The following is a 55,762-nucleotide window of genomic DNA, read 5'->3' as shown; positions in this document are numbered from 1 at the left end:
GCTGTACGACGCCTGAAGCGTCACGAAATCGTCCTTGGAGCCCAGGAATTCGGCTCGGGCGATGCCGGGCGTGGATTCCACAGCGGAGGTCAGTGCCGCAATCGGTGCGCCCTGAGGCTTGACGCCGTCCAGGCCGCGCAGAACCACGGTTGCGCCCTCGCCGGTGGATTCGAAGTCGGAACCGAGAGTCTCGAATGCCATGCGCGCAGGGTTGTCCTTCGGCAGCGCCGTGTAGTCGACCTCTCCGAGTGAGACCTTCAGGATCGGGGTGGCAATGATCAGCAACCCGGCGACGATGACGGTAGCGACGATGCCTGGATGCTTCATGACGCGGGTGACGATGCCGCCCCAGAACCTGTGTGCGCGTGCATCACTGCGATCGGACGCGGTGCGCGACCACGTCCAGGAGTTGATGCGGGTGCCGAGAATTGCGAGTAGGGCCGGGACCGCGGTCAGGGACAGGACGGCTGCACTCGCCACCGCGGCCATTGCCCCGAACCCGAGAGATCGGATCACCGCCTGCGGGAAGACGAGCATCCCGGCGAATGCGCAGATCAGCAGCAGTCCGGAGAAGACGACGGTCTTGCCTGCGGTGGCGACGGTGCGGATTGTCGCGTCGATCGGCGTCAGTCCACCGCGTAGCTCCTCGCGGAACCTGCTGACGATGAACAGTCCGTAGTCGATGGCCAGGCCCAGTCCCAGCAACGACGCGACGTTGATGGAGAACGAGCTGACTTCGGTGAATTCGGTGAGTATCCGCAGGATCGCCAGGGAGCTGAGCACGCTCAGAATGCCGACGAACACCGGAACGGCTGCAGCGATCACGCCGCCGAAGATGAAGATCAGCAGCAGCAGGGTGATGGGGACAGCGATGATCTCGGAGCGGATCAGGTCGCTTTCGAGGGTCTCGCTGAGCGAGACTCCCACCACCGACGCGCCGGCGAACTGCGATTCGACGCCGGGCACTTCGAGCTGGGGCGGAAGTTCGCCGAAGGTGTTGAACGTGACGCCCGAGTTCGCGCCGAGGGACACCGTGGCCAGCGCCTTGGTTCGGTCCTTGGAGACCAGAAATTCCTTGCTGATCGGGTCTGCGCTCCAGTACGAGCTGACGTTGCCGAGGGTGTATCGACTGCTGAACTCGTCGAGCGTCGCCTGCACCTGCGGCCCGATGTCGTCGATGGTCCTGCCCTCGGGAGCGGTGTAGATCGCGACGATGTCGGGGGTCGGTTGGCCGATTCCCTGCACCAGTCGCGCGACCTCGGACGATTCACTGCCTGCGTCGGCGTAACCGCCCTCGCTCAGTTTCGAGAAGACGCCGAGTCCGAAGATCCCGCCGACGGCGACGACGGCGACGACAACTGCGAGTGCCCATCGTTTGTGCGATACGACGAACGAGGCCCAACGCGTCACGTCTGTGCTCCGGCTCTGTGAAAGGGGATTCGGTGAAAAGGGTCAGTGGCGATTCGACTCTAGTTGATCCGTGTCGGACCCTCGTGTTCTCATTAGAACAAGTGTTCGATGGCACGGCGGCGTGAAGGAGGTGGGCTCGATGGGATGGAACGACGGACCACCCACGTGGTCGGAGATGGAACGAGTCCTGTCCGGACGTCCGAAGCCGGTGGCCGAGGGGGACGGCGGCGACAGCCCGGCCTGGTCGCGAAAGAGGGACGTCTACGAACGCACCATCGACAAGCCCGTGCTGTCGGTGACGCCGTACGCGGAATTGCATGCGCACTCGGCGTTCAGCTTTCTCGACGGTGCCTCGCAGCCCGAGGAGATGGTCGAGGAGGCGGTACGCCTGGGCCTCGAGTCCATCGCCATCACCGACCACGACGGTTTCTACGGGGTCGTGCGGTTCGCCGAGGCAGCCAGAGCTCTCGGTATCGGAACCGTGTTCGGTGCCGAACTCTCGCTGGACACGCATCGATCCCGAGCCGGGGAGACCGATCCCGACGGCACTCACCTACTGGTGCTCGCTCGCGGCCAGGAGGGGTATCGCCGGCTCTCGCGTCGGATCGCTGCTGCACACCTGGCAGGCGGGGTCAAAGGTAAGCCGCAGTACGACATCGACGAACTCACCGAATCAGCAGGCGGTCACTGGCAAATTCTCACCGGTTGCCGAAAGGGCCATGTTCGGCAGGCGCTCTCGCGTGGTGGTCCGGAGGCGGCAGAGGCCGCGCTGCGCACTCTCGTCGACCGGTTCGGATCCGATCGTGTCACCGTCGAACTCACCCGGCACGGCGTCGCAGACGACGACGAGCGCAACGACGCTCTCGCGACGCTGGCTCGGCGGTACGGACTTCCGACGATCGCCACCACGGCCGCGCACTACGCCGGCCCGCGCAGCAGGAGATTGGCCATGGCGATGGCCGCTGTGCGCGCACGGAGCAGCTTGGACGACGCCGCCGGGTGGTTGGCACCGACCGGCGGCGGACATCTACGGTCCGGGGCGGAGATGGCGGAGATGTTCCAGCACTATCCGGGCGCGGTGCGCGGTGCCGTCGAGCTCGGTCGGGAGTGCTCGTTCGATCTGAAGTTGATCGCGCCGCGCCTGCCGCCATTCGATGTGCCCGACGGTTACACCGAGATCAGCTATCTTCGTCGACTCACGTTCGAGGGGGCCGCTCGTCGGTACGGCCCGCAGTCGGCGAACCCGGCGGCCTATTCGCAGCTCGAGTACGAGCTCGACATCATCGAGAGGCTCGAATTCCCCGGTTACTTCCTGGTGGTCCACGACATCGTCCACTTCTGCAAGACACACGACATCCTCTGTCAGGGAAGAGGTTCCGCGGCCAACTCGGCTGTCTGCTTTGCGATCGGCATCACCAACGTCGATCCGGTGGCGAACAAGCTGCTGTTCGAGCGCTTCCTCGCACCCGAACGCGACGGACCACCCGACATCGACATCGACATCGAATCCGACCGTCGAGAAGAGGCGATCCAGCACGTCTACGCCAAGTACGGCCGCACTCATGCCGCTCAGGTGGCCAACGTCATCACCTATCGCGGTAAGTCCTCGGTGCGAGACATGGCCCGTGCGCTCGGTTTCTCGCAGGGGCAGCAGGACGCATGGAGCAAGCAGATCACCCGCTGGTCCGGAGTCGGTGATCAGGAAGGTGACGGTATTCCCGAGTCGGTTCTCGAACTCGCGCGGCAGATCGAGGGCTTCCCGAGGCACCTCGGCATTCACTCCGGCGGCATGGTGATCTGCGATCGGCCGATCGCCGACGTCTGCCCGGTGGAATGGGCGACGATGGAGAACCGCAGTGTGCTCCAGTGGGACAAAGATGATTGTGCCGCAGTGGGTTTGGTGAAGTTCGACATGCTCGGGCTCGGCATGCTCTCGGCGCTGCACTACATGATGGACCTGATCGCCGAGCACAAGGGCATCGATATCGAACTCGCCTCGATCGACCTGTCCGAGCCCGAGGTGTACGAGATGCTCCAGCGAGCCGATTCGGTGGGGGTGTTCCAAGTCGAGTCCCGCGCGCAGATGGCCACTCTGCCGCGGCTCAAGCCGCGGAACTTCTACGATCTGGTGGTCGAGGTCGCCCTGATCCGTCCCGGTCCGATCCAGGGTGGCTCGGTGCATCCGTACATCAAGCGCCGCAACGGACTCGAGCCGGTGATCTTCGAGCATCCGTCGCTCAAGAAGGCGCTCGATCGAACTCTCGGGGTGCCGCTGTTCCAGGAACAGCTGATGCAGATGGCCATCGATGTCGCGGGGTTCAGTGCTGCCGACGCCGATCAACTGCGCCGTGCCATGGGGTCGAAGCGATCACCGGAGAAGATGGAACTGCTGCGTGGTCGGTTCTACGACGGGATGCGCGATCTGCACGGCATCACCGGCGCCGCAGCGGACCGAATCTACGAAAAGCTGTCGGCTTTCGCCAATTTCGGCTTCCCCGAGAGCCATTCGCAGAGCTTCGCCTCACTGGTCTTCTACTCGTCGTGGTTCAAGTTGCACCATCCGGCGGCATTCTGTGCCGGTTTGCTGCGCGCCCAACCGATGGGTTTCTACTCACCGCAATCCCTGGTCGCCGACGCCAGGCGGCACGGGGTGCTCGTCCACGGTGCAGACGTGAACGCCAGTCTCGGCCACGCGAATCTCGAGGCGGACGGCCTCGAAATTCGCATGGGGTTGGCGGATGTGAAGTTCATCGGTACCGCACTGGCTCAGAAGATCGTCGACGCGCGAGACGCACACGGGCCGTACACCTCGTTCCTGGACCTGACGGGACGAGTCGAACTGTCGGTGGCACAGGCGGAAGCGCTGGCAACGGCAGGCGCACTCGGGTGTTTCGGCATCACTCGCCGAGAGGCACTGTGGGCTGCGGGTGCAGCGGCAGGGGAGCGTCCGGGCCTGCTCCCTGGCATCGGAGCGTCGACGAAAGCGCCTGCACTACCGGGAATGTCGGATCTCGACCTGGCCTCGGCGGACGTCTGGGCGACCGGTGTGTCACCGGATTCCTATCCCACGCAGTTCTTTCGAGATCGGCTCGATTCCCTCGGCGTGATTCCCGCGAACCGGCTGCTGCAGATTCCGGACGGAGACCGAGTGCTCGTCGGCGGAGCGGTGACGCATCGCCAGCGGCCGGCAACGGCAGGAGGCGTCACGTTCATCAACCTCGAGGACGAGACCGGCATGGTCAACGTGGTGTGCTCGGTCGGGTTGTGGGCCAAGTACCGCAAGCTGGCGATCACGGCTCCGGCGTTGCTGATTCGAGGCAAAGTGCAGAACGCCGAGGGTGCGGTGACCGTGGTGGCCGATCATCTGCAGCTGATGGATCTGCGCGTTGCGTCCAGATCGAGGGATTTTCGCTGACCAAGGAACCTGAATTTGCATAGCCTTGCCTAAGTGATACTTTACTGCTCAACCAAAGCCCCGGTAAACATCGAGCAACGGAGTACACCGAAGTGAGAACGTTCCGCGCCCCCCGTCTACTCGTCGCAGCCGCCGCGACTTCGATGCTCGTACTCGGTGCGTGCAGCACCGATTCGACCACGGGCGAATCTGCCGACGCCGCAACCGTCACCGTCGAGACCAACAACGGCAGCATGGAGGTTCCGGCAAATCCGGTGCGCGTGGCAGCGCTGGACAACACCTCGTTCGAGACGCTTCGGGCGTTCGGTGTCGAGCCGGTTGCTCTTCCCAAACCCATCATGCCGTCGACGGGCTTCGAGGAGTGGATCGACAACGACGCCATCCTGGACGTCGGCACCCATCGCGAACCGAACCTCGAAGTGATCAGCGAAGCAGAACCGGATCTCATCATCGGCGGCTATCGATTCCAGGAGTACACCGAGGAGCTCGGCCAGATCGCGCCGACCATCGACATCTCGCCCGACGACGAGAACTTCGTCGAGACGCTGAAGACTCAGACCGAGACGCTCGGCGTCATCTTCGGCCTGCAGGACAGAGCGGCCGAGATCATCGCGGCCCTCGACGCGGCCGAGGCTTCTGCTGCAGCGCAGACCACCGGACAGACGGTATTTCTCGCCAACGTCAACGGCGGCAAGATCGACAATGGTGCTGCGCGCATCGGTCGTCTGCTCGAACCCCTCACCCTGACCGACGTCTTCGCAGGTGAGGCAGGCGATGTCCACGGTGACTCGGGTCTGGCACCGGAAACCATCGCTCAGGCCAACCCCGATTGGGTCATCGTTCTGGACCGCGACGCCGCAGCCGGTGAGCCCGGTTCCTCCCCGGCCAAGGCCGTATTCGACGCACAGGAAGCGTTCGCCGAGACCACCTTCACCACCGAGGACCAGATCATCTACCTCGATCCGTTCTTCTACACCCGCGAGGGAATCCAGGCGTACACCGAAGCGTTCCAGTCGATCTCGGACGCGTTCGAGAACGCCGCGTAGGCCGGACGAACACCGTACGACGGATCACCGACATGACGAACAAGAGACTGCTGCTTGCCGCGATCATGGGAGTAGTGACGCTGCTGACCGCCGCGTCACTACTCGTCGGCGGATACGACATCACCGTCGCCACGATGATCGACGATCCCGCGGCCAGAAACATGTTCCTGATCTCGCGGGTTCCGCGCACTCTGGCGTTGATCTTCGCAGCCATGGCCATGAGCATCTCCGGGGTGATCATGCAGATGATCACCCAGAACAAGTTCGTCGAACCCACCACCGCCGGCACGGCGCAGTGGGCCGGACTCGGTGTCCTGGCCACATTGATCGTGCTGCCCGACGCGCCGCCGATGACCAAGATGCTCGTCGCCACGGTGTTCGCTCTGATCGGCACGCTGCTGTTCGTCGGTGTGCTCCGGCGGCTGTCGGTCCGGACCACATTGGTGGTCCCGCTCGTCGGCATCATGCTGGGTGCCGTCGTCGGGGCCGTCACCACGTTCCTCGCCGGGACTTTCGATCTCCTGCAGGCGATGTCGGCCTGGCGGTCCGGCGGATTCAGCGGCATCGTGCGAGGGTTCTACGAACCGATGTGGGCGGTGATCGTCATCGCGGTGCTGGCATACCTGCTGGCGCATCGCTTTACCGTTGCCGGACTCGGTAAGGAGCTCGCCACGAACGTCGGGATGAGGTACGAGCAGATCGTTCTTGTCGGCGTCGCGATGGTCGCCGTGGCCACCGGCGTCACCACGGTGGTCGTCGGGTTCATTCCGTTTCTCGGACTCATCGTGCCCAACCTGGTGTCGATGATGCTCGGCGACGACGTTCGCAAGAACCTTCCCTGGGTGGCGCTCGTCGGTGCAGGTCTCCTGTTGGCATGCGATCTCGTCGGCCGAACGGTCGTGGCACCCATGGAAATTCCCGCATCGGTTGTTCTCGGAGTTCTGGGGGCAATCGTGTTCGTCGTTCTGATCGTGAGGCAGCGTCGGCATGTCAGTGCTTAGTTCCCGTGTGGGCCCGCGCATCACCGGACCGATGCCGCACGGACCGAAGGCGTCGCGCTTCACGCCGAGGATGCGGTTGGCGGTGCTGTCGGTGATCGTGGCGATCGCCGTCGTGTGTTTCCTGTTCCTGTTCGTGCGCGGATCGTTCGCCTTCGCGTTTCCCCGGCGGCTGAACATGGTGGGAGCCATGGCCGTTGCGGCGTTCACGCACGGCCTCGGCACGGTGGTCTTTCACACCGTCACCAACAACCGCATTCTGACGCCGTCGATCATCGGATTCGATTCGCTCTACACGCTGATGCAGACGATCATGGTGTTCGTCTTCGGTGGCACCGTCATCGCCAACACCGAGGGCATCCCGAAGCTGTTGGCCCAGACGGCATTGATGGTCGCACTCGCCACGGTTCTGTACGGCTGGTTGTTCTCCGGCAAGCTCGGCAGCCTGTTCCTGATGCTGCTCGTCGGAGTTGTGCTCGGTCTGGCATTCGACAGCATCTCGACGTTTCTGCAACGCCTGCTCTCACCCACCGAATACGACATGCTGTCGGTTGAACTGTTCGGCCGACTCAGCGCTGTGAAGGGCGATTACCTGCCGTTGGCGTTCGGGGTGTGCCTGTTCGCCGCAGTAGTGCTGTGGAAGCGCCGACACCACCTGGACGCTCTGCTGCTCGGACGGGAGGCAGCCATGGGGATCGGGGTGTCCTACAAGCGCGAACTGATGGCGATGCTGATGCTCATCGCGCTGCTGGTGGCGTTCTCGACGGCTCTCGTGGGACCGATGACATTCTTCGGTTTCATCGTCGCGACGCTGGCCTACCAGGTTACCGGCAGTTACAAGCACATCTACGTCCTCCCGATGGCGTTCCTGCTGGGCTTCCTGACATTGCTACTTGGGCAGTTCGTCATGCAGCACGTCTTCTATGCCGGCGGGTTTCTCACCGTCATCATCGAATTCGCCGGTGGCATCTTGTTCCTCATCATGATTCTTCGTAAGGGGACGCTGTGATCGACTTTCGTGATGTGACCAAGTCCTATCAGGACACCACCGTTCTCGGTCCCGTCACCGGTGCCATTGCAAAGGGCGGGATCACCTCTCTCGTCGGGCCGAACGGAGCAGGGAAATCCACCCTGCTGACGGTCATCGGGCGATTACTCGACCCGACCACGGGCACGATCACCGTGGGCGGGATGGACGTTCGCGTGGCGAAGTCTCGGGAACTTGCCAAGCACCTGTCGATCCTGCGCCAGGAGAACCACATCACCGCGCGGTTGACGGTCCGTGAGCTGGTCGGGTTCGGCCGGTTCCCGCATTCGAAGGGAAAGCTCGGTCCCGAGGACGAAGCGCACGTCGACGAGGCCCTCGAATTCTTGAATCTGGCTGCCCTCGAAGGGCGATTTCTGGATCAACTCTCCGGCGGGCAACGGCAACGAGCGTTCGTGGCGATGGTGCTGGCCCAGGACACCGAGTATCTTCTGCTCGACGAGCCCTTGAACAATCTCGATCTCAAGCACTCGGTGCTGATGATGAAGCAATTGCGTCGTGCTGCAGACGAACTGGGCAAGACCATCGTGCTCATCGTGCACGACATCAACTTCGCCGCCGCCTACTCCGACAGTATCGTCGCCATGCGCGACGGCATCATCGTCAACACGGGCACTGCTGAGGAGATGATGCAGGACGACGTGCTGAGCGAGGTGTTCGACACCCCGGTTCGCGTCCACGTCGTCGAGGGACACCGCACTGCCGTCTATGTGCGGTAGTCGATCGGCGACGTGCACAATCGAGTGGTGAAGCTGCTGCTGATTGCCGATACTCATCTCCCGAAACGGGCTCGCGCCTTGCCCGACGAGGTATGGACCGCCATCGACGACGCCGATGTGGTGATCCACGCAGGTGATTGGGTGAATCTGGCCGCGTTCGAGGAGCTTTCGCAGCGGTCGCGTCGACTGGTCGCGTGCTGGGGCAACAACGATGGCGAGGACCTGCGGGCACTGATGCCCGAGCGCGCCGACGTCGTACTCGGCGGGGTGCGGTTCACCGTGACCCACGAGACCGGTGCCGCGACGGGACGGGAACGACGGATGGCGGCCGCGTACCCGGAAACGGATGTGCTCGTGTTCGGCCACAGTCACATACCGTGGGATACGTTCACAGACAACGGTCTTCGGCTGCTCAACCCGGGATCGCCGACGGATCGGCGTCGGCAACCGTTCTGTACCTACATGACGGCCACAGCCGAAGACGGCGCGCTGACGAACGTGGAGCTGCATCGCATCCCCCCTCGATAGCGGCGATGCGAAGTACTCACATTCCGCCGGCCACCCTGATGACGGTTCCGGTCGCGTATCGCGCATCCTCGGACAACAACCACGACACCGCCCCGGCGATCTCGTCCGGCACACCGGGGCGGCCGAGCGGGATGCTCGACGCCATCTTCTGTGGCCGCGCCCGATCTCGATGGAAGTCGGTCTCGATGACGCCGGGTGCCACTGCATTGACGCGGATAGTCTGCGCAGCAACTTCTTTCGACAGTCCGACCGTCAGCGCATCGACGGCGGCCTTGGCTGCCGCGTAGTGAACGTACATCCCCGGACTGCCCAGGGTCGCCGCAGCGGAGGAGATGTTGACGATGGAGCCACCCGATTCGGCCATTGCCGTGATCGCGTACTTGCAGCAGGTGAGTACCCCGACGAGGTTGACGTCGACGTCCGCTCTGATGGTCTCGATGTCGTTGTCCACCAGTGCCCCTACGGCACGCGCCGAACCGGCGTTGTTCACCAGGCCGGTGACGGTGCCGATCCGTGCGGCCGCGGTGAAGAGGTCGATCACCGATTGCTCGTCGGTGGTATCGGCCCGTACGGCAATCACCGTTCGGCCGTCGGTCGACAATTCGCTCGCCACTGCTCGAGCCGTAGCGGAATCGGAGCGGTAGCCGACCACCACATCGTGCCCGTCGGCCACCAGCCGCCTGGACACCGCAGCGCCGATTCCGCGACTTCCGCCGGTGACGACGGTCAAGGGAGCACTCATCTGTCGACAATATCCACCGAGCAGCAGGCACAATTCACTGCAGGTGCGATGCGCACGCACGGAAAGAAGGAACCGACGTGATCGATCGACCGGAATTGGCAGCGTTTCTCCGGCAGCGACGGCAGTCACTGCAACCGGAGGACGTCGGGCTGCCACGGGGGCAGCGCCGGCGCACACAAGGCCTCCGCCGGGAGGAGGTCGCAGAACTGTGTCACATGTCGACCGACTACTACGCACGACTCGAACGGGCCACCGGACCCGCCCCGTCGGCGCAGATGATCGCTTCCATCGCACAGGGATTGCATCTGTCGCTCGGCGAGCGTGATCACGTGTTCCGACTCGCCGGGCACAATCCTCCCGCCCGCGGGTCGTCGAGCGAGCATGTCAGCCCAGGAATGCTGAGAATTCTGGACCGCCTGAACGACACGCCCGCCGAGATCGTGTCCGAAATCGGAGAAACTCTGCGCCAGACGCCGCTGGGAGCGGCACTTACCGGGGATGCGTCGTTGCGCACCGGGCCGAATCGGAGTCTGGGATACCGATGGTTCACCGACCCCGAGGTGCGGCAGTCGTACCCGCCCGAAGAACGTGCCGTGTTGTCTCGGGTGTACGCGTCGGGGCTGCGCGAAATCGTCACTCTTCGCGGACCCGACTCGCGAGCAGCGCACCTGTCAACAGAGCTGCTCGAGGTCAGCGAGGAATTCCGAACCCTGTGGGGGAAGCGCGAAGTAGGGGTTCACCCACCCGAGTCCAAGCGGTTTCTGCACCCGACGGTCGGCCTGCTGCAACTGAACTGCCAGACCCTGCTGGACCCCGAGCAAGCGCAGCGACTGCTGGTGTACACGGCAGTCCCCGGCAGCGAGAGCTACGCCAAATTGGAACTGCTCGCGGTGGTGGGAACTCAGGTTCTGTCCTGATTCGATCCACGGTGTCGGTCGTATCAGTGGATCGGGAAGTCCTGGATAAGCCCGGCACGGTCGTCGAACATGGGTTCTGCAGGTCGAATCCGCACGATCAACACCAGCACAGGAGCTTGCCATGGGCCGCACAACACACATATCCCTTCCCGATCTGACGGGGAAAGTTGCCGTCGTCACGGGAGCGAGCGACGGCATCGGAACGGTCATTGCCACGCAGCTCGCCCGCTCCGGTGCCGAGGTCGTCATGCCGGTGCGCTCTGCCACCAAGGGGGAGCGGGCAGCCGAATCGATCCGAGTCGCGGTACCGGGAGCGAAGGTCACCACTCGGGCGCTGGATCTGTCGTCGTTGGAGTCCGTTTCCGCTCTGGTGAACGATTTCTCATCCGATGGCCGGGCGATCGACATACTCGTCAACAACGCAGGTGTCATGCAGCCACCTGCGCGTCAGGTCACCCAGGATGGATTCGAGCTGCAGTTCGGTACCAATCACCTCGGCCACTTCGCGCTCACCCTAGGTCTGCTGCCGCTGCTGCGGAAGGGTAATGCGCGGGTCACCCATCAGACGAGCATTGCGGCACGGTCGGGGACCATCAATTGGGACGACCTCAACTGGGAGCGGTCGTACGACGTCATGAAGGCCTACGGCCAATCGAAGCTCGCGGTGGCTCTGTTCGCACGCGAACTCGAGGCTCGTAGTAGCGCAGGCGGCTGGGGAATCACCAGCAACATCGCTCACCCGGGAGTTTCGCCGACCAATCTGCTTGCGGCACAGCCGGGATTGGGGCGGCCGAAAGACTCGGCCGGCAGACGGTTGATCGGCGTTCTCGCCCGCGTCGGCATTGCGGGCACTGTGGACAGCGCAGCGCAGCCGGGATTGGTTGCGGCTGCGGGTAGTGACGCGCACGGAGATCAGTTCTTCGGCCCGAAGCGACTCATCGGCGGGCCACCGACCGAGGTCGCCATGTGGAAGCCGATGCGCAGGATGGACGATGCGCGTCGCCTGTGGGAGGCCTCGGAACAGCTGACCGGTGTGCGGCTCTCGTCCTGAACGGCACTGATTCTGAAGGCCACTGGTTCTGCCGGGTTCTCGGCCGTCACTGCGGCACCCTGACGCACGCGTCACTGCGGGGTAGGCGCGGGCTCCCGGGCATGGTCGACCAGGTCGTGCACCAGCCCGATGATGACGTCCATCTGAGCGATGACCTCGACGCGCAGTCGGTTCTGCTGGTCTTCCGGCATATCCGGAGTGTCCGGCCGGTCGAGCGACATCAGTAGATCGATGTTGGTGCGCAAGGCTGTCAGCGGCTCCATCAGTTCCGCGCCGGCATCGATGATCAGCTGACCCTGCCGTGCGCGCGAACGAGACAGGGAGGCCAACATCTCGTTGAAGCTGTTGGCCAGCGATGCCAGTTCGTCGTCACCGTTGACGTCGATGGGCTCGAAATCTCCTGTGCGGGCAACACGTTCGGTACCGGCCCGCAGTCGTCTGACCGGGCGGAGTCCGGTGCGTGCGACGGCGGCACCGGCGACACCTGCCAGTGCGACGAGGAACGCACCGACGAGGACCAAGGCGAGCGTGAGCTTGCCGAGTAGCGGTGACGCCGCGCTGAGCGATTCGGCCACCAGGATCGTCTCGCCGGCATCGGTGCGCTTGGCCGAGATGTAATAGCCTCGGACCTCGCGCAGCGACTGGTCGGTGTCGCCGTCGATGACAGATCTTTCTGCATCGTCCAGAACTCCGTTGGAATTGGTGAACGGCTCGGTGCCGTTAGTCGACGTCACCAATGTGCCGTCGCTGGTTGCGAAGGCGACCTTCACCGCGGTTCCCTCGGTATCTTCGATGCCGAAGCCGAAGAGATCGGCCGGGACGCCGGATGCGGCGCTGGCAATGATGGCGTCGCTGTTGCGTTCCACGCGGTCCACGATCTGCGAGCGGAGGGCTTGCTCCGCGACAAGATAGATCGCGAGAGCACTCACTGCGACTGCCAGGGCTGCCACACTCATCGTCAACACTCGGATTCGGCCGTGCAACGTCAGTGCTCTGGGGCGAGCGGCTGCACGTGGATTGCTCATTTCTCGAGTATGCCGGTCGTCGAGCGACGATCATTCTGCAGGCCGTGTGGACCGGCGTCGACATTCGGCAATGGTCGACGGTCCATCGAGTTCGTGCACCTGGGCTCGGCTTCCCTACCTTGGTGCGAGCGCCGGCATGGGTCCCAGGCCTCCGCGAAAGTTCGATCTTCAGAAGGGTGGGGTGTCGGTGTCTTCGGCTGTTGGTTCTGTTTCGGGGTCGTGGTTGTCGGGTGGGTTGGGGTAGGCGATGATGCCGGATCGTTTCGGTTTGGTGGGGATGTGTGGTCTGAGGTCGTTGCCGAGGATGGGTACTGCCGTGCCGTTGGCGGGCAGCGTGATGCGTGCGGTCTTCGAGGTCGAGGTCCACAGGATCGCGCCGCCGGGGAGCATGACAGCTTTCCAGTAGCCGGCGGTTTTGACGGAGTGGTGGTATTCGCAGAGGCATTGGAGGTTGTTGACGGTGGTCCAGCCGCCGCCGAGGGGGTTGGTGTGGTCGAACGGGTTAATGTGGTCGAGTTGGCAGCGTGCGGCGGGGCGGTGGCAGCCGGGGAATCGGCAGTGTTTGTCGCGGTGGCGGACGGCTGCGGTGGTGAGGGTGTCGGGTCGGTAGGTGAGGGCTCGGTCGGTGAGTGGGTCGCGGGCGACGGATTTTCCGAGGGTGGGGTCGGCGGCGATGGCGGCTTCGAGTGCGGCGGCGAGTGAGGCGGTGCCGATGTAGATGCCACTGGCTGTACAGCCGGTGCGGTGGTCCGGCCGGATTGTCGAGCGCAGGTCGAGTGCCCGCATGTTGCGGGCGGGATGCCTGACGCCGTCCAGATCGAGGGCAGAGCTGTGCCGTGTACCCCTGCCGATTGGGGTGTGGGTGCAGAACATCGCTGCGGCGGACGTCAGGGATTGCGTCCGTCGTTGGTTGTCGCTGCCATCTGGGGTGGGTGGGTCACGTAAGTCGTCTGGTGGCGGTCCAGTGGTCGGTGTCGGTGTCGGTGTGACTGTCCTGATTTCCTCGGGTTGACGTGAAGAAGTGTGGGTTTCGGTTCGGTCGGATGCAGTGCTGGGCTCCGGCATCGGCGCAGGTGCCAAAGCTGGATCCGGTGTTCGAGGTGGTCCGCCGGTCGGGTCGGGTGTCGGACTCGATGTGCCGGCCGGACCTCGGGCGGATGCTGCATTCGATGGTGCTGCATCGGAGCCACGGTCGGGATCTGTCTCCTGGCCGGGAGCAGAGTCCGCTGCCGTCGCGGGTGCTGATGCGGTTGCTGTAACTCTGGTCGGCGACTGCGACGATGGCGAGGTGATCGTGGTCGGTGCGCTGGTCGGAGCGGGCGCGGGGGTCGGTGATGGTGCTGGGTTTGATTCGGTGTCGGGGTCACTGTGCGTGGCGGACTCGTTCGCCGGTTCCATTGTCGGTGCAGTAGTTGCCTCGGCGGCGGTGGAAGCGTCTGTGGCACTAGAGGCCTCGGACCCAGACTCGGCCTCGGTCCCCGGTTTCAAGTCGCTGCCGGTGCGGCTACGCGTCTCGGTCCCGTGTGCTGCCGAGTCGGTGTTCGTCGCCCTATCAGCATCTTCGTCTGTATCCGACACTGAGTCCGGTTCCTGCTTCTGGTCTTTCGGTGTTCGTTCCCAGTCGCCTGTCTCTGGGTTCTGGTGTGCGAGGCCGAGGGATTCGGCGAGGGTGATCGCCTCGGTGAGCAGGATCTGCCAGTGGCTGGTGCGGGCCAATTCCCGCGCGAGGTCCGGGTCGATGGAGCCGTGCCCGGCGAGGTAGGCGGGGTTGGCGAGTAGTCCGATGAGGGTGGCGATGTCGACGGTGATCATCGTCAACGGCACCCGCCGATCCGGCAGCACCGCATCCGCTTTCGGGCAGTCGGGGCGTTGGCACAGGCATGTCAATCGGGGTTCGCCGTGCATGCGGGCCATGAACGCATCGCACAGGCGTTCCTTCTTCCCGCGCGGGTCTTTCGGGCAGAGGGTGTCTGCCATCTCCTCGAGCAGCTGCCATGCGGCGGCGGCTTCGGGTGCGGTCAGCTCCGCTCGGATGCGGGTGAGTTCTCCGGCCGGGGTGTAGGTGACGGTGCGGAACTTCTTCGCGAAGTCCCGCAACGCCGCTGCTTCCTCGGGTGCGACCCGCACCAGGATGTCCCAGATCTCCTTCTCGAGCGGACCCGGGGACGACCTGAGCGCCGCCTCCACCACTTCTTTCTCGACCAACGTGACGATGGCATCGGAGAGGTTGTCGAGGATCCGGCATACGGTGCGTACTCGTGGGAGGTCGACCTCGCCGGTCTCGAACGCGACCTTGAGCAGTGGCAGTCGGGTGTGCAGGGCAACGGCGACGGAGACGTACGCTTCGGCGACCGTCGCGGAACAGCCGAGGGCTACCGCCATCTCGGTGCGTCCGTATCGGCTGTAATGCTTGTGCTTGGTGTCGAGGGTGATCCAACTCCGATGGACGTCGTAGCAGGCGGAGATCTTGCGGGCCGCCTGCCGATTCTCCTCACGCGCGGCCGCGGTCAACGCCTCCAGTGACACAGCTGGCAGAGCACCCATCTTTCCACCCCCCGGTGAGCAACATTTCAGAACGTGCGTTCGAACTGAAAAGAGAGTAACCCGGGCCACCGACAAGAATGGAAAAATACTCCGGGAGGCCTACGCGTCTGGTCAGGGGCGGTGGTGGGCCGGGTCGGTGCTCTCGTTCCACCGTTGTGCCCATTGCCAAAGCGGTTCGAGTGCCGGCCCCAACTCATCGCCGAGTTCGGTCAGGCAATAGGAGCCGTCGGAGTCCTTGATCAATACGCGCGCGTCGACGAGGGTGCGCAGTCGCGTGGCGAGCACGCTGGAAGAGATGTCGTCGGTGCGTCGTCTGAGTTCGAGAAAGCCGAGCGGGCCGCTCCGCAGCTCCCAGAGAATGCGCATGTTCCATCGCTGTCCCAGGAGATCGAGTACGGCCATCATCGATTGTCGGCGTGCGTTTGCCATTTCCATCGCGCTCGATCATAGTAGTTCGAAAATCGAAGCAGTTCGAAAATCGAAGCGGAGGGTGTCTATGGAGCATCGCGCGTCAGGAAAATCTGTGCTGATCACGGGTGCGTCCCGGGGCATCGGAGCGGAAACGGCGGTGCAACTGGGTGCCGAAGGCGCTGCAGTGGCGGTGAACTTCCGTGAGAAGAAGCGCAGAGCCGATGCTGTTGTGCACTCGATCGAGGAAAGCGGAGGACGCGCACTAGCGGTCGGTGCCGACGTCACCGACCCCGAAGCAGTCGACGCGATGCTGAACGCCGTCGCAGCCGAATTCGGCGCAATCGACGTTCTGGTTCTCAATGCTTCTGGTGGGCTCGAGCTCGGTGCAGATCCCGGCTACGCCATGAGCATCAATCGCGACGCGCAGGTGGCGATGGCTCGAGCGGCCGCCGACCGCATGAAACCAGGCTCACGAATCGTCTTTCTCACCAGTCATCAGGCGCATTTCTACGGCAGGAAGCCCGTACCCGTCGAGTACGAGCCCATTGCTGCGAGCAAGCGAGCAGGCGAGGATGCCCTGCGCGACATGATTCCCGAATTGAATTCTCGGGGAATCGACTTCGTCGTCGTGTCCGGTGACATGATCGAGGGCACCATCGTGGTCACTCTGCTGGAGCGACGAAACCCCGATGCTGTGGCCGCCCGCGCCGCGCACGGTGCGCTCCCGACCGTTGCCGAGTTCGCTGCGGCCGTGGCGGCTGCAGTCGTCACGCCGATCGAGAGGTCCGGTCATACCGTGTATGTAGGTGGAGCCGATTACCTCGACGAGTTCGTGTCGGGGTAATCGGCTCCGTTCGACTGGATTCGTACTGTGCAACCGGGCAATCAGCTACCGAGGACGCAGAACTGGCCGCTCGTGAGGTTCAGTGCCAGTGACAGGGGGCCGACGCAATCGACGCCCTGACCCTCCGAGGTAGCGCCGGATCCCCACCCGGCGACGGCGACAGTCGTCTGTCCGGCATCGGCCCACGAGTGAGCGATTCCGCCGCCGAGTGCCAGTGCGTAGGCCGTCCCTGCATTCTTGCTTGCTCCGAGGGCGACGCCGTATCCGTTGGCGTAGGTGGTCGTCGCGCCGGGGCCGTCGTTGACGCTGACGGCGGTGCCGCTGTCAGCAGCGCCTGCGGTGGCCCGCCCGGTGCCGTTCGAGGTGGCTCCGCAGCTCGCGGTGTCGTCGACCTGGATGTCGTTGGCGGAAGGCGGAGACACACAGTTGACGGGGGCTGCCGACGCAGTGGCCGTGCCCGACAGGGCCGCGACCGTCAATCCCGAGCCCATGGCGAATATTGCTGCGGTGCGGGCAATTCGACTACTGAACCGACTGGACGGGCGCGCGGAGGAGGAGTTGGGGGACGAGAGACGGGGCAGGGAAACAGAGAACAACAGAAAGCTCCTTCACGAGCGAAACGGGCCGGTGCGGCACACGGTACCCCGCCCCGCGAGTCCATGGCAGCAAGCCGGTGAGGTTTGTGTAACGGTGCCGCTGGCATCCGGGGATGAATCGTCGTAGAAGTCCGGTTTCTCGGACCCCGGCCGCCGCGGTCGTGGCCGCCCGATGCACGTTGGGGTCAATACTGCGTTCTGCGTTCAATACGTCGAGTTCTGTTCCACCACTTGATATGTCGATGCGACGAACAGGTCCCGCGCTCGTGCCCGGGATGGCCGGCGACTCCGAACGGTAGCGATCCACGGCACCGGTCGAACGAAAGAAAATCGTTACCGGGCAGCTCTCGATGATCGCCGGAAGTCGCGCAGTGGAGACGGTGACGGTGACGGCCACAGGCGGACGGATCGAAGCGGAATCGGTCCTGTCGAGCCGCCACGGCGACGTCGACAGTTCGGTGTCACAGAAGAACCACCTCTCCGACCTGGTCGATTTGTCGACGCTCACAACAAGTTCCAACTCCGACACCGACGGCACACCGACGAACCCGGGCAACTTCTGGAACGCAATGCAGGGCTGCGGTGCCGCGCTCCCGTAAGTGTCGACATCGCAGCGGACCTGACCTAGCGATTGTCACGGACCGGTGGCACCGCCGTACGTTGCGATCTTGTATTCGGTTGCCACGAGCGAAAGTTGCAGTTCTCGGATTCGACGTCGGACGGCGTCTCGATGCCCGACGAGCATGTCGAGTCGTTCCGGAACGGTATGTTCTCCGCCGTCGACGAGTTCGACGTAGTGCTGCAGGTCGCGCATCGGCATCCCCGACAACCGCATGCGAGTAAGGAACACGATCCGTCGGACGGCCGCGTCGTCGTACCGTCGATGGTCGAGTGCGTCACGCGCAACCTCGATCAGGCCACACCGCTCGTAGTACCGCAGAGTGTGCGCGGAGATGTCGAGGAGCTCGGCAACCTCGGCGATACCGAGTGGTTCGGCGAGCTCTCCGGGTTCGATCAGCTCGTGCACCAGTTCGACGGTCAACTGTGCGTCCGAATCCGCCACGGCCGCCAGCGCCCTGTTCATCAAATCCGTCGTCGCCATGAGTACAGAAGATAGTCCGGGCGGTGCCGTCAGACCGGGCGGACGGATTCGGGTACACCCGGGAAGTCCGCACTCCGACGCAAACCAGTCAGACGCTGCCTTCGTACCCGTGCTGGCGCCATGCCTCGTACATCGTCACTGCTGCCGCGTTCGCCAGGTTCAACGATCGGCGGCCCGGAATCATCGGGATCCGCAGTCGATCGGTCACATGTGGGTCGTCGAGGACGTCGTCGGGCAGTCCCGTGGGTTCCGGTCCGAACAGGAGGACGTCGCCGGGTTCGTACGCGACGTCGGCGTAGGACCGGGCTGCGTGTGCGGTGTAGGCGAACACGCGAGTCGGTGCCAGCGCAGACCAGGCCGAGGAAAGGTCTGCGTGCACCGTCACCGACGCCAGATCGTGGTAGTCCAAGCCTGCCCGCTTGAGCTTCGGCTCGGACATGTCGAAGCCGAGCGGGCCCACCAGGTGCAGTTCGCAGCCGGTCCCGGCGACCAGGCGAATTGCGTTGCCGGTGTTCTGTGGGATGCGGGGCTCGAAGAACATGAGTCGAAACACCCGGTTCACTCTGCCATCACGAGCCCGGGAAGTATGGGGCAGGTGGACGACGAACAGACGATCGGCGAGGACTTTTCCGACACTCGACTGGACGGGCAGGAGTGGACCGGTAGGCAGTTCGTTCGGTGTACTTTTCGCGACGCGGACATGAGCGGCGTTCGAACCGACTCGGTGGTGTTCACCGAATGCGACTTCACCGGCACCGATCTGACCGAATCGGTTCACACGAACTCTGCATTTCGATCGTGCACCTTCACTCGGACCAACCTGCAGCACAGTACCTTTCGTCACTCGACCGTGATGGGATCGACGTTCGTCGACAGTCGTATGCGTCCAGCGACATACGACGAGGTCGACTTCACCCTCGCATCACTGGGCAACGCGGACCTTCGCGGTCTCGATCTGACGGGGTGCCGGATGAGGGAAGCGAACCTCGTGTCCGCAGACTTCCGGAAGGCAACTGTGCGCTCGGTCGATTTCTCGGGTGCCCGCGCCGTCGACGCGAAGTTCGACGAGGCGGATCTGCGGGGAGCCGTCGCCGACGCATCGCTGTGGGTGAGCGCGAGCGTGCGCAGCGCGAAGATCGAGCTGATGCAGGCGGTGGCCTACGCGGCAGCGCACGGGCTCGTTGTCGAGGGCTGACGGTGGGGATCGGACCGGTGCGCCGCTGCTGACGCCGAACCTGGAACAATGACCGGGTGACTGCAACGATTCTCGATGGCAAAGCGACCCGTGACGAGATATTCGTCGATCTCACCGCCCGCGTGGCGACGCTGCGTGAGAAGGGCATCACCCCAGGTCTGGCGACCGTACTGGTGGGCGACGATCCGGGTTCGGCCGCGTACGTCCGGGGCAAGCACAACGACTGCGCCAAGGTCGGCATCACCTCGATTCGTCGCGACCTGCCCGCGGACATCACCCAGACAGATCTCGAAGCCGTCATCGATGAACTCAATGCCAACCCCGAATGCACCGGCTACATCGTCCAGCTGCCGTTGCCGAAGCATCTCGACGAGAACGCTGCGCTCGAGCGAATCGATCCGGACAAGGACGCCGACGGTCTGCACCCGATCAACCTCGGCCGTCTGGTCCTGGGCAAGGATGCCGCACTGCCGTGTACACCTCGCGGGATCGTGCACCTGCTGCGCCGCTACGACGTTGCTCTCGACGGTGCGCACGCAGTGGTCATCGGCCGCGGAGTGACGGTCGGGCGACCCATCGGGCTGCTGCTGACGAGGCGTTCGGAGAACTCGACAGTCACGTTGTGCCACACCGGAACTCGTGATCTGGCCGCCGAGGTCTCCCGCGCGGACATCGTGATCGCCGCGGCCGGAGTACCTGGATTGATCACTGCGGACATGGTCAAGCCCGGTGCTGCCGTGCTCGACGTCGGGGTGACCCGCACCGAGGACGGACTGCGCGGCGACGTCGCCGACGGTGTCGCGGAGGTGGCCGGATTCCTTTCGCCCAACCCCGGCGGCGTCGGACCGCTGACGCGGGCCTTCCTGCTCACCAATGTCGTCGAGCGCGCCGAACGCGTCGCCGCCGAGAGCTGAGCGAATCGGACGTGAACGATGCAGAGGATGCACGAAGCGAGCCCGACGCGGGATTTCGCGCGGCAGTCGCGCGCAACCTACCGATCGTCGCAGTCTCGGTCGTCGTCCTTGCCGCGCTGATTCTGGTGCTGGCCGATCGCTGGCGGCGCGGCGCATTCATCTTCGGATGCGCAGCGCTGCTGGCGGCCGTCCTGCGGCTGTGCCTGCCCGAAACACGTGTCGGCACACTGCAAGTGCGCAGTCGCGTGTTCGATGTGCTGGCGCTGGGCTGCGTCGGCGGTGCAATTGTCTTTCTGTCGCTGTCTATCGATCCGCTGGGAACCGACTGACCTCAGGGCTGCAGAGCCCGGTGAACGAGAGTGGTGTCAGCGCCGGCCCAGGCGGGCCAGCTCCATCGTCTCGGCGAGCAGCTTCGCCACCGAATCGGCCTCGGTGAGGAAGCCGTCGTGTCCGTCGCGCGACTGGATCACTTCGAGTCCGCGGCACTGGGGGAGTTCGCGAGCGATCTCCTTCTGCAGTCGAAGCGGATACAGGCGATCGGAGTCGACTCCGCCGACGATGGTCGGAACCGCTGTGGACGCAAGGGCTTCGGCCACTCCGCCGCGGCCGCGGCCCACATCGTGGCGGTTCATCGCCTCGCTGAGCAGGACGTACGTCGCCGCGTCGAACCGGTTGACGAGCTTGGCAGCCTGATGCTCGAGGTAGCTCTGTGCGGAGTATCTGCCACCGGCCCACGGGTCTTCGTCGTTCTGCGGTGAGTTCCCGAACCTGATGTCGAGTTCGCTCTCGGTTCGGTACGTCAGGTGCGCGATGCGCCGCGCGATGCCGAGTCCGGCCGTAGGCGAGGTGCCGGTGTCGTGATAGTTGCCGCCCAGCCATCCTGGATCGGCCTTGATCGCGGCGATCTGTGTCGTCTGGGTACCGATCTGATCGGCAGTTGCTCGGGCACCGACCGCAAGGACCAGCGCGGCCGCCACTCGATCGGGGTATCCCACGATCCACTCGAGGGTGCGCATCCCGCCCATCGAGCCGCCGACGACGGCTGCGAACCGCTCGATTCCGAGGACGTCGGCCACGGCCGCCTCGGCAGCGACCTGATCGCGGATGGAGATGTCCGGGAAGCGAGACCCGTAGGGCGTGCCGTCGGGCGAGACGCTGCTCGGGCCCGTGGTCCCGCCGCACCCGCCGAGCACGTTGGTCGCCACGACGCACCACTCGTCGGTGTCGATGGGGCAGCCGGGACCGACCATTCCGTTCCACCAACCGGGCAGAGCGTGATCGGCGTCCGGCGGACCGGACACATGCGAGTCCCCGGTCAAGGCGTGTTCGACGAGTACCACGTTGCTGCGGTCGGTGGCGAGTTCGCCCCACCGTTGCACCGCGACGGTGACCTGGGAGATTCGAGCGCCGTTCTCGAGATCGAGACCACCGATGTCGATGGTGCCCAACCGCCCGTCCGGAGACGGAAGAACCGCCTCCGGACGAACGCCTGTGTCGCAGCTGTGACTCAAGATGCCGCCGCGCTGAATCCGACCTCGAGATCGGCGATGATGTCGTCGATTCCCTCGATGCCCACGGCGAGACGCACCAGGCCGGGAGTGACGCCCGACGCCAGCTGCTCTTCCGGAGTCAGCTGGGAATGCGTGGTGGATGCGGGGTGGATGACGAGTGAACGCACGTCTCCGATGTTAGCGACGTGGCTGTGCAGGGTGAGTGCGTTGACGAACTTCTTGCCCGCGTCCACACCGCCCTTCAGCTCGAACGCGATGATCGCGCCCTGCCCCTTCGGCAACAATTCCTGCCCGCGCTGGTACCACGGCGACGATTCGAGTCCGGCGTAGTTGATCGAGACGACGTCGTCGCGACCGGCCAGGAACGCGGCGACCTTCTGTGCGTTCGCCACGTGCCGCTCGATCCGAAGGCTCAACGTTTCCAGACCCTGGCTGATGAGGAAGGCGTTGAACGGCGAGACCGCAGCACCGATATCGCGCAACAATTGAACGCGTGCCTTCAGCGCGAACGCGGGCGCACCCAGATCGGCGAACACGACGCCGTGGTAGCTCGGATCTGCAGTGGTGAAGTTGGGATGACGGCCCTGCGTCCAATCGAAAGTACCGCCATCGACGATGACGCCCGCGATGGCCGTTCCGTGTCCGCCGAGGTACTTCGTGGCGGAGTGCACCACGATGTCGGCACCGTGCTTCAACGGCTGCAGCAGGTACGGCGTCGCCACGGTGTTGTCCACGATCAGCGGAATGCCGTTCTCGTGGGCCACTGCCGAGATCCCCGGGATGTCGAGAATGTCGTTCTTCGGGTTCGAGATCGACTCGCCGTAGAACGCCTTGGTCGACGGAGTGATCGCGGCACGCCACTGCTCGAGGTCGTCGGGATCGTCGACGAACGAGACGGTGATGCCCAGCTTGGGGAGCGTGTAGTGGAACAGGTTGTACGTGCCGCCGTAGAGCCGCGGGCTCGACACGATGTGGTCGCCCGCCTCCGCGAGGTTCAGGATCGCGAACGTCTCGGCGGCCTGACCCGACGCGAGCAACAATGCCGCGACTCCACCTTCGAGGGCGGCGATGCGCTGCTCGACGACATCCTGAGTCGGGTTGATGATGCGGGTGTAGATGTTGCCGGGCTCGGCCAGACCGAACAACGCCGCTGCGTGATCGGTGTTGTCGAACGTGTACGAGGTGGTCTGGTAGATCGGCAATGCACGAGCCCTGGTGGTGCCGTCCGGGGTCTGACCCGAGTGGATCTGCTTGGTCTCGAAGCTCCAGTCGGCTGCGGGATCGGTGAACGGATCCTCGGTGGGTGCTCCGGTGGCGTCGACGACGTCTGATGTGGAATCGGTCATGGCTGCTGATACTCCGGTTTCTGAGGCAAGACTGTCCGAGACGAGTCTGTCTAAGACAAATCGAATGTCGAATGAAGCTCGAGAAGTCGAGCGCTACGGGGCGTATCGGTACAGCAACACATGAGAGAACCTCCTGACAGGCTTCGGCCCCTGGGGACCGAAGGTTCAGTGGGTCCGCTTCCTGCGGACCCGCGCTTGTCGATTCGGCACTCGCGTGCCGGACCGGCCTGGTCGTTCACCCGGGGCACCCCACCGCGGTTGGAGGGTTGCCGGCCAGCAAGCCGGGGCTCGATGCTGGCACTCATGACCTGGCGAATATCTTAGCGGGTGACGGCACCCCACCGGAACGAGGGCACGCGAGGGGTGCCGGTACAGCTCGAGCAGATGCTCGGGTGAGCACTATCACCGTGCATCGACGCGAGAACGAGCCATCTGCGGGAAGACAATTGACCGGAGCGACGTTCCTGCTTCGGTCGGCTTCCGATCGCAGGCTCGAATCCCGTCCGCTTCTTCTGCCCCCGATTTGCACACGAAGGTTGTACTGCTGTGACTGTCACCGATTCCGCTCTGTCCCGAGTCAGCGCTGTGCGCGGCAAGGTGTCGAGTGGCCTGAGTGTCAGTCACCGACCGCACTCGACCCGACGCAAACTCGCGATGTTGGCACTGTCCATCGGCGGCTTCGGGATCGGCACCACTGAATTCGCATCGATGGGTCTGTTGCCGGACATCGCGACGACGATGGGGATCTCCGAGCCCTCCGCCGGCCACATGATCTCTGCGTACGCGCTCGGTGTGGTCGTCGGCGCGCCGACCATCGCAGCCCTGGCTGCTCGCGTTCCGCGCAGGATGCTGTTGCTGGCGCTGATGGTGGCCTTCACCCTCGGAAACCTCGGCACCGTTTTCGCGCCCAGCTTCAACGAGTTGGTGGCCTCGCGATTCGTTGCAGGGCTGCCGCACGGTGCGTACTTCGGAGTAGCGGCCCTGGTCGCTGCCCACCTGGCCGAACCGGGGAAGCGAGCCAAGGCCGTCGCGATGGTGATGATGGGACTCTCGGTCGCCAACGTCGTCGGCGTACCGGTGGCGACCTGGATCGGGCAGGCGCTGGGATGGCGCAGTGCATTCACGCTCGTGGCGGTCATCGGTGCTCTCACCGTTGCCGCGCTCGTCCTCTGGATGCCACGACTCGACGCGATGCCGACCACCAGCCCCATCACCGAGCTGGGCGCACTGCGCCGCAGCCAGGTGTGGATGACCCTGTTCGTGGGAATCGTCGGATTCGGTGGCATGTTCGCGGTGTACACCTACATCGCGTCGACGCTGACCGACGTCGCCGGTCTCGCCCGCGCCTTCGTTCCGGTGGCCCTGATGATCTACGGACTCGGAATGGTCGTCGGAAACTATGCCGGCGGATGGCTCGCCGACCGGTATCAGCTCAAGGGCACCTTCGTCGGCCTGGCCGCCACGGCCGTGTTCCTTGCGGTGTTCGTCGTGGCCGCACACAATCCGATCACCGCCCTACTGCTGGTGTTCCTCATCGGCGCGTCCGGCTCCTCGGTTGTACCCGGTCTGCAAACGAGGTTGATGGACGTGGCCGAGGACGCCCAGACGCTCGCCGCATCGCTCAACCATGCCGCGTTCAACCTGGCCAACGCCATCGGAGCTGCCGTCGGCGGTGCCGTGATCGCCGCAGGATTCGGCTACACGGCACCCGCCGCCGTCGGCTCGGGCCTGGCGGTGGCCGGTCTCGGTGTACTGGCCACCGCCATGTGGATGGACAAGCGTTCCGCCGCTCGGTAGCGCCCGAGATCAGCCGGTGATCGTTGCCGGCGTTCCGTCGAGGGCTTCGTCCAGTGCCGGGGCCAGCTTGTCGATCACGTACGGCAGGCTGAGCACGCTGGTGAAGTAGATCGCGCCCGCCGTCACGCCGTCGGTGAACACGAGGTTGCCGTCCTTCACCGGCTCGAGGGCGTTGTACACCGCTTCCTTCTCCAATTCCGCGCGGTCGCCCGGGCCTTCGGTTCCCCAGATCAGCACGTCGGCGGCGTTGAGGACCGACAGGTTCTCGAGCGGGATGCTCGCCTGGCCGCCGCCGTCCGCCGGAACGTAGGCGTCGATGTCGTCGGGTACGACGAAGCCCAGCTTGGTCAGGAAGTCCGTGCTCAACCCGTCCTGGTAGGCGATCGCCTTGCCCTCGTAGAACGCGTTCTGGAGAAAGATCGCCTTCTTGTCGGCGAATTCGGGGTGCGCGGCTGCGGCGTCGGCGAACTTCTGGTTCACGCCGTCGATCAGGGCGTCGACCTCGGTCTTCTTGCCGAGCGCACGTCCGATTTTCTCGGCCTGGACGTCCCAGGGCTCGAAGTAGGCGGTGGAGGCGTCCGATTGGGCGAGTGTGGGAGCGATGTCGCTGAGCCTGTCGTAGGTGTCCTCGGTGAGGCCTGCGTTGGTGGCGATGATCAGATCGGGTTCGAGGGCGGCGATCTTCTCTTCCTCGAAGCCGTCGCCGGTGGCCGAGAGAACTTCGGGCTGCGCGTCGCCCAACGCGGCCTGCGCCCAGGGCCAGGTGGCGTAGGGCTGGTCGCCGTACCACTCCGTGACGCCGACAGGTACGACGCCGAGTGCGAGGACCGTGTCCTGCTCGGTGTAGCCGGCCACCACGATACGAGTGGGTTCTTCTGGCACGACGGTCTCGCCGAATGCATGCTCGATCGTGACCGGGAAGACCGCCGAATCGGAGGACGTGCCGGCCATCGGTGACGCCTCGTCGGCGGAGTTCGAGCATGCAGTCAGCAGCCCCGCGGTGGTCAGCGCAATCGCGCACACCGTCCAGGTTCGGTGAAGTGGTCGGATGTGCATCGAGACGCCTTTCGGAAGGGTTGGCCAACAGCGGGAAGGGTAGCCCACCCTAATTTCGATGCGCAGTCGAGTCCGTCTGCCGACGCGACGTGAATTGCCTGGCTTCAACCTTCACCGAACCTCCACATTTCCCGACGGGCTCCTCCATGTGCGCCCTCTAGGGTCAGTTCTCATGAGCCGCACAGTTCTCGTCGTCGACGACGAGCCCACGATCTCCGAGGCCGTTGCCGCTCGGCTGCGCGGCGAGGGGTACGAGGTCGTCACTGCCGCCGACGGCCCGTCTGCCGTCGACGCGTGCGCCCGGATCGATCCCGACGTGGTGGTGCTCGATCTGATGCTGCCCGGGTTCGACGGACTCGAAGTGTGTCGTCGTATCCAGGCGGCCCGCCCGGTGCCGGTGTTGATGTTGACGGCCAAGTCGGACGAGACGGACATGCTCGTCGGCCTGGGCGTCGGTGCGGACGACTACCTGGGTAAGCCGTTCAGTATGCGCGAGTTGGTCGCTCGCGTGCACGCCCTGGTTCGGCGTGCCGAGCGTACGGTGACCGCCGAACCCCAGGCAGTTCGAGTCGGTGACGTGCAGATCGATCACCGCGAACGGCGGGTGACCAATCCCTCCGGTGACATCCATTTGACCAGAACCGAATTCGACATCCTCGCCTACTTGGCTGCTCGGCCGCGCACGGCGGTCTCGCGCGAAACCCTGCTGTCGGAACTGTGGGGCTGGGACGATTCGGCCAGCAGCAGGACGGTCGATTCTCACGTGAAAGCGTTGCGTCGCAAACTCGGTGGCGATCTCATCCGCACCGTGCACGGCGTGGGCTACGCCGTGGAGTCGCCGCGATGACGCGAATGCTGCCGCGCCCGTTGGATCCGTTGCGGTCGTTCAAGCTCAAGGTCTCGCTCGTCGTGGGCATCGTGCTGGTGCTCGCGAGCGTCGTCTTCTGGATCGGAGCGGGCTGGCAATTTCGCTACACCCTCCTCGCAGCGCTCGTCGTGTCCTTGGCCGCAACACAATTCGTCGCCCACGGGATGACGTCACCGCTGCGCGAGATGACCTCGGCCGCCAAAGCGATGGCGCGAGGCGACTATTCGACGCGAGTGCGGGCAACGTCCAGGGACGAGGTGGGCGAGCTCGCCACGGCGTTCAACACCATGGCAAGTGATCTGGAAGCCGCCGAGAAGTACCGCCGCGAACTCATCGGCAACGTCTCGCACGAGTTGAAGACGCCCATCGCCGCCCTGCGTGCCGTGCTCGAGAACATGGTCGACGGGGTGACCGACGCGAATCCCGCGGCGCTGTCGGTGGCGCTGCGCCAAACCGAGAGGCTCGGAGATCTGGTCAGCGAACTGCTCGACCTGTCGCGGGTGGAGGGCGGTGTGCTCACCATCGCCCCGGAGGAGTTCGCAGTGCGGCAATTCCTCGAGGATGCGACCTCCGTTCACCGAGAACGAGTGTCGATAGTCGTCTCGCCCGACGATTCGACCGTAGTGGCCGACCGATCTCGCATGACACAGGTGATCACCAACCTCGTCGACAACGCCGTGCGGCATTCGCCCCATTCGAGCACCGTGACACTGCGGGCCCATCGAATCGGCGGAGCGTATGCGTTCGACGTCGTCGACCAGGGCCCAGGCATCGCCCTCGCCGATCGCCATGCGGTGTTCGACCGATTCACCCGCGGCGGATCCACCGACGGCGGAACAGGTCTGGGCCTCGGCATCGCCCGCTGGGCCACCGAACTGCACGGCGGAACCATCGAAGTTCTCGACAGCGAAGTCGGCTGCCACATCAGAGTGGCCATCCCCGAGCACTGACTTTCTCGATCCACCCGAACCGCGACTGCACGTCCCCGGACCGCAGCCGCCGACCTTCCATGCCCGAAACACAGAAGAAGGAAGCGCCATGACCACGATCGACACTCCGATTCATCCGACAGCGAAGCACGGTCACTCTTTCTGGGGGCCTCGCACCTGGCCGGTGTTGCGGTATGCGCAGGCCCCCCGTGCGGCGCTGATCGGGTCTGCTGTTGCCGGGCTGATCGGTGCAGTGACGTTGGTGGACAACACGTTCGGTGTGCTGATCACCGCCCTGGCCTTCGTGGCCGTTGTGCTCGCAGCTCGCCGCGGCAGGCTGTCGGGGTGGGAATGGGCAGGGGTGGCAGGAGTGCTTGCATTGGCGAGCGTGTCTGCACTGCGATCGGCCGAGTGGATCGTGACGATGTCGACGACGCTCGCCGTCGTGGTCGCAGTGGTGGTGCTCTCCCGCGCCTGGACGTGGACGGGAATCGCACTCGGCGGTCTACTACCGGTGTTTCTGCCGGTGCGCGTGGCTCGGTGGACCGAGCGCGGAGCCGGTTCGATCGACCTGGAAGGGCCACGGCCGGTCCGGATCGGCATGGTCTCCATTGTCACGATCGCGCTCCTGGTCGTGTTCGCAGCGTTGTTCGGTGCGGCCGACAAGCGTTTCTCGGATGCGCTGAGCGCGGTGACACCCGAGTTCGATGCCGCGTCCGTCGCCGGTCGCATTCTCGTCTTCGTGCTCACCGCAGCAGGTGCGCTCGCCGTCGCCTACGTCGCGCTGCATCCGCCTCGGTTCGATCGCCTCGCACCGTCGCCGCGTCGAACAGTGCAGTTGTGGGAGTGGATGGTTCCCCTCGGGGCGGTGGTGGCCCTGTTCGTCGTGTTCGTCGGGTTCCAGGTGCCGACGCTGTTCGGCGGGCAGGGGCACGTCCTCACCACCGAGGGTCTGACCAACGCCGAATACGCCCGGCAGGGCTTCTGGCAATTGCTCGCGGTCACGGTACTGACACTGCTCGTCATCGCGGTCACGGTCGCGAAGGCCCGCCGCGACGATCGGCGTGAACGAATTGCATTGCGGACGTTGCTCGGAGCGCTGTGCCTGCTGTCGCTGGTGATCGTTGCGTCGGCCCTGCATCGAATGTCGTTGTACGAGCAGCAGTACGGCTACACGACGCTCAGGTTGTTCGTCACGGCTGTCGAGTGGTGGCTGGCATCGGTGTTCGTACTGGTTCTGGTCTCGGGCGTGCGGATGTCGGGGCGCTGGCTACCGAGAGCAGTAGGTGTCGGTGCAGTTCTGACCGTGCTCGCGCTGGCGGCACTGAATCCGGATGCGTACATCGCACGGCACAACGTCGATCGGTTCGAGCAGACCGGACGAATCGATACGTCCTACGTGGGTGGGTTGTCGGCCGACGCGGACGCGGAGCTCGAGCGACTGCCCGACTACGTGCGTCCCTGTGTACAAGCTCGCGGTCCGGTGTTCGTCGGCGATACCTGGCACCTGTGCACGGACCCTTCGGTATCTGTACCCTGAGCAACAACTCAGTTTCAGTGGCACACCAGGGAGGTGCGGAATGAGATACCAGAGCATGGTCGTCACTTCGCTGCTCCTCGTGTCGCTGTACCTGACGATGCCTACCGCAACCGCAGACGTGGCTCTGATCCTCGTCGCGGCGCTGGCAACGCTGATGGTGCTCGCGCACCGAGTCGATGTTCCGGCACTGCTGCGCCTACTGCCGAATGTCGGCCCCACCGCAGAGGAACGCCACCTTCGAGGTGCGTTCCGGCGTCAACATCGCCCGGATGCTCCCGGCCGCCCTCAACCCCGTGCACCCGGTGCATTGGTGGGGGCACTGTAACTCGAAAGTTCCCCCACGCCTTCGCGACCCGTTGTCCGCGAGGTTTGCCGGGAGAACAATCATGCTCGTCATCAACGACGCCACCAGGCGTTTCGGTTCGCTGACCGTCTTCAGCGACATCTCGTTCGTCGTACCGGAGGGATCGGTGTGTGCGCTCGTAGGTGCAAACGGTGCCGGAAAGACGACCCTGCTCCGCTGCGTCGTCGGAGCAGACAATCTCGATTCCGGCACCATCACACTTTTCGGGAATGCTGTCGACGAAGCCGCGCCCGATTTCCGCGCGCGCGTGGCATCGGTCCTGGACGATCCGGGGACGTTCCCGCATCTGTCGGTGAGTGAACATCTGCAACTCGTTGCTGCGGCCCACGGAGTCGCCGACCCTGCGAGTGCAGCAGAGCGGGTGATCGAGGGACTGGGGCTCGGCCACGTCGTCGATCAGCTGCCAGTCACGCTGTCCAGCGGTCAGAAGCGAAGGCTGGCATTGGGTTCGGCGTTCGTGCGACCGCGAGACGTACTGGTGCTCGACGAACCCGAGCAGCGGTTGGACGCCGAAGGCAAGCGCTGGTTGGCTCAGGCCATCGTGCGCGAGAAGCAGGCCGGCTGCATTGTCCTGATGGCATCTCACGACCCGGATCTCGTCGAGCAGGTAGCCGACACGAGCGTGGACGGTGACCGATGGCGACAGTGATGACGGCCGTTCCCTCGCCACGCGTAGTCCGTAGCCGGATTCGCGGCTGGACACGCGCGAGGAGGCCGATCGACATCGGCGCTGTCCTCGCGGTGTGGGGACTACCGGTGTTCGTAGCGACGGGACTGCTGTGGCACCTTCTCGGGCGCTTCGAGCCCAACCGACCCGAGTCTGGGAACCCGCTTGCGGGGCTGCTGCTGGAGGTCGACTCACTGTTCGCGTCCGGCCTCGCAATCGCAGCATGCGGCCTGGTCATGGCTGCGGTGCGGGCGGTGGGGCCGGTCGTGGTGGATTCTGCCGAACAGTTCTGGATTCACTCGACCCCGCTCGATCGGTCGGGTGTGCTCGCTCCGCGATACTGGACTTCGACAGCATGTGGCGGTGCCCTGGGTGTGCTGATCGCGCGAGTAGCAACACTGTTCGGTACGACTGCCCACAGTTGGTGGTGGTTCGGCGGCATGGGAGCAGCGATAGGTGCGAGCGTTGTCGGATGGGGAGTGCTGGCGCAGACATCGCGGTTCTGGGAGGGGTGGTACCGGTCAACCTCGCTCGGGTTCGTGTGCATCGGCGTCGTCGGCTGTTCGGTGTCCGCCGTCCACGCGCCGGTACTGCCCGCACTCTCCATCGGGTGGCCGTCGGCCGTGGCCCTCGTCTTCGGTGTTGCGATCGTGTGGGTCGGTCGATCCCGCATGCATCGACTGAATCGGTCTGCGCTGGAACGCGGTTCGGGGTTGGTGACCTCTCTGTCGGTGGCGATCGCGACGATGGATACATCGTTCGTTTCTTCCCAAATGGATTCGCGCACTTGGCGTCGTGTGGGACTGGTTCGGTCTCGGTCGTTTTCGGGTTCGCGTCGGCGAATGTTCGTGGATGCCGATGCTCGACGCGTACTTCGCGACCGGCGCGCGGTGCGCACTCTGGTTTCGGTCGTCATCGCGGTCTACCTGTGCGCGGCGGTATTCGCGCTGCCCCTGCGTCCGGTTGCGTTACTGCTCGCATGTTGCGTCGTAGGCACCGTATGCGGTCGCGGGCTACGAGACGTCAACTCGTCCAGTGCGTTTCGTGCGGCTCTCGGAGGGTCCGATCGCAGTCTGCGGGTAGCGCATCTTGTGGTGCCTGCAGTCGGAATCCTCGCTGTATTCGGTGCCTGCCTACCGGTCGTGTTCGGAGCGTCGCTGTGGGCATTGCTGCCGACCCCGTTCGTAGCGCTCGTTGCTCTGTATCGATCGGCGTCGCGTCCGCCACTCGAATACGGAGGGCTGATACTGGAGACGCCGATGGGGCAGGTGCCGGTTGACATGCTTCGGCAGTTGTTTCGCGGTTCACTTGTCGTTTTCGCGTGTGCGGTGGTGCAGATAGCAGTGGGTATCGGATGAGCCGGTCGAGTACCCATCGCTCCGTGGCCACTGCGCTCGGCGTCGTCGCCGTCCTGCTCGTCGTCTTCGCCGTCGTCGACGCCCAACCCGCCGCACAGATAGCGATGTTCGGTGCGCTGGTCGCGGCGTCCCTGGTCGTCCTCGGTGCGCCGTCCGACCTCGCCGTGATCGCACCGCTGTCGTCGTGCGCTGCAGGCGCGGACGGGCGGCGACTTCGGGGATCGTTCCGCAGGCAACAGCAACCCGATGCGCCGGGTCGCCCCATGCCCAGAGCGCCCGGTCCGGTCCGTGGACCGGACCGGTGGCTCGAGTTCTCCTGAGCCACTGCGAGATCCGGTCGAGACGCCAACCGACCGCTTTCTCTCACAGTGAGGTGCTCCACCATGCTCGATTTCGTCTACTATCCCGTCTCCGCGGTGCTGTGGTTCTGGCACAGAGTCTTCGGGTCCGTGCTCGGCCCCGACAACGGCTTCGCCTGGGCGTTGGCGGTGATATTCCTGGTCTTCACACTGCGTGCGCTGCTGATCAAGCCGTTCGTCAGTCAGATTCGTTCCCAGCTCGCCATGAAAAGGCTCCAACCACAGATCAAGGCCGTACAGAAGAAGTACTCCGGGGACCGTGCTCGGCAGGCAACTCAGATGCGGAAGTTGCAGCAGGAACACGGTTTCAACCCCTTGATGGGGTGCCTGCCCCTGCTGGCGCAGGGCCCGGTTTTCATCGGTCTGCTGCACGTGCTGCGCTCGTTCAACCGAACCGGAACCGGATTCGGTCATCTCGGTATGACGGCGCAGGAGAACGCGAACACCGCGAACTACGTCTTCAGCCCCGCTGATGTGCAGTCCTTCCTCGACGCACGGCTCTTCGGTGCGCCGATCTCGGCTGCCGTCAACAGCTCTCGGGAGGTGCTCGAGGCCTTCGGTCCGTTCGGGGGAGTGCCGTCGGTGTGGAGCATCGCGTTCGTTGCGGTTCCGTTGATGATCGTCGCTGCGGTTGCCACGCACATGAACTCGCGGGCGTCCGTAGCCCGGCAGGACGCAGCGGCGCTCGCCAACCCACAGACCGCGATCATGAACAAGCTCGTGCTCTGGGTGTTCCCGGCAGGCGTGCTCGTCGGTGGGCCGGTACTTCCGGTTGCGGTGTTGCTGAACTGGGTGAGCAACAACATCTGGACCTACGCCCAGCAGCACCTCGTCTACCGACGCATCGACCGAGAACCGAGTACGTCGACAGAGGCGACATCGGCGGTCACCGCGCCGAAACCCGGGGCCAAGCCGAAGCGTCGGTAGCCGGCCTGCAGGAACGACCTCGGATGAACGACCCAGCTGCGGTCTGTCGGTGGGCTCGGTTACCGTCGTCGGCGTGCCGATCACTGTTTCCACTGTCAACGTCAACGGAATTCGCGCAGCTGTTCGCAAGGGCATGCTGCCGTGGCTCGAGGCCACCGATGCCGACGTCATCTGCCTGCAGGAAACCCGCGCCAACGACGGGGAACTGACCAAGGCGCTGGCCCCGGCCCTCGATGCGGGCTGGCACCTGGCCTCGGCCGAGCCGTCCGCGAAAGGACGCAACGGGGTGGCCTTGCTGTCGAAGGCGGCTCCCGATGCGATTCGCACCGGCATCGGGGCCGTCGAGTTCGCCGATGCAGGTCGCTACATCGAAGGTGACTTCGGCGACGTCACCGTCGCCAGCCTGTACTTGCCGTCGGGCGAGGTGGGTACCGAGCGTCAGGACGAGAAGGAACGCTTCATGGCGGCGTTCGCGAAGTATCTGGCCAAGACGGCCAAGGCTGCGAAGTCCGACGATCGCGACGTGGTGGTGTGCGGCGATTGGAACATCGCCCACACCGAGGCCGATCTCAAGGCATGGAAGACCAACCGCAAGAACTCCGGCTTCCTGCCCGAGGAACGCGAGTGGGTGACGCGGTTGCTCGCCGACAAGGCCCCCTGGACCGACGTCGTACGGGCGCTGTACCCGGGCGTCGAAGGTCCGTACAGCTGGTGGTCCTATCGCGGCAAGGCCTTCGACAACGACGCCGGCTGGCGGATCGACTATCAGTTGGCCACCGGTGATCTGGCCGAGCGCGCCAAGGAAGCGATTACCGAGCGGGCCGAGGCGTACGACCAGCGATGGTCCGATCACGCTCCGGTGACAGTGCGCTACCGCTAGAGCGGAGCCTGCGGAGCGACTTGTGTTCTGGAGCGGAGCCTGCGCAGTGAACCGTGTTGCTGGAGCGGAGCCTGCGCAGTGACCATCTCGGCAGGCAGGAAGTGGGCGTCGACGGGGTCGTGAAAAGATTGCGGCATGTCTTCTTCCGACTCCATCGACACTCCGCAGGGTCCGCGTCGGCGGGTGCTCTCCGGCATCCAACCGACTGCCGATTCTTTCCATCTCGGTAACTACCTGGGTGCGGTGCGGAACTGGGTGGAGTTGCAGGACGAGTTCGACGCGTTCTACTTCATCCCGGACCTGCATGCGATCACCGTTCCTCAGGATCCCAAGGAGCTTCGGCGTCGCACCCGAGTGGCCGCAGCGCAGTTGCTCGCGGTGGGAATCGATCCGGAGAAGTCGACGCTGTTCGTGCAGAGTCAGGTGCCCGAGCATGCGCAGTTGGCGTGGGTTCTGAACTGCATCACCGGATTCGGCGAAGCTGCGCGGATGACGCAGTTCAAGGACAAGTCCGCCAAGCAGGGTCGCGATCACACCAGCGTCGGACTGTTCACCTACCCGATTCTGCAGGCCGCCGACATCCTGCTCTATCGGCCGAATCTGGTGCCCGTGGGCGAGGATCAGCGGCAACACCTGGAGTTGACTCGCGATCTGGCGCAACGTTTCAACACGCGGTTCAAGAAGACGTTCGTCGTGCCCGATGCGCACATCATCAAGGGCACCGCGAAGATCTTCGATCTGCAGGATCCCACCGCGAAGATGAGCAAGTCCTCGTCGAATCCGGCGGGCATCGTCAACATCCTCGACGATCCGAAGGTGTCGGCGAAGAAGATTCGTTCGGCAGTGACGGACAACGAGCGCGACATCGTGTTCGATCCGGAGAACAAAGCGGGCGTCAGCAACCTGCTGGTGATTCAGTCTGCGCTCTCGGGCGCGAGTATCGACGATCTCGTCGCCGGGTATGCGGGCAAGGGATACGGCGACCTCAAGTCCGACACCGCCGACGTTCTGACCGAGTTCGTCGTTCCGCTACGGGAGCGGATGGACGGGTTCATGGCCGACGTGGCCGAACTCGATCGCATCCTCGCGGCCGGTGCGGATCGAGCCAGGGAAGTGGCGAGCCGAACGCTCGCTCAGGTCTACGACAGGGTGGGTTTCCTGCCGCCGGGTGCATAGCATTTACGGCACACTGAGTTTCGTCGTGCTGCGTTTCGGCAAGAAATGCTTCGAGGCGTAGCACCGCGGTGACACGATCCGACAGCAGGCGACGACAGCGAAAAGGTGAGTGCCATGCCCGATTTCAAGGCGATCCTCGACGACCGGCGTAACCGGTGGCCCTGGCTCGATCACACTGTTGTTGCTGCGCAGCGCTATCAGGGTCAGAAGGGCGACTACTACGCGGCAGGCATGACGTATTTCAGTGTGCTGGCCTTGTTCCCGCTGCTGATGGTCGCGTTCGCGATCGCCGGGTTCGTGCTGGTGAATCAGCCCGAGTGGCTTGCCGAGATCCAGTCGCAGATTGCCGAGAACGTGCCGGGCAGCTTCGGGGAGACAATCAATTCGCTGATTCAGACGGCCATCGAGTCTCGGACGAGCGTCGGCATCATCGGTTTGCTCGGTGCCTTGTATGCAGGTCTCGGTTGGATCGCCAACCTGCGCGAGGCATTGACCGCCATGTGGGAGAGCCAGCACGAGCAGGGTGGTTTTCTGGCCACCAAGGCCAAGGATTTCGCCGCGCTGCTCGGGCTGGGGACCGCGCTGGTGCTGTCGTTGGCGTTGTCGGCGCTCGCCGGTGGTGACCTGATGCGCAGCATTCTCGAGTGGGCCAATCTCGATTCAGTCCCAGGAGTGGGCATCGCCCTGCGCGTCTTCTCGATTCTGCTCGCGCTGGCGGGCACCTGGGCGTTGTTCACCTGGGTGATCTCGCGTCTGCCGCGCGAGCCGGTCTCGTGGCGCAGCGCAGCCAAAGGCGCTCTGCTCGCTGCCGTCGGTTTCGAGATCTTCAAGCAGCTCGGTGCCATCTATCTGGGATCGGTGACGAGCGGCCCGGCAGGCGTGGTCTTCGGACCCATCATCGGTCTGCTGGTATTCGTGTTCACGACGTCACGGCTGGTGCTGTTCTCCACTTCGTTCGCCGCGACGACTCGCGAGAGCTTGGCCGAAGCTCATGTCCCGGCCCCGGAGCCGGCGGTGATCAACACGAGGGTCGAGGTCAGCGAAGGACCGGGCGTGACGGGGGGCCTGGCGCTGGTGGGTGCCGGTGCCCTCGCCGCTCTCGGCCTCGCGGGACTGCGCAACAGACGTCGCTAGATTGCTCGCAATCGCTGTATCGGAGGACCCGGTTCAGCGGTTGCGCGACAGCCGTCGAGCTCCCCACAACAAGCCGATCACCACGATCGAACCGATGACACCTATCGCGATGCGAACGACGGTGTCGCCTTGCGCCTGCATCTCGGACTGGCGGGAGCTCGACCCCGACGCCGATGCGGGCGGCTGAGCGAGAGTCGGCGTGGCCTCGGGCGCGCGCGTACTCGTCACCGCGGCCGTCGACTGCGGCTCCACGAGTTCGCCCACGCCGCGACTGGAATCGAGCGCGAACCCGTAGTCCAACAGGCGGGCCGCTTGCTCCCACGGCCGGATCGGCAGCACGTCGCCCTTCATGATCGTCACGACGAGACGCCTGCCGCCCCGTTCTGCTCCTGCGACGAACGTCTGGCGAGCATCGTCGGTGTACCCGGTCTTGCCTCCGAGAGCTCCCTCGTAGTTGTAGAGCAGCTGATTGTCGTTGGAGAGGGTGAACCCGGGCCGGTCCTGGTCGTCCGGGATCGTGGGGTCCTTCGGGTATCCGGGAAATTGAACGGTTTCGGTCGAAATCAGTTGCGCAAAGGTCGGATTGCGCATGGCCGCGCGGTAGATCAACGCCAGGTCGTAGGCAGAGCTCGCCATGCCAGGACCGTCGAGACCGGACGGTGTGGCGGTGCGAGTGTCGAGCGCACCCAGTTCTGCGGCCTTGGCATTCATCTTGTCCACGGTGGCCGCGTCCCCACCCAGCTGCCTGGACAACGCATGCGCTGCATCGTTTCCCGATGCCATCACCAGGCCCTGCATCAATTGGAGATTGGTGTAGACACCGTTCTCTCCGATGCCGACGGCACTGCCCTCGGCACCGGCGTCCTCTGCGGTCGCGGTGATCTGGGAATTCAAGTTCAACTCGTCGAGGGCGACAATCGCAAGTAGCACCTTGATCGTGCTCGCCGGCCGATGCCGCCCGTGCGGATCCTTGGCGGCCAGAACGGAGCCGGAGTCCATGTCGGCCACCACGAACCCGGTGGCCGAGATATCGGCAGGCAACGGGGGAGCCCCGTCCGGCAGCACCGCTCCACACTCGGCGAGCCGATCCCCGCCGACGGCCTCAGCGGGAATCGGGAGTGGTTGCGGGGCAGTGCTTCCAGGGGCCGGTACCTCGGACAGGTCGATCGCCGGGGGAGGTGACGCGGCGAACGGGCAGCTGTCGGTGTCGGGCGTAGTGAACGGCGGTGTCGTCGTCGCGGCTGGTGGCTCGGCGGCGGGTTGCGCCAGAGCCGGTCCACAGCCGATGCCGACGAGAACCATCGACACTGCCGACGCTGCCACGCACACTCGAATCCTTTTCATCGCGAATCACCATAGGCGCTCGGGGGTCGGTCGACGTGGCGACCCACCGGCGAGCATCGCCCCAACGACCGCCCTGGTTCTCGTCCCGACATCGTCACCGGTAACGGCCGAATGTCGACCCACGCGCCCGTCACCAGTATGAGAACTCGCTCATGTTGTGCTCCTTCGGTTCTCACGTTCGACAGAGATCGTTGAGTCATCACCGAAACGGTGGCCCACAGGACTCGGATCGAAGGAGCAGACATGAGAATGCCAGGAAAGTTCATGATCGTCGGTGCAGCAGCCGTTGTCGTCACCCTCGGAAGCGTCGGCGCACTCGCGATCGCCGACGACGACCCCACCCAGCAGCGGCCGTCCTCGATCTCGGTGGAACAGCCTCTGTCGGAGGCGGATTCGGCTCCGAACCCGCCGGCAGCTCCCCAGCAGCCCGCACCGACCCAGATCCCGGACGACCGCTACGACGACGACTGGGACGACCGCAACGACGACTGGGACGACCGCAACGACGATCTGAACGGTCGTGACGACGACTGGGACGATCGCAACGATGATCTGGACGACGACCTCGACGACGACCTCGACGACGACCTCGACGACGACTGGGACGATCTGGACGACGACGACGACGACAACGACGACAACGACTGGGACGACTGAGACGACTGAGACTCGAGCAGTGGCGTCGGCAACCGGCCGACGCCACTCATGTCTCGGACAGTCGGTATCCCATTCCGCGGACGGTCTCGATTCGTGCGGCACCGAATTTCGCCCGAAGGTAGCGGACATAGACATCGACGACATTCGAGCCCGGGTCGAAGTCGTAGCCCCACACCTGCGACAGGAGTTGCTCTCGCGAGAGGACCTGACCGGGGTGGCGCATGAAGGTCTCGGCCAGCGCGAACTCACGGGCCGACAGGTCGACGGTCCGGTCTCCCACCACAGCTCTCCGGGTACGCAGGTCGAGGGTGAGGTCGGCGACCGCGAGCTGGTTGGTGTCGACGGTTCGTTTGCTGCCCAGTCGAACTCGGATGCGCGCCAGCAGTTCCTCGAATCGGAACGGCTTGGCCATGTAGTCGTCGGCACCGGTTTCGAGACCGGACACCACGTCCTGGACGCTGTCGCGTGCGGTCAACACGATCACCGGTATCTCGCACTGCTCTCCGCGCAGTCGCTGCAGTACCTCGAAGCCGTCCATGATCGGCAGGCCGATGTCGAGTACCACCAGATCGAAGTCACCGCTGCGTGCGTGTTCGTATGCGGATCTGCCGTCGGAGACGGTCGTCGTACTGAAACCGCTCGCTCTGAGCCCCTTGTGAACGAACGAGGCGATGCGGGGTTCGTCTTCGGCGATCAGGATGCGGGCCATGGTCGATCCTTCTGCGGGGGAGGGGAATCGGTCAGTGGAATCGTGATGGTGAAGGTGGCCCCGTGCCCCGGGGCGCTGCCGACACTCACCCGCCCACGATGGGCCTGTGCGATGGCGGTGACGATGGACAATCCGAGCCCCGCGCCCTCGGTGCGTCGGGTTCCGTTGCGCCCGCGGGCGAAGCGCTCGAAGATTCGTTCCTGCTCGTCGCGCTCGATTCCCGGACCCGAGTCGGTGACCCAGAACCGGATATCGCCGTCGGACAGTTGCGATCCGATGCCGACGCGACTGCCGGGCATCGTGTGGTGAGTTGCGTTGTCCGCCAACGCCAACAGTGCCTGGGTCAGTCGTTGCGCGTCGAGTGGCGCGTGGACGGTTGCGCTCGCCTCCAGCACCCATTCCCGGTCGGCGAGGGTGGTCACCTTGTCGAACACACTTCGAGTGAGCGCGTCGACATCGGTGTCCACCGGCGTGACGAAGCTCGTCTGGTCGGCCCGGGTGAGCAGCAACAGATCGGCGACGAGTCGGTTCATCCGATCCAGTTCGTCGTCGACGAGCGCGACGGTGTCTCGAACGTCGGCGGGGTCGCCGTGGTCGAGAACATCGAGATGACCTCGGACGATGGTGATGGGAGTGCGGAGCTCGTGGCCGGCGTCGTCGAGGAATCGGCGCTGACTCGCCGCGCCGGACTCGATTCGGTCGAGCATCGAGTTCAGTGTGTCGATCAAATCTCCGATGTCGTCGCCTCGACCGGCCGTTCTGGCGTCGGTGATTCGGCCGGACAGGTCGGTTTCGGTGATCGTTCTGGCGGTGGCCGTGATCTGTCTGATCGGCGACATGATGCGTCCCGCGACGAACCACGCCCCTACTGCCGCCAACACCGAGGTGACGCCGCCGACGACGAGCATCAGGGTCGCGGTCTCGTCGGCCGAGGCGCGTTCCTGGTCGGCGAAGTACGCGGCGACCACGACGCCCGGCACCGGGTCGCCTGCCAGCGAGACCGGCACCGCGAGGTACACAACTTCGCCTGCCGCGCTCGAATACGAACCCTCGACCGGTGCGGTGACGGAGCCGACCTCGGCGGTGAAGCCGGTGTCGTCGGACAGTCGTACCGGCGCCTGCTGCCTGCTCTGTACGGCGAACGCGCCGTCCACGTAACCCAGGAACTTCTCGTTGGGGCGGGCGAGGTTGTAGGTGATCACCACGCGGAGCACGTCGTCGATGTCGTCGAACGGTGCGCCGGTTCCTGGATCGACGCCTGCGTCGGTCAGGGTGGTGAACTCGGCGATCTCGGTGCGCAGCGATTCGCGCATGCGATTGTCGGTCGCGCGGATCATGAGCAGCCACGTGGTGACGGTGACGGCCGCCAGCGACGCCAACACCAGCAGCAGCACCCACGAGAAGATGCGGCTCCGAGCGCTCGTCGGGCGCAGGGCGAGCAGTCGCGTCCGCATCACGTGGTCGGTCTCGCAGCAGGGTCAGTCGTCGTCGTCATCGTCATCCCAGTCGTCGTCGAAGTCATCGTCCCAGTCGGCAGGCGGCAGCGGCGGCGGCGGCACGAATCCGTCCGGTGCCACCGGCTGTGGCGCGGTGGTGGGCGCGGTGGTGGGCGCGGGATCGCCCGGTCCCGGTGCAGGGGGAACGGGCCCCGGAGCACCCGGGGCGGATTGCACGGGTGCGGCGGGTGCGACGATGGGTGCGGGCAACGGGGTCTGCTCGCCCGTCGACCGAGTCGTCAGCAATGCCACGACGAGCACGGCGAGCGTGAGCAGTCCCAGGGCCGAGACGATGATGGTTCGCACACAGACGACTTTGACGACGGTGGATTGTGGCTACGTGAATCGGAGATGAGAGTTCTCTCATGTCCGAGGTCCGGTGCTGCGCATACCGGTTGCGTCGCGTGACGAATAATCGTCGAAGATGCGTGACGGGTACCGATCGTTTCTTACAGTGATCAGGTCGGCGGGTCGGATTCGACGGTTGTTCGACAGGCCGAATTTTCGAGAGGCCGAATTTTCGAGAGGAAGTGCAATGAGGTTTCGGCAACGGCGCGGGCCGATCGCGGTCGGCGCGGTCTGTGCGGTCGCGGCACTGACTGTCGCTGCCTGTTCGAGTACCGGTGGTGCTCCTCGATCGTCCGACAACGGAAGCAACGCGGGTGTCGCCGACACGCCGTCGGCGACGATCGCGATGATCACGCACGAGGTTCCCGGCGACACCTTCTGGGATCTGGTTCGCAAGGGTGCCGAGGCCGCTGCGGCCAAGGACAACATCGAACTGCGCTACTCGGCAGATCCCGAAGCGCCCAACCAGGCCAACCTCGTCCAGAGTGCGATTGACTCGAGGGTCGACGGTATCGCGGTCACGCTGGCCAAACCCGACGCGATGGCGCCCTCCGTCGAGGCCGCGACCGCCGCGGGCATCCCGGTCGTCGCGTTCAATTCCGGTTACGACTCCTGGAAGGACATGGGAGTCCAGCAGTACTTCGGCCAGGACGAGACCATCGCCGGACAGGCTGCCGGGGCTCGCCTCACCGAGGACGGTGCACGCAAGACACTGTGCATCATTCAGGAGCAGGGTGCCGTGGCACTCGAGGCTCGCTGTGCCGGCGTGACGGAGGGCTTCGGAGGCACCACCGAGATCCTCAACGTCAACAGCAAGGACATGCCGTCCGTGGAGTCGACCATCACCGCCAAGCTGCAGCAGGACCCGAGCATCGACCATGTCATCGCGCTGGCCGCTCCGATCGCCTTGACGGCCGTGCAGTCCAAGAACAATGCGGGCAGCGACGCCACGATCGTCACGTTCGACACCAATGCCGCACTCGTCGACGCGATCGAGTCGGGTGACGTGGCGTGGGCCATCGATCAGCAGCCCTACCTGCAGGGCTACCTGGCCATCGACTCGCTGTGGCTCTACCTCAACAACGGCAACACGATCGGTGGCGGCACCCCGGTGCTGACCGGGCCCGCGTTCATCGATTCGACCAACATCGATGCGGTCGCCGAGTACGCCCGTAACGGCACACGCTGAGTGCGTCGCCTCGGCGCGGAAGGAAGATCATGTCCACACAGGCCGATCCGGCTCTGTCCGAACACGCCGTGATCGCAGATGAGCGGGTCAAGAAGCGGAAACCGCTGCAGCGGTTGCTGATTCGACCGGAGGTCGGGGCGCTGTTCGGCGCGGTCGCCATCTTCGTCTTCTTCTGCATCGTGGCACCGCCGTTTCGATCGCCCGAAGCCCTCGCCACCGTGCTGTACGCATCCTCGACCATCGGCATCATGGCGATCGGTGTTTCCCTGTTGATGATCGGCGGTGAATTCGACCTCTCCACCGGGGTTGCGGTGACGTTCTCCTCGATCATGGCCTCCATGCTGGCCTACAACCTGCACCTGAACGTCTGGACCGGCTCGGTGCTGGCGCTGGTGCTGGCACTGGCGGTCGGGTTTCTCAACGGCTACCTGGTGATGACGACCAGGATTCCGTCGTTCCTGATCACGTTGGCGTCGTTCCTCATGCTCACCGGTATCAATCTCGCCGTCACCAAGCTCGTTACCGGCCAGGTCGCCACCCCGTCCATCTCGGACATGGAGGGATTCGACTCGGCCAAGGCAGTGTTCTCGTCCTCGTTCTCGCTGCTGGGGGTCTCGGTCCGCATCACCGTCGTGTGGTGGATCGTGTTCACCCTCGCCGCAACCTGGGTGCTGATGAAGACCCGCATCGGCAACTGGATCTTCGCTGTCGGCGGCAACCAGGAATCGGCGCGTGCGGTCGGGGTCCCGGTCACGCGGGTCAAGATCGGCTTGTTCATGTTCGTCGGCTTCTGCGCCTGGTTCGTCGGCATGCACCTGCTGTTCGCGTTCGACACCGTCCAGTCCGGCCAAGGCGTGGGCAACGAATTCCTCTACATCATCGCCGCGGTCATCGGCGGATGCCTGCTCACCGGTGGATACGGCACGGCTGTCGGTGCCTTCATCGGAGCGTTCATCTTCGGCATGACCAACCAGGGCATCGTCTATGCAGGCTGGAACCCGGACTGGTTCAAGTTCTTCCTCGGTGCGATGCTGCTGTTCGCAGTGATCGCGAACAGCTCCTTCCGCAACTACGCGGCGAAAAGGTGACCATGACGTCCTCCGCGAACACGCCCCTCATCGAACTGAAAGGCGTGGGTAAGAGCTACGGCAACATCATCGCGCTGCACGGGATAGACCTCCGCGTCGGTGCCGGTGAGGTCACCTGCGTTCTCGGTGACAACGGCGCAGGCAAGTCCACTCTGATCAAGATCATGTCCGGGTTGCATCGGCAGTCGGAGGGGGAATTGCTCGTCGACGGCACGGCGACCACTTTCGGCTCGCCGAAGCAGGCGGTGGATCAGGGTATCTCCACGGTCTACCAGGACCTCGCGGTCGTCTCCCTGATGCCGGTGTGGCGCAACTTCTTCCTCGGTCAGGAGCTGCGCAAGGGCAAGATCTTCAAGACCCTCGACACCCGAGCGATGCGCGCGAGAACCATCGACGAACTCCGCAAGATGGGGATCGATCTACCGGATGTCGATGCCCCCATCGGCTCACTGTCCGGTGGTCAACGTCAGTGCGTGGCCATCGCGCGCGCCATCTACTTCGGTGCCCGAGTTCTCATCCTCGACGAGCCGACCGCCGCTCTCGGCGTCAAACAGTCCGGCATGGTTCTCCGGTACATCTCGGCGGCCCGGGAGAAAGGCTTCGGCGTCGTGTTCATCACCCACAATCCGCATCACGCGTACATGGTCGGAGATCACTTCGTCCTCCTCGATCGTGGACGTCAGACACTGGACTGTGCGCGCGACGACATCTCGCTCGACGACCTCACCAAGGAAATGGCGGGCGGCGACGAACTGGCGATCCTCTCCGACGAACTGCGCCGCTGACATCTCGGGGCCGCGGTGCATGCGTGAGAATCGGGCGCGGCGGGTAGAGGATCGGTAGCGGTGCTCGACGGAGGCACCAGACGAAGGAGCCGAACATGAGCGAGCACGAGCCCCTCGGACCACTGGCGCCGGACTTCCTCGAATCCGATTTCTACGGGTATCAGAGCATGCTCGACGACGCCGAGACCGAGATCGTTCTGCGTACTCGTCGATTCCTGCAGGACGAGGTCGCGCCGCGAGCGAACGAATTCTGGGAGAAGGCCGCCTCTCCGGTGCACCTGATGCCGAAGATCGCCGAACTCGAAATCGCCGGTCTCGGCTACGGGTTCGACGATCGCAAGGCCTCGCGCAAGCTGCTCACCGGCTGGCTCGAAATGGAGTTCGCGCGAGTCGATCCGTCCACGGGAACGATGTTCAGCGTGCACAGTTCGCTGGCGATGAGCAGTATCTCGATTCTCGGCTCCGAGGAGCAGCGCCAGCGCTGGTTGCCCGCCATGCGCCGAATGGAGACGATCGGCGCGTTCGGACTGTCCGAACCGCACGGTGGGTCCGACGTCGCAGGCGGACTCGAGACCACCGCTCGCCTCGACGGTGATCACTGGATCCTCAACGGCAGCAAGCGCTGGATCGGAAACGCCACCTTCGCAGACCTGACCATCGTGTTCGCCAAGGACGAGGCGGACGGCGAGGTCAAGGGTTTCGTCGTCGAGCAGGGATTCGAGGGTTTCCGGGCCGAGAAGATCGAGGGCAAGTACTCGCTCCGCGCGGTCGAGAACGCGGACATCCATCTGGAGAACTGCCGAGTCCCGGTCGCCAACAAGCTGGCCGACGCCAACTCGTTCGCCGACACCGCGAAGGTGCTCCGTTTGACCCGCGGAGGAGTGGCGTTCCAAGCGGTGGGCGTGATGATGGGCGCGTACGAGCGGGCCGTGGCCTATGCGCGCGAACGCGAACAGTTCGGATCTCCGATCGCGTCGTTCCAGCTGATCTCCGACCTGATCGCCCGCATGACGGCGAACATCACCGCCTCGCTCGGCATGGCGATTCGTGTTTCTCAGCTGCAGGGCAATGGCGTCCACCACGACGAACATGCGGCGCTGGCCAAGACGTTCTGTACGACGCGGCTGCGCGAGGTCGTCGGCTGGGCCCGAGAGATCCTGGGCGGCAACGGGATTCTCATCGAGCACGACGTCATCAGATTCTTCGCCGACGCCGAGGCCCTGTACTCCTACGAGGGCACCGCGCAGATCAACAACCTGATCGTCGGCCGCGGAGTGACGGGCTTCGGCGCGTTCGTCTGACCGAGAACGAAAAGCGCCCCTTCGCGTGTGCGAAGGGGCGCTCGACGTCGGGCGGGAGAAGCTGTCAGCGTGCGAACAGCAACGCGCGCTTGACTTCCTGAATCGCCTTGGTCACCTGGATGCCGCGAGGGCATGCGTCGGTGCAGTTGAAGGTGGTGCGGCAACGCCACACACCCTCGACATCGTTGAGGATGTCCAGACGCTCGGTTGCACCCTCGTCACGGCTGTCGAAGATGAACCGGTGCGCGTTGACGATGGCGGCCGGACCGAAGTAGCTGCCGTCGCTCCAGAACACGGGGCACGAGGTGGTGCAGCACGCGCACAGGATGCACTTGGTGGTGTCGTCGAACCGAGCGCGGTCCGCTGCGGACTGGATCCGCTCGCGGGTCGGCTCGTTGCCCGTCGTCATCAGGAACGGCTTCACGGCGCGGAACGCGTCGAAGAAGGGTTCCATGTCGACGATGAGGTCCTTCTCCACCGGCAGGCCCTTGATGGGCTCGATGGTGATGTTCAGCGTCTTCGACGAGTCCTTGGGGAGCATGTCGCGCATGAGCACCTTGCAGGCGAGACGGTTGACACCGTTGATCCGCATCGCGTCGCTGCCGCAGACACCGTGTGCGCACGAGCGACGGAACGTCAGGGTGCCGTCCAGGTAGCCCTTCACGTACAGCAGCAGGTTGAGCAGTCGGTCGGTGGCCAGGGTGGGGACCTGGAAGGTGTCCCAGCGCTGACCGTCACCGTTCTCGGGATTGAAGCGCGCGATCTTGAGGTTGACCATCACCGCGCCCTCGGGGACGGGCGGCAGGTCGGACTCGTTGGACTTCTTGTCCAGTGTGGGTGCGCTCATATCAGTACTTCCGCTCCATCGGCTCGTAGCGGGTTTGGATTACCGGCTTGTAATCCAAGCGGATCTCGGTGAGCAGACCTTCGCCCTCTTTGTAGGCCATGGTGTGCTTCATGTACTCGGCGTCGTTGCGCTCGGGGTAATCCTCGCGAGCGTGTCCGCCGCGCGATTCCTTCCGGTTGAGTGCACCGACGACCGTGACCTCCGCCATTTCGAGCAGGAAGCCGAGTTCGATGGCCTCGAGCAGGTCGCTGTTGTAGCGCTTGCCCTTGTCCTCGACGGTGATCTTGTTGTACCGCTCCTTGAGGGCGCGGACATCCTTGAGCGCCGTCTCGAGACGTTCCTCGGTACGGAACACCGATGCGTTGTTGTCCATCGACTGCTGCATCTCGGTACGGATGTCGGCTGCGCGCTCGTGGCCGTGGTCCGACAGGATCAACTCGAGCCAGTCCTGCACCATCTTCGCCGGCTCCTCGGGGAGCGGGGTGAAGTCGACCGAGTTGGCGTACTCGGCCGCGGCGATGCCGGCACGACGTCCGAAGACGTTGATATCGAGCAACGAGTTGGTGCCGAGACGGTTCGCTCCGTGCACGGAGACGCAGGCGCATTCGCCGGCCGCGTAGAGGCCGGGGACGATGTCCTCGTTGTTGCGCAGAACCTCGCCGCGGATCTTGGTGGGGATGCCGCCCATGACGTAGTGACACGTCGGGTAGACGGGCACCGGCTCCTTGACGGGGTCGACACCGAGATACGTGCGCGAGAACTCCATGATGTCCGGGAGCTTCTCGTCCAGAACTTCCTCGGGAATGTGCGTGACGTCGATGTAGACGTAGTCCTTGTTCGGGCCGCCACCGCGTCCTTCGAGCACCTCGAGCACCATCGAGCGCGCGACGATGTCGCGGGGCGCGAGGTCCTTGATGGTCGGTGCGTAGCGCTCCATGAAGCGTTCGCCCGACTCGTTTCGCAGGATGCCGCCCTCGCCTCGCACTGCCTCGGAGATGAGAATGCCCAGACCTGCAAGACCTGTCGGGTGGAACTGGTGGAACTCCATGTCCTCCAAGGGAAGACCCTTGCGGAACACGATGCTCATGCCGTCACCGGTGAGGGTGTGGGCGTTGGAGGTGGTCTTGTAGATCCGGCCCGAGCCTCCAGTGGCGAAGATGATCGACTTCGCGTGGAAGATGTGCAGCTCACCGGTGGAGAGCTCGTAGGCGATGATGCCGGTCGCGACGGGACCGTCGTCGGTCTCGGTCAGACACAGATCCAGTGCGTAGAACTCGTTGTAGAACTCGACGTCGTGCTTGACGCAGTTCTGGTAGAGCGTCTGCAGGATCATGTGGCCGGTGCGGTCGGCTGCGTAGCACGCACGCCGCACCGGAGCTTTGCCGTGATCGCGGGTGTGGCCACCGAAGCGCCGCTGATCGATCTTGCCCTCGGGTGTCCGGTTGAACGGAAGACCCATCTTCTCGAGATCGAGAACTGCGTCGATGGCTTCCTTGGCCATGATCTCCACCGCGTCCTGGTCGGCGAGGTAGTCGCCGCCCTTGACGGTGTCGAACGTGTGCCACTCCCAGTTGTCTTCCTCGACGTTGGCCAGGGCGGCGCACATGCCGCCCTGAGCTGCGCCGGTGTGCGAGCGCGTGGGGTAGAGCTTGGTCAGTACGGCTGTGCGAGCACGGGGTCCGGCCTCGATCGCAGCACGCATACCGGCACCGCCTGCGCCGACGATCAGTACGTCGTAACGATGTTCCTGCATGTAAGCGTCAGTGTCCTTAGCTCGCCGTGATGTTGGGATCGAACGTGAAGATGACGTAGGTGCCGACGCCCATGATGAGGATCATCGACAGCACCAGCAGCGTGGTCAGCCAGAAACGCGTCGAATCCTTGCGGGAGTAGTCCGCGATGATCGTGCGCAGGCCGTTGCCGCCGTGCAGCTGCGCCAGCCACAGCATCGTCAGGTCCCAGAACTGCCAGAACGGGCTGGCCCAACGACCGGCGACGAATGCGAAGTTGATGCGGTGCACACCGTCGTCGAGCATCAACATGATGAACATGTGGCCCAGGACGAGCACGACGAGTGCCAGGCCGGAGAAGCGCATGAACAGCCATGCGTAGAGCTCGAAGTTGCCCTTGCTCTGGCGCCGCGGCGAACGCGGGTTGGCCAGGCTGGCCGGACGGTCGTAGTTCGTGCCGAGGACCTTTGCCTCGGGACCCTGCGTCGACATCAGTGACCACCCGCCGTGAACATGTTGTAGAAGATTCGTCCCGCGCCGGGGATCATGACGACGAGCCAGACGACTGCGATGACCCACAGCATCGGCTTCTGGTACTGCGGTCCCTTGGACCAGAAGTCGATCAGCATCACGCGGATGCCGTTCAACGCGTGGTACAGCACCGCGGCGACGAGGCCGATCTCCATCAGACCGACGAGCGGGGTCTTGTAGGTCTCGATGATGGCGTCGTACGTCTCGGGGTTGACCCGAACCATCGCCGTGTCGAGAACGTGGACGAACAGGAAGAAGAAAACCAAGACGCCTGTGATTCGGTGAAGGACCCAGGACCACATGCCCGGATCCCCGCGGTACAGCGACCGCTTGCGCTCCTTGACCGGAGCGGCTTCTGTCGTGCTACTCATCGAGTGCAATGCCTCCAACGTCGTTGGTGGACGCATCGAGCCCGGTGGCCGGTCTTGTCGTGGCTCGATTTGTCGCGATTCGGCCCTAGTGCTGGTTGTACTAGCCGCTTACAAGAAACTGTAAACCCATTCGAAACACGGAACTAATTCGACTCGAGGTTCGTACGCTGCCGAAATCTGGTGTTAGGTTTGCCTTCCCAATTGATGGACGCACTTCAGGCCGGATCTCTGCATCAATTCAGACAGCGTGATTGGATGGTGCACCATGAACGAAATCGACTGGAAGACGTTGCGCGACAATGCTCATGAGGCAATGGGCCGTGCCTACGCCCCGTACTCCAACTTTCCGGTCGGCGCCGCAGCTCTGGTGGACGACAATCGGATAGTCACCGGGTGCAATGTGGAAAATGTCTCATACGGTTTGGGGCTCTGCGCGGAGTGCGGGTTGGTGTCGAACTTGCACTCGACCGGCGGCGGCAGACTCGTGGCCTTTTCCTGCTGCGATTCCAGGCGTGAAATTCTGATGCCGTGCGGGCGATGCCGGCAGCTGCTGTACGAGTTCGGCGGCCCGGATCTGCTCGTCGACACCGCCTCGGGACCGGTTCGACTGGCAGAGTTGCTCCCGAACGCTTTCGGCCCCGACAACCTCGACGAAGGACGCGTGAACAACCATGCCTGACGCCGTATCCATCATCAGCGCCAAGCGCGACGGGCGCGTTCTCGACGACGAGCAGATCGAATGGGTGATCGCGGAGTTCACCCGCGGATCCGTCGCGCCGGAACAGATGTCGGCTCTCGCAATGGCCGTTCTGTGGCGCGGATTGTCGCGTCGCGAGCTCGGTACGTGGACGAACGCGATGATCGCGTCGGGCACACGGATGGACTTCTCGGCGCTGCCGCTGCCCACCGTCGACAAACACTCGACCGGTGGTGTCGGAGACAAGATCACGCTGCCGCTGGCTCCGCTCGTCGCCGCCTGCGGAGCCGCTGTGCCGCAGCTGTCGGGTCGAGGACTTGGCCACACCGGCGGGACGCTCGACAAGCTCGAGTCCATCCCCGGATGGCGAGCGGATCTGAGCGGCGAGGAGATGCACCGCATCCTGGCCGATCCGGCGATCGGTGCTGTCGTGTGCGCTGCCGGTGCCGATCTCGCTCCGGCCGACAAGAAGCTCTACGCATTGCGAGACGTGACGGGAACGGTCGAATCGATCCCGCTGATCGCCAGCTCGATCATGAGCAAGAAGATCGCCGAGGGCACCGGGGCGCTCGTGTTGGACGTCAAGGTCGGTGCCGGTGCGTTCATGAAGAACGTCGACGACGCACGCGAACTCGCGACCGCCATGGTCGAGCTCGGAACCGATGCGGGGGTACGAACTCTGGCGGTGCTGACGGCGATGGACACCCCGCTCGGGCTCACCGCGGGCAACGCGCTCGAGGTGGAGGAATCGGTCGAGGTACTCGCCGGAGGTGGGCCGGCCGACATCGTCGAGCTGACGATCACGCTGGCGCGCACGATGCTCGCGGCGGCCGGGATCGAGGGCATCGATCCGGCCGACAAGCTCGCCGACGGTTCGGCAATGGATCGGTGGCGAACGATGATCGCCGCGCAGGGCGGCGATCCCGATGCCGCGCTCCCCGTCGCCCGCGAAAGCCAGGACTTCGTCGCCGCCACCGACGGTGTCGTCACCGGTTTGGACGCAATGGGTGTCGGACTGGCGGCGTGGCGGCTGGGCGCGGGCCGCGAGCGCCAGGGTGAACCGGTGCAGAGCGCAGCCGGTGTGCGGCTGCACGCCAAGCCAGGCGATCGGGTGCGCGCAGGAGATCGGCTGGCGACGCTGTACACCGACACCCCCGAGCGTTTCGAGTATGCACAGCAGGCACTCGAATCCAGTTGGGAGATAGGGGCCACGGCCTCGCAGCCGAGGCCTCTGGTGATCGACCGGATCGGGCAATAACGAGCCCGGTCAGATCAGGTTGCCGGCCTCCGTCAGCACGCTGCGCAGGATCTGCTCCATCTCGTCGAACTCCTTCTGACCGCAGATCAGTGGCGGAGCCAGCTGCACCACCGGATCGCCGCGGTCGTCGGCACGGCAGTACAGGCCTGCGTCGAACAGGGCCGTGGACAGGAAGCCGCGGAGGATGCGTTCTGCTTCGGCGTCGCTGAATGTCTCCTTCGTGGTCTTGTCCTTGACCAACTCGATGCCGTAGAAGAATCCCTCGCCGCGCACGTCTCCGACGATCGGGAGGTCGTGCAGCTTCTCGAGCGTCGCACGGAACGCCGGGGCGTTGTCTGCGACGTGAGCGTTGATGCCCTCGCGCTCGAAGATGTCGAGATTGGCCATGGCCACGGCGGCGGAGACGGGGTGGCCGCCGAAGGTGTACCCGTGCGCGAAGCTCGACGTGCCGTCGTCGAACGGCTCGAAGAGCTTGTCGGAGGCAATCATTGCGCCGATGGGTGAGTAGCCCGAGGTCATTCCCTTTGCGCAGGTGATGATGTCCGGTACGTAGCCGAAGTCGCTGCAGGCGAACATCGACCCGATCCTGCCGAAGGCACAGATGACTTCGTCGGAGACGAGCAGAACGTCGTAGCGATCGCAGATCTCGCGGACCCGCTCGAAGTATCCGGGCGGGGGAGGGAAGCAGCCGCCGGCGTTCTGAACCGGCTCGAGGAACACCGCGGCAACCGTGTCGGGGCCCTCGAATTCGATGGCCTCGGCGATCCGGTCCGCGGCCCAGATTCCGAAAGCCTTCGGATCGGAGTCCAGGGGAGCGGGGGCGCGGTAGATGTTGGTGTTCGGCACTCGGAACGCGCCCGGTGTCAGCGGTTCGAAGGGTTCCTTGAGCGCGGGAATTCCGGTGATGGCCAGCGCGCCCTGTGGGGTCCCGTGGTAGGCGATCGCCCGCGAGATCACCTTGTGCTTACCGGGCTTGCCGACCTTCTTGAAGTACTGCTTGGCGAGCTTCCATGCGCTCTCGACGGCCTCGCCGCCACCGGTGGTGAAGAAGACTCGATTGAGATCGCCCGGGGCGTAGCCGGCGAGCCGCTCGGCCAGCTCGATCGCAGGTTCGGTCACGTACGACCACAGGGGGAAGAACGCCAACTCCTTGGCCTGCTTCGCGGCCGCCTCGGCCAGTTCCTCACGGCCGTGCCCCACCTGCACCACGAACAGCCCCGAGAGACCGTCGATGTAGCTCTTGCCGTTCGAGTCCCAGATGGTCGAACCCTCACCGCGCGTGATGATCGGGGGAGTGACCCCTGCGCCATGGCGGGTGAAGTGGCCCCACAGATGCTTGGCTGCGGAAGCGTCGAGCTCGGATGTCGTTCGCTTCATCGTGTTCCCCAATTGTATTGCTGCTTGACGAGTTTGAGATAGACCAGCGTTTCGGTGCTGGTGACACCGTCCAGACTGCGGATCTGTTTGTTCAGGATCTGCAGGAGTTGTTCGTCGTCCTCGCACACCACTTCCACGACGACGTCGAATGACCCTGCGGTGAGGACGACGTAATCGATCGCATCGATCGCCGACAGTTCCTCGGACAGTGCATAACTGTCGCCGGTGCACTTGATGCCGATCATGGCCTGCCGCTTGAATCCGACCTGCACCGGATCGGTGACCGCGACGATCTGCATGACGCCGGAGTCCGTCAGGCGCTGAACCCGTTGACGGACAGCCGCTTCCGAGAGTCCGACGGCTTTGCCGATGGCAGCGTACGAGCGACGCCCGTCCTCCTGGAGTTGCTCGATGATCGCCTTGGAGACGTCGTCGAGTGCGATGGGCGGTTGCTCGGGCATGGGTCGATCTTGTCATTGTCGTTGCCGTAAACACAACCCGTCGACGATGAAAAGCGCGTCGATTGTGGATTCAGACGACAGAATCAGTTGTCGAAAGGCCGGAAACAGAGAGAATCAGTGGATCCGACGGTACTGTCGCAGGCATGGCGAACATTCCTGGTTGTTGGATCGACGGACGCGCGGTGGACGGTAGTGGTGATCGGTACGAGGTCGACGATCCCGCGAGCGCAGCCGTCGTCGCCGACGTCGGTCTGGCCACCGCCGCCGACGTCGATTCGGCTCTCGCGCAAGCCCGATCGGCCTTTCCCGCATGGTCCACCGCCACTCCCGCGCACCGCAGCGCGGTGTTGATGGAACTCGCGCGTCTGGTTGCGGCCGACGCGGCGAACTTCGTGTCCGAGGAAGTGGCACAGACCGGCAAATCGACCAGGCTGGCAACGGAATTCGATGTTCCGGGCAGCATCGACAACATCGAGTTCTTCGCCGGAGCGGCGCGGCACCTGGACGGCAAGGCTGCTGCGGAATACTCGGGTGAGCACACCTCCGCCATCCGTCGCGACGCCGTCGGAGTGGTCGGGTCGATCACGCCGTGGAACTATCCGCTGCAGATGGCGGTGTGGAAAGCGATACCGGCGTTGGCGGCCGGGTGCTCCATCGTGCTCAAGCCCAGTGAACTCACCCCGCTGACCACCTTGCGGCTGGCCCGCCTGGCCACCGAAGCGGGCGTTCCCGACGGGGTGTTCAACGTGGTCACCGGAACCGGTCTCGACGCAGGGGTCGCGCTGTCCTCCCATGCGGGTCTGGACCTGATGACGTTCACCGGCTCCACTCCTGTCGGCAGGCGCGTGATGGCGCAGGCCGCCGCGCACGGCACACGCGTGCAGCTCGAGCTCGGCGGCAAGGCACCGCTGGTGGTGTTCGAGGACGCCGATCTCGACGCAGCCATTCACGGAGCCGTCGCGGGATCGTTGATCAACGGCGGTCAGGACTGTACTGCTGCCACCCGCGCCATCGTCGCCGAATCCCTCTACGAGGACTTCGTCGCCGGAGTCGCCGAGTTGATGGGTCGCGTCGTCGTGGGAGACCCGACGGATCCGGCGACCGACATGGGATCGTTGATCTCCGTCGCGCACCGCGATCGTGTCGCGGCGATGGTGGATCGAGCCCGGGACGCGGGGGCCAGGGTGGTGACCGGAGGTCGTGTCCCGGAGGGCCGGGGTGCGTTCTATCCGCCTACCCTGATCGCCGATGTCGGTGAGCAAGACGAGATCTATCGCGACGAGGTGTTCGGTCCGGTGCTCACGGTGTCGAAGCATCACGGGGACGACGATGCGATCCGGCGCGCCAACGACACCGAGTTCGGACTCGCCGCCTCGGCCTGGACCAGGGACGTGTACCGCGCGGGCCGAGCGATGCGGGAGATCGACGCCGGCTGCGTCTGGATCAACGACCACATCCCGATCATCAGCGAGATGCCACACGGCGGATTCGGGGCCTCGGGGTTCGGAAAGGACATGTCGAGCTACTCGCTCGACGAGTACCTCACCGTCAAGCACGTCATGACCGACATCACCGGTGTAGCCCGAAAGAATTGGCACCGAACGGTATTCGCTTCAGCCGATCCCGAAGCGCAGGTGGATGCCCGATGAGCGCATCATGGGCAACCGCACCCACCGAACGCGGCGTGGCGATGGTGGCGGGCGCGGCACCGGAGTCCTACTGGCTCGACCGTCCCGAACGCCCCGCTCCGCGCAGTCGGCACACCGGCTCTGCGGCAGCGGATCTGGTGATCGTCGGCGGCGGGTTCACCGGATTGTGGGCGGCTCTGCACGCGGCAGAGGAGAACCCGAACCGATCGATCGTGGTGCTCGAAGGCGACCGCATCGCCGAGGGCGCAACCGGACGCAACGGCGGCTTCTGCGCTGCCAGCCTGACGCACGGACTGAGCAACGGACTCGACCGCTACGCCGACGAACTACCCGAGCTGCTGCGCATGGGCACCGAGACGCTCGACGCGATCTGCGCGACTGCGGACCGGTACGGAATCGACGCAGACATCGAGCGGACCGGCGAGCTGGACATCGCCAATTTCGACTGGCAGGTGGACGACCTGCGTGAGCTCGGCGACGAGGCGACGCGGTTGTCTCAGCCGATGGAGTATCTCGACGCCGCTGCGGTGGCGTCGAGAGTCACCTCGCCGATGGCGCGGGGCGCACTGTTCGACCCCGACGTTGCGATGATCGATCCCGCCAAACTCGCCTGGGGCCTGGCCGACGCGGCCGAGTCGCTCGGCGTTCGCATTCACGAGAACACCCGGGCGCTGTCGATCGACAAGTCCGGCAACGGAATTCGAGTGAAGACGGGATACGGCACCATCGAGGCCGCCAAGGTCCTGCTGGCCACCTCGGCATCGAAATCGTTGCGCCGCAAACTCCGTCACTGGATCGTCCCGGTATGGGACTACGTGATCATGACCGAGCCGCTGAGTCCGTCGCAGCTCGCCGACATCGGTTGGTCTGGCCGCGAAGGATTGGCCGACTCCGGCAACCGTTTCCACTACTTCCGGTTGACGGCGGACGATCGCATCCTGTTCGGCGGGTGGGACGCGCACTACTTCTACGGTAGCGACACCGACCCGCGCCTAACCCAACATCCCGAAGAGTTCGCACTGCTCGCCGAACACCTGCTGCAGATGTTCCCGAGCCTCGAAGGAATTCGCGCCACCCACGCCTGGGGCGGATCGATCGACACGTGCTCGCGGTTCAGCGCCTTCTGGGATCTCGGAATGAACGGACGGGTGGCCTCGGTGGCCGGGTTCACCGGACTCGGCGTCGGCGCGTCGCACTTCGGGGCCCGCACCGCTCTCGATCTACTGGACGGCAAGGACACCGAACGAACACGCCTGAAGATGGTGCGCACCAAGCCGCTGCCGTTCCCACCCGAGCCACTCAAGTCGATAGGGATCAACATCACGCGTGCACAATTCGCCCGAGCAGACCGCAACGAGGGACGACGGGGACTGTGGCTGAAGGGTATGGATGCGCTGGGTCTCGGCTTCGACAGTTAGACGGTATGGAGGTCTTGGCTGGGGCCCCTCCGCATGTAAGCGTGGGTTGCCGACAGGAGTGGGTCCTGGCCGGTAGAGCCACAGATGTGGGA

56 protein-coding genes and 1 riboswitch (1 of these 57 cut by a window edge) are annotated in these 55,762 nt (G+C 64.6%); of the genes, 34 read left to right on the top strand and 22 right to left on the bottom strand.

All coding sequences use genetic code 11. From position 1 onward, the window contains the following. Positions 1-1,410, bottom strand: partial view of an MMPL family transporter gene (locus tag AB0366_RS20270; protein ID WP_366245524.1) — the 5' portion only. 720 nt of this gene lie to the left of the window's left edge; 1,410 of the gene's 2,130 nt are visible here — the first part of the coding sequence; the start codon lies at positions 1,408-1,410; the stop codon falls past the left edge of the window. Positions 1,411-1,549: 139 nt separating this feature from the next. On the opposite strand from AB0366_RS20270, the gene AB0366_RS20265 reads away from it, so the two are divergent. The 6 genes from AB0366_RS20265 to AB0366_RS20240 all read left to right on the top strand — a co-directional run bounded on the left by AB0366_RS20265 (position 1,550) and on the right by AB0366_RS20240 (position 9,161). After that, complete coding sequence (locus tag AB0366_RS20265; protein ID WP_366245522.1) at positions 1,550-4,825, top strand: error-prone DNA polymerase; 3,276 nt, start codon at positions 1,550-1,552, stop codon at positions 4,823-4,825. Between the two features lie 92 nt (positions 4,826-4,917). Continuing rightward, positions 4,918-5,871: an ABC transporter substrate-binding protein gene (locus AB0366_RS20260; RefSeq protein ID WP_347870894.1), complete on the top strand. Its 954-nt coding sequence runs from the start codon at positions 4,918-4,920 to the stop codon at positions 5,869-5,871. A 32-nt stretch (positions 5,872-5,903) separates the two neighbouring features. After that, positions 5,904-6,872, top strand: a complete 969-nt coding sequence (locus AB0366_RS20255) for an iron chelate uptake ABC transporter family permease subunit (RefSeq protein ID WP_347870895.1) — start codon at positions 5,904-5,906, stop codon at positions 6,870-6,872. Then, the gene (locus AB0366_RS20250) at positions 6,859-7,878 is read left to right on the top strand and encodes an iron chelate uptake ABC transporter family permease subunit (RefSeq protein ID WP_347870896.1); all 1,020 of its coding nucleotides are present in this window, start codon (positions 6,859-6,861) and stop codon (positions 7,876-7,878) included. The genes AB0366_RS20255 and AB0366_RS20250 overlap by 14 nt, the downstream gene beginning before the upstream one ends. After that, complete coding sequence (locus tag AB0366_RS20245) at positions 7,875-8,633, top strand: ATP-binding cassette domain-containing protein (protein ID WP_128646152.1); 759 nt, start codon at positions 7,875-7,877, stop codon at positions 8,631-8,633. Before AB0366_RS20250 ends, AB0366_RS20245 begins: the two co-directional genes overlap by 4 nt. A gap of 27 nt (positions 8,634-8,660) precedes the next feature. Continuing rightward, the gene (locus AB0366_RS20240; RefSeq protein WP_366245521.1) at positions 8,661-9,161 is read left to right on the top strand and encodes a metallophosphoesterase; all 501 of its coding nucleotides are present in this window, start codon (positions 8,661-8,663) and stop codon (positions 9,159-9,161) included. 16 nt (positions 9,162-9,177) lie between these two features. Here AB0366_RS20240 and AB0366_RS20235 read toward each other — a convergent pair whose 3' ends face one another. After that, positions 9,178-9,903: an SDR family oxidoreductase gene (locus AB0366_RS20235; protein WP_366245519.1), complete on the bottom strand. Its 726-nt coding sequence runs from the start codon at positions 9,901-9,903 to the stop codon at positions 9,178-9,180. A 77-nt stretch (positions 9,904-9,980) separates the two neighbouring features. On the opposite strand from AB0366_RS20235, the gene AB0366_RS20230 reads away from it, so the two are divergent. Further along, positions 9,981-10,820, top strand: a complete 840-nt coding sequence (locus AB0366_RS20230) for a helix-turn-helix transcriptional regulator (protein WP_366245517.1) — start codon at positions 9,981-9,983, stop codon at positions 10,818-10,820. Between the two features lie 121 nt (positions 10,821-10,941). After that, positions 10,942-11,871, top strand: coding sequence for an SDR family oxidoreductase (locus tag AB0366_RS20225; protein WP_366245515.1), 930 nt, complete (start codon positions 10,942-10,944; stop codon positions 11,869-11,871). 71 nt (positions 11,872-11,942) lie between these two features. Here AB0366_RS20225 and AB0366_RS20220 read toward each other — a convergent pair whose 3' ends face one another. The 3 genes from AB0366_RS20220 to AB0366_RS20210 all read right to left on the bottom strand — a co-directional run bounded on the left by AB0366_RS20220 (position 11,943) and on the right by AB0366_RS20210 (position 15,875). Continuing rightward, positions 11,943-12,896: a HAMP domain-containing protein gene (locus AB0366_RS20220; protein WP_366245513.1), complete on the bottom strand. Its 954-nt coding sequence runs from the start codon at positions 12,894-12,896 to the stop codon at positions 11,943-11,945. 168 nt (positions 12,897-13,064) lie between these two features. Beyond that, positions 13,065-15,440, bottom strand: a complete 2,376-nt coding sequence (locus tag AB0366_RS20215) for a DUF222 domain-containing protein (protein ID WP_366245512.1) — start codon at positions 15,438-15,440, stop codon at positions 13,065-13,067. 111 nt (positions 15,441-15,551) lie between these two features. Beyond that, positions 15,552-15,875, bottom strand: coding sequence for a helix-turn-helix domain-containing protein (locus tag AB0366_RS20210; RefSeq protein ID WP_366245511.1), 324 nt, complete (start codon positions 15,873-15,875; stop codon positions 15,552-15,554). Here AB0366_RS20210 and AB0366_RS20205 point away from each other — a divergent pair. Continuing rightward, positions 15,799-16,695: an SDR family oxidoreductase gene (locus AB0366_RS20205; RefSeq protein ID WP_366245509.1), complete on the top strand. Its 897-nt coding sequence runs from the start codon at positions 15,799-15,801 to the stop codon at positions 16,693-16,695. The genes AB0366_RS20210 and AB0366_RS20205 overlap by 77 nt on opposite strands. A 41-nt stretch (positions 16,696-16,736) precedes the next feature. On the opposite strand, the gene AB0366_RS20200 is transcribed toward AB0366_RS20205, so the two are convergent. Further along, positions 16,737-17,291: a DUF6764 family protein gene (locus tag AB0366_RS20200; RefSeq protein ID WP_366245508.1), complete on the bottom strand. Its 555-nt coding sequence runs from the start codon at positions 17,289-17,291 to the stop codon at positions 16,737-16,739. Positions 17,292-17,641: 350 nt separating this feature from the next. Between AB0366_RS20200 and AB0366_RS20195 the strand changes: the two genes are divergently transcribed. After that, positions 17,642-17,890 (top strand): hypothetical protein, encoded by a 249-nt coding sequence (locus AB0366_RS20195; protein WP_366245506.1) that lies wholly within the window; start codon positions 17,642-17,644, stop codon positions 17,888-17,890. A gap of 35 nt (positions 17,891-17,925) precedes the next feature. Here AB0366_RS20195 and AB0366_RS20190 read toward each other — a convergent pair whose 3' ends face one another. Both AB0366_RS20190 and AB0366_RS20185 read right to left on the bottom strand, forming a co-directional pair. Next, complete coding sequence (locus AB0366_RS20190; protein ID WP_366245505.1) at positions 17,926-18,393, bottom strand: MerR family transcriptional regulator; 468 nt, start codon at positions 18,391-18,393, stop codon at positions 17,926-17,928. 88 nt (positions 18,394-18,481) lie between these two features. Continuing rightward, on the bottom strand, positions 18,482-18,946 hold the full coding sequence (locus AB0366_RS20185; protein ID WP_366245503.1) for a tRNA (cytidine(34)-2'-O)-methyltransferase: 465 nt from the start codon (positions 18,944-18,946) through the stop codon (positions 18,482-18,484). Positions 18,947-18,979: 33 nt separating this feature from the next. Between AB0366_RS20185 and AB0366_RS20180 the strand changes: the two genes are divergently transcribed. From AB0366_RS20180 to AB0366_RS20170, 3 genes are read left to right on the top strand one after another with little or no spacing between them, the layout of a single operon-like run. Then, positions 18,980-19,588 (top strand): pentapeptide repeat-containing protein, encoded by a 609-nt coding sequence (locus tag AB0366_RS20180; RefSeq protein ID WP_366245502.1) that lies wholly within the window; start codon positions 18,980-18,982, stop codon positions 19,586-19,588. 56 nt (positions 19,589-19,644) lie between these two features. Next, entirely contained in the window at positions 19,645-20,502 is an 858-nt protein-coding gene (locus AB0366_RS20175; protein WP_366245500.1) for a bifunctional methylenetetrahydrofolate dehydrogenase/methenyltetrahydrofolate cyclohydrolase, read from the top strand. A gap of 11 nt (positions 20,503-20,513) precedes the next feature. Next, the gene (locus AB0366_RS20170) at positions 20,514-20,831 is read left to right on the top strand and encodes a DUF3017 domain-containing protein (RefSeq protein ID WP_121870377.1); all 318 of its coding nucleotides are present in this window, start codon (positions 20,514-20,516) and stop codon (positions 20,829-20,831) included. A 36-nt stretch (positions 20,832-20,867) separates the two neighbouring features. Here AB0366_RS20170 and AB0366_RS20165 read toward each other — a convergent pair whose 3' ends face one another. Both AB0366_RS20165 and AB0366_RS20160 read right to left on the bottom strand, forming a co-directional pair. Next, positions 20,868-21,950, bottom strand: coding sequence for a homoserine O-acetyltransferase (locus AB0366_RS20165; RefSeq protein WP_366245499.1), 1,083 nt, complete (start codon positions 21,948-21,950; stop codon positions 20,868-20,870). A 59-nt stretch (positions 21,951-22,009) separates the two neighbouring features. Further along, positions 22,010-23,359 carry a bifunctional o-acetylhomoserine/o-acetylserine sulfhydrylase gene (locus AB0366_RS20160; protein ID WP_366245497.1) on the bottom strand — a complete coding sequence of 450 codons (1,350 nt, stop codon included), beginning with the start codon at positions 23,357-23,359 and terminating at the stop codon, positions 22,010-22,012. 186 nt (positions 23,360-23,545) lie between these two features. Then, a riboswitch (SAM riboswitch) is annotated at positions 23,546-23,668 on the bottom strand. Between the two features lie 345 nt (positions 23,669-24,013). Here AB0366_RS20160 and AB0366_RS20155 point away from each other — a divergent pair. Continuing rightward, positions 24,014-25,156 carry an MFS transporter gene (locus tag AB0366_RS20155; RefSeq protein ID WP_121872551.1) on the top strand — a complete coding sequence of 381 codons (1,143 nt, stop codon included), beginning with the start codon at positions 24,014-24,016 and terminating at the stop codon, positions 25,154-25,156. 9 nt (positions 25,157-25,165) lie between these two features. On the opposite strand, the gene AB0366_RS20150 is transcribed toward AB0366_RS20155, so the two are convergent. After that, positions 25,166-26,212 (bottom strand): ABC transporter substrate-binding protein, encoded by a 1,047-nt coding sequence (locus AB0366_RS20150; protein ID WP_366245495.1) that lies wholly within the window; start codon positions 26,210-26,212, stop codon positions 25,166-25,168. Between the two features lie 172 nt (positions 26,213-26,384). On the opposite strand from AB0366_RS20150, the gene AB0366_RS20145 reads away from it, so the two are divergent. The 9 genes from AB0366_RS20145 to AB0366_RS20105 all read left to right on the top strand — a co-directional run bounded on the left by AB0366_RS20145 (position 26,385) and on the right by AB0366_RS20105 (position 34,104). Then, the gene (locus AB0366_RS20145; protein ID WP_366245494.1) at positions 26,385-27,059 is read left to right on the top strand and encodes a response regulator transcription factor; all 675 of its coding nucleotides are present in this window, start codon (positions 26,385-26,387) and stop codon (positions 27,057-27,059) included. Continuing rightward, positions 27,056-28,030 carry a HAMP domain-containing sensor histidine kinase gene (locus AB0366_RS20140; protein WP_314142460.1) on the top strand — a complete coding sequence of 325 codons (975 nt, stop codon included), beginning with the start codon at positions 27,056-27,058 and terminating at the stop codon, positions 28,028-28,030. The genes AB0366_RS20145 and AB0366_RS20140 overlap by 4 nt, the downstream gene beginning before the upstream one ends. 88 nt (positions 28,031-28,118) lie before the next feature. Beyond that, on the top strand, positions 28,119-29,549 hold the full coding sequence (locus tag AB0366_RS20135; protein WP_366245493.1) for a DUF4173 domain-containing protein: 1,431 nt from the start codon (positions 28,119-28,121) through the stop codon (positions 29,547-29,549). 40 nt (positions 29,550-29,589) lie between these two features. After that, complete coding sequence (locus tag AB0366_RS20130; RefSeq protein WP_121870371.1) at positions 29,590-29,874, top strand: DUF6412 domain-containing protein; 285 nt, start codon at positions 29,590-29,592, stop codon at positions 29,872-29,874. A 61-nt stretch (positions 29,875-29,935) separates the two neighbouring features. Then, complete coding sequence (locus tag AB0366_RS20125; RefSeq protein WP_366245491.1) at positions 29,936-30,562, top strand: ABC transporter ATP-binding protein; 627 nt, start codon at positions 29,936-29,938, stop codon at positions 30,560-30,562. Then, positions 30,550-31,938, top strand: coding sequence for a DUF6297 family protein (locus tag AB0366_RS20120; protein WP_366245490.1), 1,389 nt, complete (start codon positions 30,550-30,552; stop codon positions 31,936-31,938). The genes AB0366_RS20125 and AB0366_RS20120 overlap by 13 nt, the downstream gene beginning before the upstream one ends. A gap of 23 nt (positions 31,939-31,961) precedes the next feature. Continuing rightward, the gene (locus AB0366_RS20115) at positions 31,962-32,258 is read left to right on the top strand and encodes a DUF6412 domain-containing protein (protein ID WP_366245489.1); all 297 of its coding nucleotides are present in this window, start codon (positions 31,962-31,964) and stop codon (positions 32,256-32,258) included. A gap of 63 nt (positions 32,259-32,321) precedes the next feature. Beyond that, positions 32,322-33,224: a membrane protein insertase YidC gene (gene yidC / locus AB0366_RS20110; protein ID WP_366245488.1), complete on the top strand. Its 903-nt coding sequence runs from the start codon at positions 32,322-32,324 to the stop codon at positions 33,222-33,224. Between the two features lie 73 nt (positions 33,225-33,297). Then, a complete protein-coding gene (locus tag AB0366_RS20105) occupies positions 33,298-34,104 on the top strand; it encodes an exodeoxyribonuclease III (protein ID WP_366245486.1) in 807 nt (268 codons plus the stop codon). Here the strand turns inward: AB0366_RS20105 and AB0366_RS20100 are convergent. Continuing rightward, positions 34,101-34,241: a hypothetical protein gene (locus tag AB0366_RS20100; protein WP_366245485.1), complete on the bottom strand. Its 141-nt coding sequence runs from the start codon at positions 34,239-34,241 to the stop codon at positions 34,101-34,103. The genes AB0366_RS20105 and AB0366_RS20100 overlap by 4 nt on opposite strands. On the opposite strand from AB0366_RS20100, the gene trpS reads away from it, so the two are divergent. Continuing rightward, on the top strand, positions 34,240-35,280 hold the full coding sequence (gene trpS, locus AB0366_RS20095; RefSeq protein WP_032397468.1) for a tryptophan--tRNA ligase: 1,041 nt from the start codon (positions 34,240-34,242) through the stop codon (positions 35,278-35,280). The genes AB0366_RS20100 and trpS overlap by 2 nt on opposite strands. Positions 35,281-35,394: 114 nt before the next feature. Continuing rightward, positions 35,395-36,414, top strand: a complete 1,020-nt coding sequence (gene yhjD, locus AB0366_RS20090) for an inner membrane protein YhjD (RefSeq protein WP_183130201.1) — start codon at positions 35,395-35,397, stop codon at positions 36,412-36,414. A gap of 33 nt (positions 36,415-36,447) precedes the next feature. On the opposite strand, the gene AB0366_RS20085 is transcribed toward yhjD, so the two are convergent. Next, entirely contained in the window at positions 36,448-37,716 is a 1,269-nt protein-coding gene (locus AB0366_RS20085; RefSeq protein ID WP_366245605.1) for a D-alanyl-D-alanine carboxypeptidase family protein, read from the bottom strand. Positions 37,717-38,001: 285 nt separating this feature from the next. On the opposite strand from AB0366_RS20085, the gene AB0366_RS20080 reads away from it, so the two are divergent. Further along, the gene (locus AB0366_RS20080; RefSeq protein ID WP_366245484.1) at positions 38,002-38,415 is read left to right on the top strand and encodes a hypothetical protein; all 414 of its coding nucleotides are present in this window, start codon (positions 38,002-38,004) and stop codon (positions 38,413-38,415) included. A 46-nt stretch (positions 38,416-38,461) separates the two neighbouring features. Here the strand turns inward: AB0366_RS20080 and AB0366_RS20075 are convergent, their stop codons facing one another. From AB0366_RS20075 to AB0366_RS20065, 3 genes are read right to left on the bottom strand one after another with little or no spacing between them, the layout of a single operon-like run. Continuing rightward, complete coding sequence (locus AB0366_RS20075; protein WP_366245483.1) at positions 38,462-39,124, bottom strand: response regulator transcription factor; 663 nt, start codon at positions 39,122-39,124, stop codon at positions 38,462-38,464. Next, the gene (locus tag AB0366_RS20070; protein WP_366245481.1) at positions 39,109-40,578 is read right to left on the bottom strand and encodes a HAMP domain-containing sensor histidine kinase; all 1,470 of its coding nucleotides are present in this window, start codon (positions 40,576-40,578) and stop codon (positions 39,109-39,111) included. The genes AB0366_RS20075 and AB0366_RS20070 overlap by 16 nt, the downstream gene beginning before the upstream one ends. Positions 40,579-40,602: 24 nt before the next feature. Beyond that, a complete protein-coding gene (locus AB0366_RS20065; protein ID WP_366245480.1) occupies positions 40,603-40,926 on the bottom strand; it encodes a hypothetical protein in 324 nt (107 codons plus the stop codon). A gap of 229 nt (positions 40,927-41,155) precedes the next feature. Here AB0366_RS20065 and AB0366_RS20060 point away from each other — a divergent pair, with 229 nt between their 5' ends. From AB0366_RS20060 to AB0366_RS20045, 4 genes are all read left to right on the top strand, one after another. Continuing rightward, positions 41,156-42,157: a sugar ABC transporter substrate-binding protein gene (locus AB0366_RS20060; protein ID WP_366245478.1), complete on the top strand. Its 1,002-nt coding sequence runs from the start codon at positions 41,156-41,158 to the stop codon at positions 42,155-42,157. 29 nt (positions 42,158-42,186) lie between these two features. Further along, the gene (locus tag AB0366_RS20055; protein ID WP_366245477.1) at positions 42,187-43,245 is read left to right on the top strand and encodes an ABC transporter permease; all 1,059 of its coding nucleotides are present in this window, start codon (positions 42,187-42,189) and stop codon (positions 43,243-43,245) included. 2 nt (positions 43,246-43,247) lie between these two features. Beyond that, positions 43,248-44,030, top strand: coding sequence for an ATP-binding cassette domain-containing protein (locus tag AB0366_RS20050; protein ID WP_366245476.1), 783 nt, complete (start codon positions 43,248-43,250; stop codon positions 44,028-44,030). A 95-nt stretch (positions 44,031-44,125) separates the two neighbouring features. Continuing rightward, complete coding sequence (locus AB0366_RS20045) at positions 44,126-45,331, top strand: acyl-CoA dehydrogenase family protein (RefSeq protein WP_366245475.1); 1,206 nt, start codon at positions 44,126-44,128, stop codon at positions 45,329-45,331. A 64-nt stretch (positions 45,332-45,395) separates the two neighbouring features. Here the strand turns inward: AB0366_RS20045 and AB0366_RS20040 are convergent, their stop codons facing one another. Genes AB0366_RS20040 through sdhC form a run of 4 tightly spaced genes read right to left on the bottom strand, consistent with a single transcriptional unit; the run spans position 45,396 to position 48,810 of the window. After that, entirely contained in the window at positions 45,396-46,178 is a 783-nt protein-coding gene (locus tag AB0366_RS20040; RefSeq protein WP_037188150.1) for a succinate dehydrogenase iron-sulfur subunit, read from the bottom strand. A gap of 1 nt (position 46,179) precedes the next feature. Then, entirely contained in the window at positions 46,180-47,931 is a 1,752-nt protein-coding gene (gene sdhA / locus AB0366_RS20035) for a succinate dehydrogenase flavoprotein subunit (RefSeq protein WP_032397463.1), read from the bottom strand. Positions 47,932-47,947: 16 nt separating this feature from the next. Next, positions 47,948-48,400: a succinate dehydrogenase hydrophobic membrane anchor subunit gene (locus AB0366_RS20030; protein WP_032397462.1), complete on the bottom strand. Its 453-nt coding sequence runs from the start codon at positions 48,398-48,400 to the stop codon at positions 47,948-47,950. Then, positions 48,400-48,810: a succinate dehydrogenase, cytochrome b556 subunit gene (gene sdhC, locus AB0366_RS20025; protein ID WP_121870357.1), complete on the bottom strand. Its 411-nt coding sequence runs from the start codon at positions 48,808-48,810 to the stop codon at positions 48,400-48,402. The genes AB0366_RS20030 and sdhC overlap by 1 nt, the downstream gene beginning before the upstream one ends. A 265-nt stretch (positions 48,811-49,075) precedes the next feature. Here sdhC and AB0366_RS20020 point away from each other — a divergent pair, with 265 nt between their 5' ends. Both AB0366_RS20020 and AB0366_RS20015 read left to right on the top strand, forming a co-directional pair. Then, a complete protein-coding gene (locus AB0366_RS20020; RefSeq protein ID WP_121870356.1) occupies positions 49,076-49,489 on the top strand; it encodes a cytidine deaminase in 414 nt (137 codons plus the stop codon). Beyond that, positions 49,482-50,765, top strand: coding sequence for a thymidine phosphorylase (locus AB0366_RS20015; protein ID WP_314141699.1), 1,284 nt, complete (start codon positions 49,482-49,484; stop codon positions 50,763-50,765). Before AB0366_RS20020 ends, AB0366_RS20015 begins: the two co-directional genes overlap by 8 nt. Before the next feature lie 9 nt (positions 50,766-50,774). On the opposite strand, the gene AB0366_RS20010 is transcribed toward AB0366_RS20015, so the two are convergent. Further along, positions 50,775-52,142, bottom strand: a complete 1,368-nt coding sequence (locus AB0366_RS20010; protein WP_366245473.1) for an aspartate aminotransferase family protein — start codon at positions 52,140-52,142, stop codon at positions 50,775-50,777. Then, the gene (locus tag AB0366_RS20005) at positions 52,139-52,603 is read right to left on the bottom strand and encodes an Lrp/AsnC family transcriptional regulator (protein ID WP_032376836.1); all 465 of its coding nucleotides are present in this window, start codon (positions 52,601-52,603) and stop codon (positions 52,139-52,141) included. Before AB0366_RS20005 ends, AB0366_RS20010 begins: the two co-directional genes overlap by 4 nt. A 143-nt stretch (positions 52,604-52,746) precedes the next feature. Between AB0366_RS20005 and AB0366_RS20000 the strand changes: the two genes are divergently transcribed. Beyond that, on the top strand, positions 52,747-54,252 hold the full coding sequence (locus AB0366_RS20000; protein WP_366245472.1) for a gamma-aminobutyraldehyde dehydrogenase: 1,506 nt from the start codon (positions 52,747-52,749) through the stop codon (positions 54,250-54,252). Continuing rightward, complete coding sequence (locus AB0366_RS19995; RefSeq protein ID WP_366245471.1) at positions 54,249-55,670, top strand: FAD-dependent oxidoreductase; 1,422 nt, start codon at positions 54,249-54,251, stop codon at positions 55,668-55,670. The genes AB0366_RS20000 and AB0366_RS19995 overlap by 4 nt, the downstream gene beginning before the upstream one ends. The last annotated feature ends 92 nt before the right edge of the window (positions 55,671-55,762 follow it).

Source organism: Rhodococcus sp. NPDC076796 (assembly GCF_040702765.1).
GTDB lineage: Bacteria > Actinomycetota > Actinomycetes > Mycobacteriales > Mycobacteriaceae > Rhodococcoides.
Note: the sequence above shows the minus strand (reverse complement) of the source record. Positions and strands in the feature narration are given on the sequence as shown.

Bases quoted from the DNA above. Each gene is read 5' to 3' on its own strand.
- AB0366_RS20265 (WP_366245522.1), top strand. From the start codon at position 1,550: ATGGGATGGAACGACGGACCACCCACGTGGTCGGAGATGGAACGAGTC.
- AB0366_RS20255 (WP_347870895.1), top strand. From the start codon at position 5,904: ATGACGAACAAGAGACTGCTGCTTGCCGCGATCATGGGAGTAGTGACG.
- AB0366_RS20250 (WP_347870896.1), top strand. From the start codon at position 6,859: ATGTCAGTGCTTAGTTCCCGTGTGGGCCCGCGCATCACCGGACCGATG.
- AB0366_RS20235 (WP_366245519.1), bottom strand. From the start codon at position 9,903: ATGAGTGCTCCCTTGACCGTCGTCACCGGCGGAAGTCGCGGAATCGGC.
- AB0366_RS20225 (WP_366245515.1), top strand. From the start codon at position 10,942: ATGGGCCGCACAACACACATATCCCTTCCCGATCTGACGGGGAAAGTT.
- AB0366_RS20220 (WP_366245513.1), bottom strand. From the start codon at position 12,896: ATGAGCAATCCACGTGCAGCCGCTCGCCCCAGAGCACTGACGTTGCAC.
- AB0366_RS20215 (WP_366245512.1), bottom strand. From the start codon at position 15,440: ATGGGTGCTCTGCCAGCTGTGTCACTGGAGGCGTTGACCGCGGCCGCG.
- AB0366_RS20205 (WP_366245509.1), top strand. From the start codon at position 15,799: ATGCGCATGTTCCATCGCTGTCCCAGGAGATCGAGTACGGCCATCATC.
- AB0366_RS20210 (WP_366245511.1), bottom strand. From the start codon at position 15,875: ATGGAAATGGCAAACGCACGCCGACAATCGATGATGGCCGTACTCGAT.
- AB0366_RS20195 (WP_366245506.1), top strand. From the start codon at position 17,642: ATGATCGCCGGAAGTCGCGCAGTGGAGACGGTGACGGTGACGGCCACA.
- AB0366_RS20190 (WP_366245505.1), bottom strand. From the start codon at position 18,393: ATGGCGACGACGGATTTGATGAACAGGGCGCTGGCGGCCGTGGCGGAT.
- AB0366_RS20180 (WP_366245502.1), top strand. From the start codon at position 18,980: ATGGGGCAGGTGGACGACGAACAGACGATCGGCGAGGACTTTTCCGAC.
- AB0366_RS20160 (WP_366245497.1), bottom strand. From the start codon at position 23,359: ATGACCGATTCCACATCAGACGTCGTCGACGCCACCGGAGCACCCACC.
- AB0366_RS20155 (WP_121872551.1), top strand. From the start codon at position 24,014: ATGTTGGCACTGTCCATCGGCGGCTTCGGGATCGGCACCACTGAATTC.
- AB0366_RS20150 (WP_366245495.1), bottom strand. From the start codon at position 26,212: ATGCACATCCGACCACTTCACCGAACCTGGACGGTGTGCGCGATTGCG.
- AB0366_RS20145 (WP_366245494.1), top strand. From the start codon at position 26,385: ATGAGCCGCACAGTTCTCGTCGTCGACGACGAGCCCACGATCTCCGAG.
- AB0366_RS20140 (WP_314142460.1), top strand. From the start codon at position 27,056: ATGACGCGAATGCTGCCGCGCCCGTTGGATCCGTTGCGGTCGTTCAAG.
- AB0366_RS20135 (WP_366245493.1), top strand. From the start codon at position 28,119: ATGACCACGATCGACACTCCGATTCATCCGACAGCGAAGCACGGTCAC.
- AB0366_RS20130 (WP_121870371.1), top strand. From the start codon at position 29,590: ATGAGATACCAGAGCATGGTCGTCACTTCGCTGCTCCTCGTGTCGCTG.
- AB0366_RS20125 (WP_366245491.1), top strand. From the start codon at position 29,936: ATGCTCGTCATCAACGACGCCACCAGGCGTTTCGGTTCGCTGACCGTC.
- AB0366_RS20120 (WP_366245490.1), top strand. From the start codon at position 30,550: ATGGCGACAGTGATGACGGCCGTTCCCTCGCCACGCGTAGTCCGTAGC.
- yidC (WP_366245488.1), top strand. From the start codon at position 32,322: ATGCTCGATTTCGTCTACTATCCCGTCTCCGCGGTGCTGTGGTTCTGG.
- trpS (WP_032397468.1), top strand. From the start codon at position 34,240: ATGTCTTCTTCCGACTCCATCGACACTCCGCAGGGTCCGCGTCGGCGG.
- AB0366_RS20100 (WP_366245485.1), bottom strand. From the start codon at position 34,241: ATGCCGCAATCTTTTCACGACCCCGTCGACGCCCACTTCCTGCCTGCC.
- yhjD (WP_183130201.1), top strand. From the start codon at position 35,395: ATGCCCGATTTCAAGGCGATCCTCGACGACCGGCGTAACCGGTGGCCC.
- AB0366_RS20085 (WP_366245605.1), bottom strand. From the start codon at position 37,716: ATGGTTCTCGTCGGCATCGGCTGTGGACCGGCTCTGGCGCAACCCGCC.
- AB0366_RS20080 (WP_366245484.1), top strand. From the start codon at position 38,002: ATGAGAATGCCAGGAAAGTTCATGATCGTCGGTGCAGCAGCCGTTGTC.
- AB0366_RS20075 (WP_366245483.1), bottom strand. From the start codon at position 39,124: ATGGCCCGCATCCTGATCGCCGAAGACGAACCCCGCATCGCCTCGTTC.
- AB0366_RS20070 (WP_366245481.1), bottom strand. From the start codon at position 40,578: ATGCGGACGCGACTGCTCGCCCTGCGCCCGACGAGCGCTCGGAGCCGC.
- AB0366_RS20060 (WP_366245478.1), top strand. From the start codon at position 41,156: ATGAGGTTTCGGCAACGGCGCGGGCCGATCGCGGTCGGCGCGGTCTGT.
- AB0366_RS20055 (WP_366245477.1), top strand. From the start codon at position 42,187: ATGTCCACACAGGCCGATCCGGCTCTGTCCGAACACGCCGTGATCGCA.
- AB0366_RS20050 (WP_366245476.1), top strand. From the start codon at position 43,248: ATGACGTCCTCCGCGAACACGCCCCTCATCGAACTGAAAGGCGTGGGT.
- AB0366_RS20045 (WP_366245475.1), top strand. From the start codon at position 44,126: ATGAGCGAGCACGAGCCCCTCGGACCACTGGCGCCGGACTTCCTCGAA.
- AB0366_RS20040 (WP_037188150.1), bottom strand. From the start codon at position 46,178: ATGAGCGCACCCACACTGGACAAGAAGTCCAACGAGTCCGACCTGCCG.
- sdhA (WP_032397463.1), bottom strand. From the start codon at position 47,931: ATGCAGGAACATCGTTACGACGTACTGATCGTCGGCGCAGGCGGTGCC.
- AB0366_RS20030 (WP_032397462.1), bottom strand. From the start codon at position 48,400: ATGTCGACGCAGGGTCCCGAGGCAAAGGTCCTCGGCACGAACTACGAC.
- sdhC (WP_121870357.1), bottom strand. From the start codon at position 48,810: ATGAGTAGCACGACAGAAGCCGCTCCGGTCAAGGAGCGCAAGCGGTCG.
- AB0366_RS20020 (WP_121870356.1), top strand. From the start codon at position 49,076: ATGAACGAAATCGACTGGAAGACGTTGCGCGACAATGCTCATGAGGCA.
- AB0366_RS20015 (WP_314141699.1), top strand. From the start codon at position 49,482: ATGCCTGACGCCGTATCCATCATCAGCGCCAAGCGCGACGGGCGCGTT.
- AB0366_RS20010 (WP_366245473.1), bottom strand. From the start codon at position 52,142: ATGAAGCGAACGACATCCGAGCTCGACGCTTCCGCAGCCAAGCATCTG.
- AB0366_RS20005 (WP_032376836.1), bottom strand. From the start codon at position 52,603: ATGCCCGAGCAACCGCCCATCGCACTCGACGACGTCTCCAAGGCGATC.
- AB0366_RS20000 (WP_366245472.1), top strand. From the start codon at position 52,747: ATGGCGAACATTCCTGGTTGTTGGATCGACGGACGCGCGGTGGACGGT.
- AB0366_RS19995 (WP_366245471.1), top strand. From the start codon at position 54,249: ATGAGCGCATCATGGGCAACCGCACCCACCGAACGCGGCGTGGCGATG.